The following is a 56,104-nucleotide window of genomic DNA, read 5'->3' on the forward strand; positions in this document are numbered from 1 at the left end:
CAAACGATGAAGACGTTAAGGGCGCTTAGCTCAGTTGGTAGAGCGTCTGCCTTACAAGCAGAATGTCGGCGGTTCGATCCCGTCAGCGCCCACCAAGCCTTTACGTTAAGATCTCAAGTGCAGCGGTAGTTCAGTTGGTTAGAATACCGGCCTGTCACGCCGGGGGTCGCGGGTTCGAGCCCCGTCCGCTGCGCCACTTAAGACTTAACATCGTTTACCCCACAATTGCGATATTGTGAAAGTGCAGCGGTAGTTCAGTTGGTTAGAATACCGGCCTGTCACGCCGGGGGTCGCGGGTTCGAGCCCCGTCCGCTGCGCCACTTTTATAAAACGCTTTTGCAGGGCGCTTAGCTCAGTTGGTAGAGCGTCTGCCTTACAAGCAGAATGTCGGCGGTTCGATCCCGTCAGCGCCCACCATAATTTGTGACCATACTTTATTTTTAAAGTATTGCAAGTGCAGCGGTAGTTCAGTTGGTTAGAATACCGGCCTGTCACGCCGGGGGTCGCGGGTTCGAGCCCCGTCCGCTGCGCCATTCTCTTGATTCCCTGATCTAGAGGATGTAATGTATAAAGACTGCGATTGTTGTCTTTTTCAATCAGGGCGCTTAGCTCAGTTGGTAGAGCGTCTGCCTTACAAGCAGAATGTCGGCGGTTCGATCCCGTCAGCGCCCACCATAATTTTTTAAAATTTAAAAAATTAAATACACTAATTTATTTGGTGTTTTTTGCGTTTCTGCTCTTCCTATTTTTTATCTATCTATTTTATCTTTTTTTAGTTAATCCTTTATTTTCCATACTTAATTTTTGAGTTCAGATTTTATTACTTTAAATTATTATTACTAGCGGGTTTAACTAAAGCTGCCATGCTGGAAAGCAATAGCAGCTTTGTAAACCAAGATTAATACTCGTTTAGAAGCCAACCACTAGCGTACGCAAAATATTCACGTAGCCAAGCGTTGTAGCGAGTAATTAAAGGTGTTTCTGCAGCGACCATATAAACCTGTGTATAGCCTTGTTTCTTTGCAATAGCTGCAGCTCGTGGTGTATGGAAGTCACTTGTAACAATTGCAATAGGTTGATTAACATTAATATGAGCTTGTTCAAGTAAAGGTTTACTATTTTTAAGATTAAGTTCTGTACTTGTGCTTTTGTCTTCAAGGATCATTCGATCTTTTGTTATATGAAAATGTTGTTTCAAGTAGCGTGACATGACTAATGCTTCAGGTTCTTTTTCTGAAAAGTCCAAACCTCCTGTTAAAATAACCTTTGCTTGCGGTTGTGAAAGGGCAACTGGAGCTGCTGTGTCAAGACGCTTTGCAAGAATAGCTGAAGGCTGTCCATTTTCGACGCCACTACCTAAAACAATAATTGCTTTAACTGCGGGAAGATTTTGACTTGCGTCTTTATTTTCTTTAATAAAATTAAAAAAATAGCCTAAGCCAATTAACCAAATCCAGAAACACAACCACCCAAAACGCCAAAGAGTATGAAGCCGATAGTGATAGAAGAAAAACCGTTCTAAATGATAATAAAATAATGCATAAAGACAGAAGAATGCTCCTAAAACTAAAGGAACAAGTGTGCCTACATGAATTTTATTTAGAAAAGCTAGAAATAAGCCGTCCAAAAATAAAATTGAACCAATGACTGCTAAGAAAATCCGAATCCACTTACTGACTTGCATTGTGTTTAAAGCTGCAATTTAAATTGCAGACAGTGTATGCAAAATCATTCCAAATTCAATGCTGATTGTAATAAAAAGCCGAGTAAAGCATTTTGGCTATTACTCGGCTTTGTTATTTATTGATATTTAATAAACATCACGGCGATAACGGCCTTGTTGTCTTAACTCATCGACTTGTTCTTCGCCTAAAATATGAATAAGTGCTTGATCTACTCCACTTGCCATTCCATCAATACTGCCGCATACATAGAGTACTGCACCACGTTCAATCCAGTTGACTAACTCTGCTGTATTTTGTCGGATGATATCTTGAACATAAACACGTTGTTCTTGATCACGTGAGAATGCAAGATCAAGTCGTTTTAACATTCCCATCGTTTGCCAAGCTTCAATGGTTGATGCATAGAAGAAATCATGAGCACGTTGGCGTTCACCGAAAATTAGCCAGTTTTCAGTATAGTTATGGCGAGTTCGTGTATGAAGTAAACTCATTAAACCCGCGATTCCCGTTCCATTACCAATACAAATAATCGGACGATTATCATCAATCAAATGAAAAGACTCATTGGTACGGATACGCAGTGCAACATTTTGATTAATTTCTGTATGTTGAGTCAGCCAACCTGATCCTAAACCTAAATCACCAGACTCATCATATTGTTGACGAACAACTAGACGTAATACTTGCTGAGAAGGGATGCTAGCAATGGAATATTCTCGCGTTGGTAGGGTAGGAAGTTGTTCTAGTAAATGGTCCAGATTGGCAAACGGTTCAATTTCACCAGTTAAATCTTTATTCCAAAGTGCCTTTTCAATAGAAACCTGTAGCGAGTCTACCACTGTATTTTTAAGAATGTGATGATGCTGTAAAAACTTATTAATACGTTCAGGGCTGTTACCTGGTTGTATTTCAGCAATGTCCCCAGCTTGCCATACAGCTTCATGACTGGCAGTGAGTTCAATATTGTAGGCAGGCTGACCTAGACTATTTGGATTGAGTAAATCACGTTGTTGTAATGTCCAATTATCAAACACTTTTTCGATATTAACAGCATGCAAATCTAGTTTGGTTGCTTTTACAAGCGCCTGATTCCAGTTTTGAATATCTGCCGGATTTGCATTATCTACTTCTATAATATCGAAGAGGGCTTTGGCACCATTGTTTTTAAGCCATTCATCTACTGTGTGGCCAAAACTACAATAAGTATCCGGATATTCCTTAGAACCTAAAGCTAATACTGCATATTTGATATGTTGAAGTTTTAAATTAGTTTTTAATAACTTTTTAGCAAAATTAGAAGCTAAGTCAGGTGCTTCTCCAGTACCATAGGTGCTAATCACAAATAATATTTGTTCATGTTGCTGTAAATCAACTTCGGTTAGTTGTTGTACAGATTTAACCTGAACTGGTTGATGCGCCTCTTGTAAGCTCGTTGCAGTACTCCACGCGAGTTGTTCCGCAACTCCAGTTTGGGTGGCATAAGTGATTAACCAAGGCTTAGCATTTTGATCGATATAATGGCCTGCTAAAGACTGGCGAGCCGCTTGAGTAAGTTTTTTCTGCTTACGGCGTTTAAGGTAAAGCATCCATCCGGTAACAAAGAATAATGGCATGGCTAAAGAAGCAAGCATCGCCACAAATTGATAAACTGGTCCGAAGAAACTACCTCGGTGCACAGGTAACATACTGCTCATAATTTTTTGATTAAGCTTTTTATCTTCATAAAGCTCCATTTTTTCAATATTGGCAGTTTTATAGTTATAGACAGCTTGATTACGTGCACGTTCGTGTTGTGGCGTTGCATCTACAAAACTTAATTCAATTTTTCCATCATCTTTTTTAGGTAAGTTAACTGTTAAAGTCGAATAATCACGTCCAATCTGATTATTAAAACCACTCCAAGTTTGGTTGAGTGCGGTAATCAGTTGAGCATTATCTAGTTGAATTTTAGGCAATTGATCTTTATTTCGCCCAGATCCACCATGGCCTTGCATTTTAGGTTGTTCTACACCTAATACTTTGAACATACCACTACGCCACCAGTCATATGACCAATATAGACCTGTACATGCAAAAAGAAGATAAAAAACAATAACCCATGTACCTACAACAGCATGTAAATCCCAAATAAAATTTCGACCTTTAAGTTTGGGTTTGACAGCAAGCCATTGACGTGCAGAGTGCTTTTTCGGCCAGCGTAAATATAATCCGCTCAAAACAAAATATATAAGCATTAGGGCACAAGCACCGGTAATTTGTTTACCGAACTCACCAGCAGTTAAGTTTCGGTGAATTTGTTGTATTAATAAAAGTAGCTTACGACCTTGTACCTCTGGTAATACCTGAGCTGTATAAGGGTTAACCATCATATTGTAGCCGCGTCGTTCGCCTTCTTTTTCAATGTTTACTACAGATGAGGCGGTAGGATCTTTGGCAATTGTAATGCTATTAATTTTAATTTCAGGCTGGATTGTTGTGAAATGCTGGTAAAGCTGAGCAGGGGTAAGCTTAGGTGAGCTTTGTGCTTGCACAACATAACTATCTGTATTTACCCATTTTAAAATTTGCTGATCATAAGAATAAATTGCGCCTGTAACACCCATAATGGATAAGATGAGGCCAGCACTAATACCCAGAAACCAATGAATTTGAAATAAAAACTTTTTAAACATGGTCGAATAATGTAAATATGATGGAGATCTTGTAACGAAGTATAGCCGAAGATTGAGTAGATAATATGGATTTTGGAGATAATATTAATTTTCATTATCATTTATTTTTAGCATAATAAAAAACCTCCTGTAAAGGAGGCTTTTTAAAGAGGTGAAATTATAAAGTTTTCGGTTCACCTACACTTTCTTTCAAATGCTTACGAATTGTATTGAAAGAAAAGTTTTTAGAGTCCATACGTTTAGGCAATATATATGCACCTTGTTGTTCCTGACCTTTAGGATCTTTTACTTTAAAGTTAACTAAAATAAAGTCAGGGGTGTTGTACCATTCATAGATATTTTTCCATCCGATAGTTCCAACGCCTTCTTGTAAGCCCATTTGCTGGCGCATTACGATACCGTGAGGTTGTACACCTAAGCGAATACCTTTGATTTCCTGCACAGGAAACTCATTCATCTTACGCTTAACGTACCATTCCAAACCATATTTGCGGCCTAGGTAATAAAGTACTACACAGACAATAGCAACCCAGCAAATCACTGTAGAGTAGTTTTTGATAAAGATAAGACCTAAAATCGCAAGGGCTAAAATTACGCCCATAATCGCCCAGATTTTTGTGCTGATTTTATTGGTGCTGCGCCAGATAAGAAGTTGTGCATTACGTTGCTCAGCTTCTGATACCTCGTAAGGAACAGGCTGAAGCGTATAAGCATATAAAGTTTTCGCGGTCATAGTGCAAATAACAAATTGTAAACTGTTTTAAGTTTAGCATTAATTGGCATAAGTCAGGAAAGGATATTATGCCAATTTCATACTAAATTCTGACTCAAATTTATAATGATGCAAGTTCGCTAGCATCATTATCCAGATCATGACTTAGCCGTTGTTTTAACATACTAAATCGATTTAATACACTGAGCATCAGCGATAATTGCTGTAAAATAATGAGCGATTTTTGGTCATCTTCATCATTTTGGCTTAAGCGCTGACGTATCGTCTGTAGCATATTTTGTGCCGTAAGATCAGGCATTTCATCTCTTAACAGAGCACCTTGTATATCATCTAATGCTTGATCTAATACGTTAAGAACCGCTTGATCCTGAATCTTTTCTCGATGTGCTCCAAGTGCTGCGATATAACTTAAAAATGTATGATTGAGGCATAAAAATTCAAATATATCGGACTTACGAGTAGGGTCGAAGTCCGGCTCTGTTGCTAAGGTAGAAATAAGCGAAGCGACTTCTGCATCGGTATTATGTGCTGCTCGGCGGACAATACGGTAATTGAGGGCATGATTATGTCCTTCATGATATTGTTTTACCACTTCAGCTAAATAATTACATTGTGCTTGTAAGGAGCGTCGAATACTGCGTGGTAGGCGACGGAATTTCCAGTCAGGCCAAATAAAGGTCACGCCAAACCATGCTAAAGCACAACCAATTAGGGTATCAACAAATCTAGGAATAGCCGCAGCGACTGCCGAACCGTCCAGATTAAAGTTAATTAATGCCAAAATGGTAATAAAAGCGGTTGCTTGAGCATATTGCTTACTACGTAACTCGAAAAACAGTACGCCACTCAAAATTAGCATGACTAATTGCCCTTCCACAGAAGGTACTAAAAATACTATGCTAAGGCCGACAATAATTCCGACTAATGTACCCACAATACGTAAACGTAAGCGACGTTTTGTTGCGTTAAAGTTAGGTTGGCTAACAAATAAAGCAGTTAACATAATCCAGTAGCCATATTCGATATGAGTCATTTGAATAAATACATATCCAATAAAAAGAACAATCGAAACACGAATGGCATGACGGAATAGTACAGATTCAGGTGTTAGATTTTGTTTTATTCGAACAACAATATCATTCCAACCTTTTAGATCATCATCTTTAAGTTGATTTTCAGCCTGCTTTACTTTGTCAGACTGAATATGCTGTTCCGTTTCTAAGTTGAGTAATTGTGAGTCAATAGACTTTAAGTTGCGGTATAAGGCAAAAAGAGCATTTACCCACAATAAGTCATACTGCTGATCATTTCTTAACTTTACTAAAGATAAGCGTAAGTTCTCAAAACTCTGCTTAAAGCGTTTGTTATGGATATAGGGTTTACGCTGTAAAATACATTCATTTAGCTCTTGGCAAGCTTTACCCTGAATTGCCAAAATGCGCTGAAACCTAAATAAAATATCACTGTGCTGGAAAATTTTAGCTAACTTTTGATAGTCGATATGGGCAGAGTCTGCACGTTCATGAATATCTTGTGCGACAAAATAATAATGTAGGCTACGGCGAGTACCTTTTTGTCCACGGTCACCCTTTAAACGGGTTAAAAGGGCGGTTTTAAGATCATTAAAAATCGTTATTAATTTGCCATTTTCTAATGAAAGATCAATCATGCTTTGCTGATAACTCGCAGGCGTCATATCGACATCAAACAAATTAGATTTGGCAAATAGAAAGTCGCCTAATGAGGCATAAGAGGCCGCAAGTTTATCTTGGAGCTGGCGAACCGGAAATAATAAAAAGCTAATGGTTGCAATAAGCCCGTACCATGCTGCTCCCGCAACCAAAAGAGCTGGCTGAATATACCACTGGTCAAATAAATGAACTCCCAACATGGTATAAACTGAAACAACCAGACATCCATAAGAAATTGTTGCGTAACGGCGACCTAATGACCCGAGTAAAATCCAGCCAATACAAGAGGCAATCAGCCCTAGCGCAAAAAGCATTGGATAAGGGAAAAGTAATTGTACGGAAGCTGCGGTAATGAAGAAACCAATATAGGTGTAAATCAAATTCATGATTCGCACTGAAAAGCGATCATCAATATCACTTAAACCAGCTGCGACCACACCTAAAGTGAGGGGAATTGTTGCTAATTGATGTCCTAGAAAATAAGGCACGAACGCAGTTCCTGAAAAGGCAATCAGCATCCGCACGTTATACATAAATGATGTGTTATAAGTCGCTCTTTTTAGGCGTTTAAACCAAGATTTCAAATGAAGTCCTTGCTGATCAACCTGAGTGATAAAGGATTTGCGTATTTCTACACCAATGTTGCACAAATCATACGATAGACAGTGTAAGCTTGTCTGTATGCAAATGATTGAAAAATGAAATATCGTTATGTCTGAACAAACAGCCCAGCGTCAATATTCTATTGGCTGGATTATGTTGCTCGCTTTACTCACGGCTTTAGGGCCATTATCCATTGATATGTACTTACCTGCGTTGCCTCAAATGGCCCATGATTTTGGGGTGAGTACGCAAATGGTAGCAAACACATTGCCAGCTTATTTTTTTGGTTTAGCCATTGGACAACTGGTATATGGACCTTTAAGCGACCGTATTGGTCGAAAAAAGCCTCTTTATTTTGGGCTTGCGCTTTATGCGGTTGCAAGCTTGTTCTGCGTGCTCGCTACAAATGAATGGAGCCTAATTGCTGCCCGTATTTTACAAGCCTTAGGTGGTTGTGTGGGGGTGGTTATGGCTCGTGCTGCTATACGCGATAGATTAGATGTACAAGGCTCGGCACAAGCTTTTTCAAGCATGATGATCGTAATGGGCTTAGCACCTATTTTGGCACCGATGATAGGGGCCTGGATATTAATCTGGTTTCCGTGGCAAGCGATTTTTATTGCGCTTTCAATTGTAGGGGCAATCTGTTGGCTATGTGTACATTTCTTTTTTAAAGAAACTTTGGCAATGGATAAGAGGCTCAAGTTATCTCTATATCAAGTGGCTACCTTATATGGTGCTATTTTCAAAGATGCAAGCTTCCGTTTACCTATGTTTGCAGGATGTTTAACAGGTGCAGCATTATTCTGTTATATCAGTTCAGCTCCAGCCGTTTTTATGGACCAATATGGCTTAAATCAGCAAGAGTTTGCTTATGTATTCGGGCTCAATGCTTTTGGCATTATGTTAATGTCATCTTTAAATAAGCACTTAACCACACGTGTTGAAATCACTAAGCGCTTAAAAGCAGGTTCAATGGTACAAGTGACAGGTGCAAGCATTGTGTTGATTGCTGGTTTAATTTCTGCAGCACCTTTATGGCTAGTAATGTTAGGACTGTTCTTAGCAATTTCAGGAATTGGTTTAACTGGACCAAATGCTATGGCTCTAGCCATGTCAAAGCAAGGTGCTCGTGCAGGAACAGCCAGTGCAATTATGGGCAGTATGCAATTTGCTTGCGGTTTATTGGGTGGAGTACTGCTTAACTTCCTTATTTGGTCTGCATCACTCAATATGGGAGTGATGATGGTGTTATTTACATTAAGTGGTTTTATTGTTGTTTTAAAAGCGATTCGTCAAGCAAAAAGCCAATCACTCTCTTGATTTTAAGAGAGTGATTGGCTTGCATCTTTAATCAAGAAAAACTGCAAAATTCTCAACAGGCTCTCTAGGTGTAATAAAGGTATTCACAATATGTTCAGGGTCGGCATGACCTAGTGCAATTGCACATACCAACTCTTCATCATCTGCTGCGCCTAAAATATCTAACACTAGGGGATGAAAATGGTTCCAAGCTGCTTGAGGGCAGGTGTCTAATCCCCGAGCCTTGGCAGCGACCATGACATTTTGAATCATCATAGCGATATCCATTTTGGAACCAATTCCCATTGCTTTATTGACTGTAAAGAAAATTCCGACTGGAGCATCAAACAGTTTGAAGTTACGTAACTGCTGAGCAGCCATTTTTTCTTTTTCACCTTTTTTGATATCTAACAAACCATAGAGTCCCCAACCATTTTCACGGCGGCGGTCAATAAAAGGAGAGACCCATTTTTCAGGGTAATATGCAAAAGTTTCTTTATATTGCTCTGCAAGTTCGGGATTTTTGGAAACCTCAATCTGTGCTGCACAAACACGCTCTACCATTTCATCACGTTTATGACCTGTGACTACATAAACTTTCCATGGTTGAGTGTTGGTACCGGAAGGTGCTCGACTTGCGACTCTTAATATATCTTTAATGACTTCTGGCTCAATGGGAGTGCTTAAAAAAGCACGGACAGAATGTCGAGAGGTAATTGCTTCATCAACAAGGCGGACTTGTTCCAAATTCATGAGTACTCCTGATCTTTTTCCTCAATATTTAATACTTTTTGAGATGCAATTTCATCTGCTGAAATTGCTGTATTTATAAGCAAAAAATATTAGAAAACAGATATCCTTATATATATGATTAATGACTTGGGTAAGACATGATGTCTGCTCAATGATAGTTCGAATATGCCACTTTAGGCTTAAAATGGTAAAGTGGTGTGACTTTGATAGTCATTCAATTAAAACCAAAATAAGGGTTGAGTAAAAATCGCTCAATTAGAAAAAAGGTATAATATGTTTAAAAACAGTACAAAACAGATGTTTTTGTATAAAAAATAATCTTAAGTTGCATAAACTTTTAATGAAAAACATACACAAAATTTTAAATTTCTGCATAATACCGACTTTTTTACGCAGGTATGATTTCTCCATACTCACGTTAGGAAAAAAGTAGTGGCTGCAAATAAAATACTTTTACAGAAAGGATTTTGTGCAGAAATGGAGAAATACACGAGGTATAAGGAGCTTTACATGAGTTTACCGCTCATCAACAAGCAGTTCATGAAACAAGGATTGGCGATTACCATTGCAACCATGAAAATGAACGTAACTCACGCAACTACTGAGCCACAAGAAATACAACAGCTTGGTACAGATCTCAATGCACTCTTCTTTAATGAAAAAGAAAAGGGCACAGATAGTCGTGTTATGACGATGGCTTGTTACAGTCTTTGAAATTTAAATCCAGTTTAGACATTCGCCCAAAAGTATATGTAAATATGCTTATTGGCTTAAATCCAGTTTTTATAACTCGATTAATTGATGGGAATCATTAAACGAGCTGATTTAGCGGTGGTCATTTGTTAGTTTCCAAGTTTGTAGCCGAGTCGATGCATTCTGTTCACCCAAATGGGAATATGTTCAGTGGTGCGATGAATTTATTTTATCTGAAGGGTGCTTTCTCTCATGTAACCTTCAAAGGCTTAGTGCTGGGCATGATGTTGCTTAAACTTGTGACGGTAATTGCTATTCAAGTGACATTAAAAGTTTTTCCTTAAATGTACTGAAGAAGTCCCTATTTTTAGGGGCTTTTTTGTTTATTGCAGTATTTTGGCTTGTGCTAATAGCACATTAGCAAGAACGTAAGCGGACCGAGTATGAATGAACAACTCAATGCCACACTGATGTCGTGGGTACAATTTTTTAATGAACCTTTATGGGATTTTCTGGTTATTTTCTTGCTGGCCGTCGGTATTTTTTATACGGTCTTAACAGGAGCAGTGCAAATTCGCATGTTCTTGCAAAGTATTCGTGTTATGAAAAGCAGCCGTACAGAAGGCGAAGATGAGCATGGCCTTACACCTTTCCAAGCGTTTGTAACAGGTCTTGCGAGCCGTGTTGGGGTGGGTAACATTGCTGGTGTGGCAATTGCGATCGCAATTGGTGGCCCAGGCGCCGTGTTCTGGATGTGGGTAACCGCTGTACTTGGTATGAGCTCTGCTTTTATTGAATCTACTCTTGCTCAACTTTTTAAGGTGAGAGACAGTAATAGCAAGCAATTCCGCGGTGGTCCAGCCTACTATATTACTCAAGGTTTACGTAGTAAAACTTTTGGTGTGATCTTCGCGTTAGCATTGATCTTTACTTATGGTTTTGTATTTAACTCAGTTCAAATCAATGCAATTGCTAATGCATCTTCACATGCTTGGGGTTGGGATAAAGCTAACCTAATTGCGCATTTAGGTGGTGTTGATTTAGAAATTTCTTGGGTTGGTCTTGCTCTTGTTGTGATGGTTGCATTAGCAATCTTTGGTGGTATTAAACGTATCGCTAAATTCGCAGAGATGTTTGTTCCTTTAAAAGCAGGTCTTTATCTCTCTGTAGCGTTATATATTGCATTAAGCAACTATGCGATTTTACCTGATGTTTTAAAACTGATTGTGACTGAAGCTTTCCACTTTAATGCTGCGGCAGGTGGTTTCTTCGGTGCTGCCGTGTCAATGGCAATGATGCAAGGGATTAAGCGCGGTTTGTTCTCAAACGAAGCGGGTATGGGTTCTGCACCAAATGCGGCGGCTGCGTCTGATGTAAAACATCCTGTAAACCAAGGTTTGGTACAAATGCTTGGCGTATTCGTAGATACATTCATTGTATGTACAAGTACTGCAATCATCATTTTAGTTTCTGGCGTTTACCAAGATGCTGGTTTCGTCGGTGTTGAATTAACCCAACGTGCGCTAGAGACTCAAGTGGGGCACTGGGGAGCTGACTTCTTAGCTGTTCTATTATTCTTGTTCTGTTACTCAGCTGTATTAGGTAACTATGCTTATGCAGAAAGTAACGTACAGTTCATTAATAACAACCCGAAAGTCATGTTCATCTTCCGTATTTTTGTATTGGTGATGGTGTATTTCGGTGCAATTGGTAGTGTGCCATTAGTATGGTCAATGGCAGACTTGTTTATGGGTATTATGGCTACCATTAACTTGGTCGCAATTTTACTTTTAACACCAATGGCTCGTACTTTGTTGAAAGATTACCGAGCGCAATTGAAGCAAGGTATTAAAGAACCTGTATTTAAAATTAATAAATATCCAGAGTTGAAGAAAAAAGTCGATTCAGATATTTGGTAATTTTGTAAGAAAAGCCTCTTAGAAATAAGGGGCTTTTTTTCGGCATAATAAAAATACTTGAGTATAAAAATTAAACATGACAAATTAAATAAATTCACTACAGCATTTCACAAAACGAGCAACTAAAATTGCAATTCGAAAATTAACGTCATAGTGCAAAGATGGGCCATGAAACAGCTTAAATTGTGGGTTCTCGGACTTTCTATGGTGTTGGCCGGGTGCCAAACCACCTCACACTTATCTGCCTTAAAACCGCAAACGGCAGAGGCATACTCACGTTTCGTCGATCAGCCTTTTGCACAGCTTAAGAAGCAACATAAGAAACCAGTAGTCGCATTAGTACTAGGTAGTGGTGGTGCACGAGGTTATGCACATATTGGTGTTATTGAAGTTTTAGAACAGCATGGTATCCGTCCTGATTTCATTGTTGGAACCAGTGCAGGAAGTATTGTCGGAGCAATTTATGCGAGTGGAAAAACGCCTGATGAACTGCGCGATACTGCATTGAAAATGAAAGCGGCTGATGTTCGTGACATCAGTATTGGTTTAAAAGGTTTCTTTGACGGCAAAAAAGTTGAAGACTATGTAAACCAGCAAGTAAATAACTTGCCGCTCGAAAAAATGAAAATTCCGATGTATGTAGTGGCAACAGAGCTCAAGCATGGCACCAAAACCGTATTTAATTATGGCAATACGGGACAGGCCGTGAGAGCATCAGCCTCAATACCAAGCATGTTTGTACCGACTAAAATTGGTAAATCTGAATATGTAGATGGCGGTTTAGTCAGTCCGGTACCTGTTGAAGTAGCCCGTGATTTAGGAGCCGATGTCATTATTGCTGTCGATATTCTGGCTCAACCCATTTATACGGAAACCTCAAATGTATGGGGACTCTTTAACCAGAATATTAATATTATGCAAGGACGTTTGGCTGCCGAAGAACTTCAATATGCAGATGTAGTAATTCAACCGGATTTAAGAGAAAAAGCACATATTTTTGATGTAAAAGGTCGTGAAGCAACCATGAAGGCAGGCATAGATGCAGCAAATGCAAAACTGTCTGATATTCAGTTTGCGATTGATGAAAAAATAGCGGAACAGAATCTATCTACTGACGGTTTAAGTGCGCAAACGCAATAAATTGAAAGCAAGTATATGAAAAATTAAGTAAAAGCCCGCTAAGGGCTTTTTTGTTGAAAAATAAAAGATTTGTATGTGCTGACAAAAATTTTTGTATAGTGGAGCTATGCTGAAAACTACTCATGACACATATGAGATATTCATGCTATTTTTCAAAAAAATAATTGATTTGTAACATATTGAGGCCAGCTACTTAGATGATTCAGCAACAGGTAAAAAATGAGTTTCCAACATTAGAAGATATACATGCCGCTGCAGAGCGTTTAGATGGTTTAGTTGTTAAAACACCTTTTGTTTTTTCAGAAACCATTTCTAAAACCTTAGGGGCTGAAATGTGGCTGAAATTTGAGAATCTACAGTTTACGGCTTCGTTTAAAGAAAGAGGCGCATTAAATAAACTTTTGAGCTTATCTGAACAAGAAAAACAACATGGTGTAATTGCAGCTTCAGCTGGTAATCATGCGCAAGGGGTCGCTTATCATGCACAGCGCACAGGAGTCACGGCAACTATTGTTATGCCAAAATCGACGCCCAATGTGAAGGTGCAACGAGTACGTGAATACGGTGCCGTGTTATTTTGCATGGCCAAGACTTTTCGGAAGCTGCTGCTGAAATGCACCGTGTGGCACAAGAAGAATCTCTAACCATTATTCATCCATTTGATGATGCTGAAATTATTGCGGGTCAAGGTACTATCGCGCTCGAAATGCTGGAAGCTGTTCCTGATTTAGATATCTTGGTCGTACCTATTGGAGGTGGTGGTCTCATTTCTGGTATTGCGATTGCTGCAAAATCAATAAATCCTAAAATCAAGATTATCGGAGTTCAGTCGGTTGTTTATCCAAGTATGGCGAAACTGCTTTGTAACTATCAACTCGCGGTTTCAATGGGTTCAACGGTGGCTGAAGGTATTGCGGTTAAAACTCCGGGCGAGCTGACCACACAAATTGCTAAGCATTTTGTAGATGATATTGTGGTAGTCACTGAAGATATGATTGAAGAAGCGATTGCGCTATTACTCAACATTGAAAAAACAGTGTGTGAAGGAGCTGGCGCGACTGGAATTTCTGCAATTATGTCTCGTCCCGATCTATTTTTAGGCCATAAAGTTGGTGTGGTGTTATCTGGTGGCAATATTGATACACGTGTAATGGTTTCAGTATTACAGCGTCACTTAACTCGTACTGGCCGTATGGTTCGTATTCGCGTTGAATTACCAGATAATCCGGGTGCCTTAGCGCGTTTAACAGCAATTATTGCGGAGCAGGGCGGTAATATTTACGAACTTCGACATGAACGCTTTGCAGCAACAAGCCGTGCTAAAGAAAGTGCGGTGAGTGTCGATATTGAACTAAAAAGCGCTCCAGATCTGGAACCATTAATTCAGGCTATGCAACTTGAAGGCTATATTGTTCGTAAAGAAGAGATTTAAACGTACATATGGCTGTGATATAAAAACTGTATATGGCTCTTAGGGGAGCCATATACAAAGCAATTTAAACGGATTAAATTGCATAAAGGGATGAATTTACAAAAAAACGATCAAATCCTTCAATGAAATGGGAAAAATTGACAATTCTCTAAACTTTAGCCTTCACAATTTTAAGGTTTAGGTTTTAGTATTCCTTTCATTGTAAATTTGAAGAAATATAGGGATATCAACACTCAATGTTCAAATCATTTTTTCCATCACCACGGTATTTCTTTATATCTGCGGTTATTTGGATCGCGCTTAATATGGTGCTTTGGTATTCTGGTGGTAGTACATGGGGGAGTTTCATTGGATTCCATCAGGGTTACCATAGTGAACAATTACCAATTGGTGTTAGCCGCTTCTGGTCTCCGACTTTTATATGGTTTTATATTTGGTTCCTAGTTTCTACAGCAATTTTTGCAGGGTTTTGGAGAATTATTTCTAATCATCCATGGCAACGTTGGTCAGTTTGGGGCTCTGCTTTTATTTTATTTAACATCTGGTTTGGCGTGCAAGTCAGTGTTGCCGTTAATGCATGGTATGCACCTTTTTATAATCTTATTCAAGCAATGCTAGATCATGGTGGCGGTGATATTAATAAGCTATATAGCGGAACAGTTACTTTTCTTTTAATTGCCATGGTTGGCGTAACTTTAGCCGTGATTAATGCATTTTTTGCTAGCCATTATGTATTTCGTTGGCGTACGGCTATGAATGAATATTATACAGAGCATTGGGCGAAACTTCGCCATATTGAAGGTGCTTCACAGCGTGTGCAAGAAGACACCATGCGTTTTGCATCTGTTTTAGAAGATTTAGGCGTAAACTTCATAAAGGCAATTATGGTATTGATTGCATTTTTACCTATTCTATTTGAACTTTCTAAGCAGGTTAAAGTATTACCTATTGTAGGAGAAATTGATCATTCATTAGTATGGGCAGCAATTGTATGGGCTATTTTTGGTACAGTTTTACTCATGGTGGTTGGTATTAAATTACCCGGTCTACAATTTAATAACCAGAAGGTAGAAGCTGCTTATCGTAAAGAGTTGGTTTATGGCGAAGACTATGAAGAACGGGCACAGCCAAAGACATTAAAAGAATTATTCTCAAAAGTCAGATTTAATTATTTTCGATTATACCTTCATTATTCTTATTTTAATCTGGTTAGTATCTGGTATCTACAATTAGATATTTTATATAGCTTGGTTGTTTTATTTCCGTCAATTGCAGCAGGTAAAATGACATTAGGCTTAATTACGCAAATTAGTAATGTCTTTGATAAGGTCCGTGAATCATTCCAGTATTTAATTACTTCATGGAAAACAATCATTGAACTACTTTCAATTTATAAGCGTTTGAGAACATTTGAAGATACTTTAAATTAAAAGTAATCATCATTCTTTAAGGTGCCTTGATTCAAGCCAGGGCATCTTTAAAATGTTGAGTATTTAGTAAAATAACCTGTTATGTATAGCTCTTTATTTATAATTTTGATTTATATAATAAAATATATTTTTTGAAATATTATATTTTCGCGGTATAGAATTTGCTTCTATATTGATTTTAATTTTGCTATTCGCTTAATTAATAAAAAAATAATCAATTTAAATCATTGTTTTAGATTATTAAATATTTAAATACGAGGTTAAGTCTTTGAAATCTATTTTACTTAAAAGTGCTCTTACGATTGCACTTATGTCTTCTGCTAATTTGGTACATGCGGAATTAGTGACAACTTCTCAAATCAAAAAAATATCAGGTATAGATCAACAATATATTGATTCTTCTATTAGTGAAAAGAACGATTTTTATGCTCATGTAAATGGTATTTGGTTAAAAAATACTGAAATCCCAGCTGATAAAGCAAATTGGGGAGCTTTTAATCAGCTCCGTGAGTTATCAATCAGTCAAGTACATGGGATTGTAGAAGAGCTATCTAGAAAAAAATGGGCGGATGGTAGTTTAGAGCAGAAAATAGCTACTTTATATGCGAGCTTTATGGATGAAAAAGGCATTGAAAAGCAAGGTATTATCCCCCTACAAACTGAGCTACATCAAATTGATAGCTTGAAAAATAAGAAGCAAATAGCAGTTTTAATGGCCCATTTTGCTCGTATTAATGTTAATAGCCCGATTGGCTTAGGCATTGAACAGGATATGAAAAAATCTACCGAAATGGTGGCTGGATTGGAGCAAAGTGGTTTGGGGCTACCTGACCGCGATTATTATTTAAAAGATGATAAAAAATTTATCGAAACTCGTGCACAGTATTTAAAGTATATTGAAAAAACTTTATCACTTGCAGAAGATTCACAAGCCGCGCAACATGCTCAGGAAATCTTAAAACTTGAAACTCAGTTAGCACGAATACAGTGGAGCAATGTACAAAACCGTGATCTTGCAAAACGCTACAATAAATACAAACTCGCAGATTTGTATAAATTGACCCCCGATTTTGATTGGCAAGGTTATCTAACTGCAACTGAATTAAAAGGAAAAATTGATACTATTCAGGTAAATCAGCCAGATTACTTTCAGGGCTTAAATACAATTATTCAAAATACACCCTTAGATATATGGAAAGCTTATTTTAAATTGCATTTGATCAATAATTTTTCTCCATTACTAAATAGCGCTTTTGTAGATAATAAATTTGATTTTTATAACAAGACACTTCGAGATATTACTGAACAAGAAGCGCGTTGGAAGCGTGGTGTACAGCTTGTTGATAAGGTGCTGGGAGATGGTATCGGCAAACTTTATGTTGAAAAATACTTTCCCGCTGAGAAAAAACAACAGATGGAATTATTGGTTCAAAATCTGATTCGTGCTTATGACCAAAGCATTACAGAATTGGACTGGATGAGTCCTGCAACGAAAATACAAGCTCGTAAAAAGCTTTCTCACATGTCAATAAAAATCGGGTATCCAAAAAAGTGGCGTGATTATTCTGACCTGCACATCGCTAAAAATGATTTAGTTGGGAATATAATTCGCGCAAGTGAGTTTAGATATCACTATGAACTTAATAAATTAGGTAAACCGGTTGATCGTGATGAATGGTATATGAAACCACAAACGGTGAATGCCTATTACAATCCATCATTGAATGAAATTGTATTTCCAGCAGCGATATTACAACCACCTTTTTTTAATATAAACGCAGACGATGCAGTGAATTATGGTGGTATAGGTGCTGTGATTGGCCATGAAATTAGTCATGGCTTTGATGATCAGGGTAGCCAGTTTGATGAATTGGGCAATATGAGAAACTGGTGGAATGCTGAAGATCACCAGCATTTTAAAGCTAAAACACAAGCGTTGATTGAACAATATAACCGTTATGAACCGATTGCTGGTTATCATGTTAATGGTGAATTGACATTAGGTGAAAATATTGCAGATAACTCTGGGTTAGCAATTGCCTATAAGGCCTATCAAATTGCATTAGGCGGTAAGCCAGCCCCTGTAATTGATGGACGGACTGGGGAGCAACGTTTTTATATGGGGTGGGCTCAAGTTTGGCGTGCGAAAACCCGCGAAGCTCAAGCGATTATCTATTTAAAAACTGATCCTCACTCTCCTGATAAAGTACGTGGTAATGGAGCTTTAATGAATCAAAAACCATTTTATGAGGCTTTTAAAATAAACGAAGATGATCAGATGTATTTACCACCAGAGAAACGGGTAACTATTTGGTAATTAAGAAAGCCCGCGAAAGCGGGTTTTTTTTATGGTTATTGATTTAATGGGTTGCGTTATAAAAATTAAGGATAGGGCCAACTAGAAACTGCTGCGACTTATCTAAGGTGACTTGAATCTCTTTATAGTTAAAAGTGTCTTCATCATCATACTTGGCAATACCATGGGTTTTATTGTTCACTTGAGGAATTTGGTAGCTAAAAAAAGCGACTTTTTTAGAGGGATGAACAATATTGATAAGGTTTTTAGGGTCTTTAAAACCACCATATTCATTTTCAAGACTTTCTTTTAATAGTTCAGGAAAATAAAGCGTTGCATTGGGTAATCCACATCCAACGCAAAATGAAGAGTCATAAAGCTTTATCGCTTGCTTCTGATCTGGACTCATGATTAGAGCAAAACCAGTTCCATTTGCCCCTGCATTTGCTTGAACATCTTGCCAGTTACGTGGAACAAGTACTAATCCTATTTCAGGTAATGCAAGAAGCTTTAATTGCTTGGCATGTTGAGCATCAAGTTTAAAATTAAAACTACAGCTTTTAAGCGTACATTTTTCAAAATTTTTAAGTAAACCATCTTCTATTGGGTTTTGTGCCGTAACGCCATAAAAAGGGACTACAACGCCGTTTAAAAATTTTGCCTCTCCAAGAGCATAGAATTGATTGTTTGCTTTGCGGGTTGCAGCAGAGTTATAAAATTTGGGGAAATGAGGAGTAAAGCTTTTTACTTCTGCATAAGCAGTTGAATTTAGGCTGACTAATGTTGCCCATAATAAAAAATTTAGTTTTTTCATTTTTAGAAAGTAATCAATTTAAATCTTATATAAATCTAACATATTCTTTTAAACTAGACGGTAACTCAAAATTTAACACCGTTGTTAACTTCACAATAAAACAGACGTGTAGAGACATGAAAAAATGAAAAATATACTTTCAATTTGTTGTTTGGCAGTAATAAGTTCTTATAGTTTTGCTCAAGATGTAAAAGGTATTTCATTTTCTCACCAAGAGTGGGAAATCTCTTGCAGTAATACGGGCACCTGTAAGGCCGCAGGATATCAAAATGAAGAAAATGGTGATAATCCCGCTTCAATTTTATTAACACGTAAAGCAGGCCCAAAACAACCTGTGCAGATTGAGTTTGCTTTGTCTGACTATGAACAAAGCATACCTGCAAACCAGCTTAAAAATATCCATTTTTATATAAATGGCAAAGATTTAGGTGCGGTGGGTGTGGACGGTACTGAGCTGCCAATTATGGGTAAGCTAAACAGCTCGCAAGTCAATGCTCTACTACAGCAGTCGAAACAGAAGACCGAAATTTTATTTAAAAATACACAGCATAAATGGAAAATTTCCGATGCTGGGATGACTGCCGTATTATTAAAGATGGATGATTTTCAGAAGCGTATAGGGACTATTGGTGCTTTGGTTAAAAAGGGCAGTGCCAATGAAAATCAAGTGCTTATGCCTGAACCAAAACTAGTTGTGAAGCGTATTAAGACTTCAACCAAACCTTATTTAACTTTACAGCCTAAAAATAAACAGTACCAAGCAATACACCGTAGTTTGATGGCTGCTAAACCGAATCCGAAAGAAGACGGCTTTTGTGAAGGTATTTATGGTGGTAACAGTGATGGAGCCGAACCACAGAAAATTGAGCTATATAAATTAACCAATAAGAAAGTTCTGGCGACTACATTGTGTTGGAGAGGGGCTTATAACGAAGGGTATGGGGCATGGGTACTCGATGAGTCTTTAAACGGTAAGGCCGCGTTTGTAACTGAGTCCGCCTCAGATTTTGATAGCGGTATTATGAGTAGTGCTCAAAAGGGACGAGGCATTGGAGATTGCTGGGCAAGTGAAGAATGGGTATGGGACGGCAAGAGTTTTGTGCATACTAAGGATATGTGGACGGGTATGTGTAAAGGCTTGGCAGCAGGTGGAGTGTGGGAGCTTGATCGAATAGAGTCTGTGGTGAAATGACTACTTTGTGGTTACAGAGTCATAACAGGTAACTTTAGTGACTCTGTGATAAAAAGAACAGATTGTTTATTGGAGCTAGACCTATGTCACGTCATCTTTATGCTATTGCTCGCCGTAAGTTTTCACATTTGAGCCGTTCAATATGTGTGGCGGCGACTGTACTGGGCGCAACACAAATTGCGATGGCTGGTCCAACAGTTGATCAGCTTAGTGATTGTTTAGTTAAAGCAACAACAGCTTCAGATAAAACTACGGTGCTCCAATGGACATTTACAGCTTTAGCGGCTCATCCAGATTTAAAAGCATTTAGTAATGTAACGCCTGAGCAAAAAGACCAGTTAGATCAAAAACTGGCTCAGGTTTTACAGCGGATAATTGTAGAGCAATGTTCTGCTCAGACCAAAGCTGTAATTCAGGCTGAAGGTGTGAAGGCAGTTGGGGAGGCTTTCCAACAGTTAGGTCAAAGTGCGGGTGAAGATATTGTTAAAGACCCAGCCGTTAAACAGCAGTTGCAGGGCACATTACGCTATATCGATTTAAATAAATTGGTGACAACGTTTTTAACACCAGAAATTTGGAATAAATTAGGAATTACAAGATAAAAATCTAGTTTCCTATTTTAGTAATAAAGCCTGCTATCTAAATGCAGGCTTTATTGTATTTGGGATGAAGAATCTTATTTAGATACTAATCTTAGCGCCTAAAACTTTCACAAATTGTGCTAACCAAGCTGGATGTGCAGGCCAAGCTGGAGCAGTCACCAAATGCCCATCGGTAACGGCATCAGTTACAGCAATGTCTGCATATTGCCCACCTGCTAATTTTACTTCGGCTGCACATGCTGGATAAGCCGAGCAGAGGCGGTCTTTTAAAATGTCTGCCGCAGCGAGTAACTGAGCACCGTGGCATACGGCTGCAATTGGTTTTTTCACTCTATCGAATTCACGTACAATTTCGATAACACGTTCATTCATGCGTAAATACTCTGGCGCACGGCCACCCGGGATGACTAAACCTATATAGTCTTCGGTATTAACGGCATCGAATTCATAATTAATCGCGAAGTTGTGACCACGTTTTTCGCTATAAGTTTGCTCACCTTCAAAATCATGAATAGCTGTTGCAATATGGTCACCGTTCTTTTTATTCGGGCAAACAGCATGTACGGTATAACCTAAACCAGTTAAAAACTGGAAAGGAACCATGGTTTCATAGTCTTCTGCATAGTCACCGACCAACATTAAAATCTTTTTAGACATGATTTATCCCTCTTTTTAAAATATAAGTGATTTCAATTTTTAATTTAAATTAGCACAGCCGTTATGTGATTTTTTAGAAAAAAGAATATTCTTTAGTCGAAGTGTATCTTGTAGGTCATATAAAAAAGCCCCGATAAATCGAGGCTTTTTTGTTGAGTTAGCTAATGGAATTAACCAATCAATTTTTTCATTAATTCATTTACTTGTGCAGGGTTAGCTTTACCCTTAGAGGCTTTCATGACTTGACCAACAAGACCGTTAAAGGCTTTCTCTTTACCAGACTTGTACTCTTCAACCATTTTTTCATTGGCTGCAAGTACTTCTTTAATGATTGCTTCAATTGCACCTGTGTCGGTTTCTTGCTTTAAGCCTTTTTCCGCAATAATGTCATCGGCAGATTTACCTTCCGATTCCCACATAAAGCCAAAGACTTGTTTAGCAATTTTACCGCTAATGGTGTTGTCGATAATACGCGCAATCATGCCGCCAAGCTGTTCAGCAGAAACAGGTGAGTCTGTTAACTCTAAGCCCGCTTTGTTTAAAGCACCAGAGAATTCACCCATTACCCAGTTTGCAGCAATTTTACCTTGCTTCGCACCACCAGCCGCAGCAACAACAGCTTCATAGAAGTCCGCCATTTCGCGTGAGAGCGTAAGTACGTGTGCGTCGTATTCAGTTACGCCAAAGTCTGCAATAAAGCGTGCACGGCGTGCTGCTGGCAACTCAGGCATAGTTGCCTTGATGGCCTCAATTTGCTCATCTGGAATAATTACTGGTAACAAGTCTGGATCAGGGAAGTAGCGGTAGTCATTCGCTTCTTCTTTGGAACGCATAGAACGCGTTTCCATTTTATTTGGATCGAACAAACGAGTTTCTTGATCAATTTCGCCGCCCCATTCCAAAATTTCCATTTGGCGTTCAATTTCAACATTGATCGCTTGCTCAATGAAACGGAATGAGTTGAGGTTTTTAAGCTCACAGCGTGTGCCAAATGGTTGTCCCGGACGACGTAAAGACACGTTACAGTCCGCACGGAATGAACCTTCAGCCATGTTACCGTCAGAAATACCTAACCAACGTACTAGTGTGTGAATTGCTTTGATGTAGGCAACTGCTTCTTCAACCGAACGCATGTCTGGTTCAGAAACGATTTCAAGCAAAGGCGTACCAGCACGGTTTAAGTCAATGCCAGACATACCTTCAAATTGGTCGTGCACAGACTTACCCGCATCTTCTTCAAGGTGAGCACGAGTTACGCCAATGCGTTTAGTCGTTCCATCTTCAAGCTGAATGTCGATATGGCCCAAGCCCACAATCGGATTGTCCATTTGGCTAATTTGATAGCCTTTTGGAGAGTCAGGATAGAAGTAGTTTTTACGTGCAAAGACTGAAGCTTGGTCGATGTAAGCATCAATCCCTAAACCAAAGCGAATTGCGAGTTCAACCACTTTTTCATTTAAAACCGGCAATACACCCGGCATCGCCAAGTCTACAAGGCTCGCTTGTGTATTTGGGTCTTGACCAAATTCAGTTGATGAACCTGAGAAAATTTTAGAATTGGTTGCAAGCTGAGTATGAATCTCAATACCAATAACGACTTCCCAACCGTCAATCAATTTCAACTTTTGAGCTTCAGCCATTATGCATTCTCCTCAGCAATTGCCGCACGTTTGGTGTGCCAGTCAGTGTTTTGTTGGTATTGGTGAACAATCGACAACAATTGTGATTCTGACCAGTAATTACCGATTAACTGTAAACCTACTGGTAAGTTGTCTTTATCAAAACCAACAGGAGCATTAATCGCTGGCAAGCCCGCTAAGTTCACTGCGATGGTATAGATATCGCCTAAGTACATTTCAACAGGGTCTAAAGATGCACCGATTTTATAGGCAGTTGTTGGTGCAGCAGGTGCTGCAATTACATCTACATTTTCAAAAGCTTTTAAGAAGTCTTGTTGAATTAAACGACGTACTTTTTGTGCTTTTACATAGTAAGCATCGTAATAACCCGCAGAAAGCGCGTATGTACCAATTAAAATACGGCGTTGAACTTCTGGACCGAAGCCTTCTGAACGCGAACGTTTGTAAAGATCCATCAAGTCAGCTGGGTTTTCACAGCGGTAACCGTAGCGAACACCGTCATAACGTGACAAGTTAGAAGATGCTTCCGCTGGCGCGATGAGGTAATACGTTGGTACATATGCTTCAGTCATGTTGAGGTCGATTTCAACAAGCGTTGCGCCCATTTCTTCAAGCTTTTTCAAAGACTCTTCAACACGTGCTTTTACGTCCGCATCTAAACCTGCAACGTTAAAGTATTGTTTAGGAATACCAATGCGTAAGCCTTTTACAGATGTGTTATTTAGGTTTGCAACGTAATCATCGACTTCTTTTTTAACCGAAGTTGAGTCTTTAGCATCGTGACCTGCAATTACATTCATCAGGTAAGCACAGTCTTCAGCAGAGCGTGCCATTGGACCTGCTTGGTCTAATGATGATGCATAAGCAATGATCCCGAAACGAGATACACGACCATAAGTTGGTTTTAAGCCTGTTAAACCACAGAAAGAAGCAGGTTGGCGAATTGAGCCACCTGTATCGGTACCTGTAGCAAATGGTGCTAAATCAGCCGCTACAGCCGCAGCAGAACCACCAGATGAACCGCCAGGAACATGGTCAAGTGCCCAAGGATTACTCGTTGCACCTACATATGAACTCTCAGAAGTTGAGCCCATCGCAAACTCATCCATGTTCACTTTACCTAAAGTAACCAGACCAGCTGCTTTAGTTTTTTCAACAACGGTTGCATCGTAAGGTGAAATGAAGTTATCGAGCATTTTTGAACCAGCAGTGGTTTTAATACCTTTGGTACAAAAGATGTCTTTGTGGGCAAGAGGAATACCCGTTAAAGCAGTTGCATTGCCAGCTTTTAATGCGGCATCGGCAGCATCGGCTTCGCGAAGTGCCTGTTCTGGAGTAACCGTCACATAGCTCTTAACTTGCGGATCGATTTTAGCAATACGTTTTAAATAATGTTCAGTCAATTCGCGAGATGAAAACTTCGCTTGGCTTAAGCCTTCAGCAAGTTCGCGAATTGATAAGCGATGTAAATCAGTCATGAGTAAAATTTCTTTACATTCAAAATAGGGAAGATGGGTTAATTGATTAAAAGTTATTCAATCACGCGAGGAACAAGATACAAACCATCTTGAGTTGCAGGTGCAACTGCTTGGTATTCGTCCCGATGATTGCTTTCAGTTACCACATCAGCACGTAAAGGTTGAGGATTGTCAAAAGGACTCTTTAAAGGTTCTACGCCTTCCGTATCAATGCCTTTTAAGGTTTCCATCATGCCTAAAATTTTATTTAGACTTTGAGCATATTCAGCAGATTGCGTATCATTGAGCGACAATCGAGCAAGATTGGCGATTGCTGAAACTGTTTGTGCATTTAAATCTGCTGAATGCTGTGCATCCGATGTAGACATAACATCACCTAATCAGTATTAAAAATTTTCAAAATATCGTGCGTTATAATAAGCGATTGACTTGTTCAAATCATCACATTTAGTTTAAAGTTGCCACCTTGCATCCACATGAAAGTTTAACTGAGAACGAACCGTGATTCTAAAACGACTAATTGGCTTGTTTTCGCCGGATCTAGCCATTGATTTAGGTACAGCAAATACACTTATTTATGCACCAGGCCGCGGCATTATATTAAATGAACCAACAGTTGTGGCAATTCGTCACAGTGGTTCACAAAAAATTGTTGCTGCTGTAGGGCTAGATGCTAAGCAAATGCTAGGCCGTACACCTGCGAATATTTCTGCAATTCGTCCAATGAAAGACGGTGTAATTGCAGATTTTGAAGTGACTGAAACCATGTTGAATCAGTTTATTGGTAAAGTTCACGAAAAACGTTTGTTCCCACCTGCACCTCGTGTAGTTGTATGTGTACCATGTAAATCAACTTTGGTCGAGCGCCGTGCAATTCGCGAAGCCGTATTTAATGCGGGTGCTCGTGATGTACGCCTAATTGAAGAGCCAATGGCTGCTGCAATTGGTGCTGGCATGCCAGTTGAACAAGCATGTGGTTCTATGGTTGTGGATGTTGGTGGTGGTACAACTGAAATTGCAATTATTTCATTGCAAGGTTGTGTCTATGCTGATTCTTTACGTATTGGTGGCGATGTATTTGATGAGCAAATTATCAATTATGTTCGTAAAGCTCACGGTTGCGTAATTGGTGAAACCACAGCTGAAATTATTAAAAAAGAAGTTGGTATGGCTGTTTCTGATGGTACGACATTAGAAATTGAAGTACGTGGCCGTAACCTTGCAGAAGGTGTACCTCGTGCAATTACCGTAACTTCTGACGAAATTACTCAAGCAATTTCTGACCCGTTACAAAGTATTGTAAGCGCGGTGAAATCTGCACTTGAACAAACTCCTCCTGAACTTTCTTCTGATATTGCTGAGCGCGGTATTGTGTTGACAGGTGGTGGAGCGTTACTTCGTAACCTTGATAAATTATTAGCTCAAGAAACCGGTTTGCCAGTTGTTGTTGCTGAAGACCCTCTTACTTGTGTAACCCGTGGTGGTGGTAAAGTATTGGAGTTCTTCGACAACCCGAACCATGACATGCTTTTCGTCGGTTAAGTTTAAGGATTAGGCGGTGCAACCGAATATTTTTTCAAGACAGCCGCCATCTTTCCGCTCGTTCATTATTGCGGTCATTACATGCTTGGTGGTGCTGTTCTTTGATTGGCGCATGCCTTATGTAATTCAGCCAGCAAGGGATGTCTTGTACGCTGCATATAATCCAATTTATGCACTTGCAAGTTATCCGGTACTGTCGAGAGAATGGCTGAATCAACAAACTAAATCTGAAACACAACTGCGCCGTGAAAACACTGCAATGCAGGCTGAGCTATTACAGGCTCAGGTCCGCTTGCAGAAGCTGTCTGAATTATCTGCTGAAAATACGCGCTTACGTGGTTTACTCGATACACCATTAATTATTGATGGTCGTATGGAAATTGCGGAAGTGATTGGGACAGATGCCGATCCACTTCGTCACATTATCATTATCAACCGTGGTGCAATGGATCATCTTAAAGTTGGTCAAACGGTTTTAGATGATAAAGGGATTATGGGGCAAATTATCAATGTATATCCTCATAGTTCACGTGTGATGCTGCTTTCTGACAAAGAGCATTCTCTATCTGTTCGTTTAGAGCGTACAGGTATGCGTGCAATTGTCTCGGGTACTGGTGATTTAGGCCGTTTAAAAATGGAATATGTGCCAACGAGTGCAAATATTCAGGTCGGCGATAAAGTATTAAGTTCAGGCTTAGGTGAGCATTTTCCGGCAGGTTATGCCGTGGGTACGGTGGCTAAAATCCGTCGCCATAATTCAGGTGAGTTTGCTGAAATTGATGTTACACCAGCAGCACAATTAGCAACTGGTCATCATGTTGTTGTACTTTTCTCTGACTCATTAGCGAAGGAGCAACCATATGCCGATCGCTAAGTTGAAACGTGAGAAGCGTAAAGATCCATTATGGGGAATTATTCTCTCTATAATCGTGGGGTCTGTCCTCATGATCTATCCACTATCTTACGACATCTCGGGCTGGCGACCATTGTTCATGCTTATGATTATGTTGTTTTGGGTTGTGTGCCAGCCAACATGGTGTGGGGTGTGGTTCGCATTTGGTATGGGGATTTTTACAGATCTATTGCTTGATGCACCTTTAGGATTAAATGCACTGAGTTTTGTTATTGTCACGTTTATTACCCGATTTTTAATACGCGAACGCCGTATTTTGACTTTTGGTAATTTATGGACAATTGCTACATTGGTGATTATTGCTCACTTAGCGTTTATGTGGGTGACTCAAACGATGGGGGGCATTCATTTTTCGATTGCTCGACATTGGCAACCATTGATGACAAGTATCTTAACTTGGCCTGTCGTCTATTATTGTTTAGCAAAATGGCGCATTTAGTTTTAGCTTCTAGTTCTCCGCGTCGGAGGGAGTTGTTGCAACAACTGGGCTTAAATTTTGAAATCTATAGCCCTGATATTGATGAATCTGTTCATGAAGGTGAGCTGGTTCACCAATATGTAGAGCGGTTAGCGAGAGAAAAAGCCCAAGCTGTATTAAACATTTTTCCAGATTCAGTGATTATTGCAGCAGATACGAGCCTTGGTCTGGATGGTCAGATTATTGGTAAACCTGACTCAAAGCAGCATGCCTTTGACATCTGGAAACAATTATCTGGTCGTTGGCATGATGTATTTTCCGGAATTTGTATTGCAACACAGCAACAAATCTTAAGTCAGGTGGTGCAGACCCAAGTTGAGTTTGCATCTCTAACTACGCAAGATATGGAAGATTACTGGGCCACAGGAGAACCTGTAGGGAAGGCCGGTGCATATGCAATTCAAGGAATTGCTTCACAATATATTCCCAAAATTCAAGGAAGTTATAGTAATGTGGTAGGGCTTCCTTTGTACGAATTTTCACAGTTATTCAAAAGAGTGAAGACATAAGGGGTTGTTGATAATTCTTGATTGAATTGCATTGTCGATGAACAATGGACAAAGCTACATTAACAGTCCCTCTGACTCTTTAATAAAAATTTTATAATGCTTTGAGTTTATGTATGTCAGAAGAACTACTTATTAATGTCACACCTATGGAGTGTCGGGTGGCATTAATCGAAAATGGAACTGTTAATGAGCTGTATGTTGAACGTACAGTTAAACGTGGACTTGTCGGCAATATCTACAAAGGTAAAGTTGTACGTGTGCTTCCGGGTATGCAAGCGGCCTTTGTTGATATCGGTTTATCCAGAACGGCCTTTTTGCATATTAATGATATGGTTTGGCCACGTTCACAGCCCACTCCAAATGTGTTTGAACTACTTCATCCAGGGCAGATTCTTACCGTTCAGGTGATGAAGGATATGCTCGGTACTAAAGGCGCTCGCCTGAGCACAGATCTTTCAATTCCTTCTCGCTATTTAGTTCTTATGCCATATGGTAACCATATTGGTGTTTCTCAGCGCATTGAGTCTGAAGAAGAGCGTGATCGGCTACGTAATATTATTGAGAGCATTCAGGCGGAGCATAATTTACCCGGTAGCGTAATTGTTCGTACTGCTGCTGAAGGGGTAGATGAAGCCGAAATAGCACAAGATATGTGCTACCTCAGTAAGTTATGGGAATATATTCAGCGTAAGCAAGTTGATGTGGCAGTACCTTCTTTAATTTTTGAAGAACTACCGCTGCCGCAACGAATTATCCGTGATCTGGCAAGTGAAGAAACCGCAAAGATTTACGTCGATTCGAGAGAGATTCACGGCAAACTGCGTGAGTTTGTAGATGAGTTTGTTCCGAATATGCAAAGTCGCCTGATTCATTACCCGGGTGAGCGTCCATTATTTGATCTTTACAACGTTGAAGAAGATATCCAAAAAGCACTGCAAACACGCGTTGCTTTAAAGTCTGGCGGTTATTTAATGATTGACCAGACTGAGGCGATGACCACAATAGATGTCAATACAGGCTCTTATGTTGGTGGCCGTAGCCTTGAAGACACTGTCTTTAAGACCAACATGGAAGCGACTCAGGTGATTGCGCGTCAGCTTAGACTACGAAATCTAGGCGGCATTATCATTATTGATTTTATTGACATGCAAGAAGCGATTCATCGTGAAGAAGTGATGCGTCAATTTGAAAAAATGCTTGAACGTGATCATGCCAAGACCAAAATCACACAGGTTTCTGAACTTGGTCTGGTAGAAATGACACGTAAACGTACACGTGAATCATTAGAACACTTGTTATGTGAATCGTGTCCAACGTGTCAGGGACGTGGTTTTGTCAAAACTGCAGAGACAGTGTGTTACGAAATATTTCGAGAGATATTACGCTACACCCGTGCATTTGAGTCTACGAGTGGCTTTACTGTCGTTGCTCATCCATCCGTGATTGACCGATTATTAACAGCAGAAGCACCTGCAGTGGCGGATTTAGAGCATTTTATCAACAGAGTTATTAAATTTCAGGTCGAAAATTTATATACGCAAGAGCAATACGATATCATTTTAAGTTAAAGTTGTAACAAGATATCGCTTAATCCTTGTTACAACTGAAATTTTACTTTCATTCATGAATTTTAAATACTACTTACATACAGTAGCCCTAGACGTTCTCCCTATTAAACGTCTTAGCAAACAATAAGAGGTATAACCCATGAATGTAAGTGAAAACTTAATTAGCAACGGTCTTAAACATGTTTTAGAAAGCACGCCAGTCAATAGCTGCTATATGTTGAATGACCAAGGTAAAGAAGTACCAATCACAACTGCAATGATTCGTTCAGTATGTCATCAGTTGCTTAACCAGTGCCGCGCAATTAAAAAATAAGGGGCCATTTTAAAGCCCCTTAATTTTTCCTAACTCGCTGAATGATGTTTCAGCTGTTTCTCTTCAATAATTTCTTCAAACCGTTGAATCTCATCTTCAAGATGCGTTAAAAGGTTTTGCATTTTAGGTAAAGCATTTCGACATGCTGTTAAACCTACTTCAAGCTTATCCAGATAGCTTGTCATTGTAATATTGAGCGCTTGCCCGTCCATGACAATAGAAGCAGGGTAGAGTGCATCTAATTTCGCACCATTCCAATAAAGCGGCTCACGTGGGCCAGGTACATTGGAAATCACTAAATTGAATGCCTGACGCTTAGGAAGCATCCCCGACATGATGTTAAGTCCAGCTGGACCATAAACAACAGCGCTATAGTTTAAAATCTCATTCGCGGTCATGCGGCTAAAGCGTTGCTTTGAATTTTGCATACTACGACGAATGATCTCGAGCCGCTCTAGTGGCTGATCTTTATGGGTTCCTAAATTTGCCAAAATCATGGTAATACGATTGCTCACGTCAGAGTCATCTGTGCGTAGGGAAGCAGGAACCATGGCAATCAGAGGCTTTCTAGGCAGGCTGTTGTGACTAATCAGATATTCACGTAATGCCCCAGAACACACAGCAAGTACGACGTCATTGATCGTTACACCAAGTGCTTTAGAAATTTTTCTAAGACGGCTTAATTCAAAAGATTGAGCTGCAAAGCGACGTGAAGCACTTACACGTTGATTTAAAATTGAAACCGGAGCTTGAAAGGTGGAGACGTAATCAGGATTTTTACCCATTTCTTTAAAAATGGTTTGCGATAATTCCTGCATAACTTTAGGGGTCACTTCAAGCTGTGATTTGATACCACCTAAAATACTTTTGATCTTACTTGTGCTTGGTTTTGGTACTTTTAAGCGTTTTGTTCTTTTACTTTCTACACACCAAAGTGGAACCACATGTTTTTCTTCCGGCGTTTTTGACAGCGACTTCTCAATTAAGCGCATGCCTGCAACACCATCAACCATGGCATGATGAATCTTAAAGTACATCGCGAAACGATTGCCTTCGATCCCTTCAATAATGTCACACGTCCAAAGTGGTTTTGCACGATCAATTAAAGAGCTGTGCTGCTGGGAAATATAAACCAGTAATTCACGAATCCGGCCAGGATGAGGTAAGGCAATATGGCGAAAATGGTGGTCGATATCGAACTCTTCATCTTCATCCCAAAATAGACCATTTAAACGGTTATTGAAGGGTGGAACAGGAATACTTTTAGATTGGCGAATTTCTTCTACTAAATCATGAACGAAAGTTTCAGGGGCATTTTCAGGTATTTCAAATAAAAACAATCCGCCAACATGCATCGGTTGTTGTCTTTTTTCTAGTGATAGAAAAATAAAATCAATAGGGTGTAATGGACGCATAACTCGTTGTGCCTCATGCTTTTTTCTAAGAAGCCCTTAACTGAGCTCTTATTAGAATTATAGAACCGTAAATTTAGTATATAGCGTTTATTACAGATTAAATATGACTTTGTGTACGAGATATAACTGTAAAAAAACCACTGATTCATCAGTGGTTTTTTTATACCGAACTATTTTTTCAAGTTACCTGCATGTAAGCCACATTCTTTTTGTGTTGCTTCTTCCCACCACCAACGGCCTTCACGTTCATGTTGATTTGGAAGTACTGGACGTGTACATGGCTCACAACCAATCGAAACAAAACCACGCTCGTGTAGAGGGTTATATGGAATTTCCATCATGCGGATATAACTCCACACATCGGCGCTAGACCAGTTCGCAAGCGGATTATATTTAATAAGTTGCTTACCCGGACCAGAGAAGCCTGCATCAGCTTGCACCACTGGAATTTCAGTACGTGTACCAGGGCTCTGATCTTTACGCTGACCTGTAATCCAGCCATCTAAGGTCGCTAGTTTCTTACGTAAAGGTTGAACTTTTCGAATGCCACAGCATTCTTGATGTCCATCTTTAAAGAAGCTAAATAAACCTTTTTCGTTTACCATGTTTTGAACAGCTTCAGATTCAGGGAAACAAATTTCGATATTGATATTGTAGTGTTTACGGACAGTTTCAATAAATTGATAAGTTTCGGCATGCAGGCGGCCTGTGTCGAGACTAAATACACGGAAAGGTTTGCCTAAGCGTGAAGCAATATCAATTAACACAACATCTTCTGCTCCCGAAAACGAAATTGCAATTTCACCTTGTTGGCTTAAGGCAAGTTCTAAAATTTCTCGAGGGCTTTTGGTTGCATATTCAGCAGCAAGAGCATCTACGATATCAATAGTCGGAATAACGGTCATGTGTGTTCCTGGCAAAAGGCTTGGGCGCATTGAGTTATGAAAAATATTCTAAAGGATAGTGAATAATTTGCTTAGCACTTTAATTTCAATCCTTATGAATAAAATTGATTTGATCAATAACAACGCAAAACTGAAAATCTTAATGGTATGATACAGCAATTTTTAACCAACGTTGGAAGCATTCATGGAAATCGTATGCCTAGATCTTGAAGGAGTTTTAGTTCCTGAAATTTGGATCAATTTCGCAAAAAAAACAGGGATTAAAGAACTAGAAGCAACAACTCGTGATATTCCGGATTATGATGTTTTAATGACTCAGCGTCTGAATATCCTAAAACAACACGGTTTAGGCTTAAAAGACATCCAAGAAGTTATTGCCGAGATGGGGCCACTACCAGGTGCAAAAGAGTTTGTTGAATGGGTGAGCAATCATTTCCAGCTGGTCATTTTGTCGGATACTTTCTATGAGTTTGCTCATCCTTTAATGAAGCAATTAGGCTGGCCAACAATTTTCTGTCATAAATTAGAGACAGATGAAAATGGTATGATTACCGCTTATAAACTTCGCCAACCTGACCAAAAACGTGAGTCGGTTAAAGCACTACATGGTTTGAATTTCCGTGTGATTGCAGCAGGTGATTCATATAACGATACAACGATGCTTGGTGAAGCCGACCATGGTTTCTTGTTTGATGCGCCTGCAAATGTTATTGCAGAGTTCCCGCAGTTTCCTGCAATCAATGGTTATGATGCATTAAAAGAAGCAATCCGTTCTGTTTCACAGCGCAATATTCCTGCTTAAGCAAGAAAAAATAGATAATAAAAAAGGCGCTGTAAGCGCCTTTTTTATTTAGATTGGTTTTTGAAACTTAGAATTTATAACCAAGTTTTAAACCGTAAGCGATAGCATCGTTATCAGAGAAGTCTGCAACATATTGATCACTACCTGCTTGCGCGCCTGTTTGAGCTTTGGCATCACCCAACCAGAAGTATTTTACGCCACCAGCGATGAAAGTTTGTGGAGTAGGGCTATATTGAACACCTAAACCTACGTTCCAGTAACCTTCTGTTGGTCCTAATGTTGTTACAGGATTACCTGCACCAGAGTCCCAACCTACAGAAACATTACCAGCCCATTTATCATTAAGTTTACGGCCTACACCAGCGTTCACAGACCATTGGTCATCAGAATATTCAACTAGGTTGAAGCCATTTGGACGTCCAACAAGACCACCTACAGCTTCTGAGACTTTGCCAAATTTATATGGCTGAATTGAGAAATCTTTCCAGTTCACCCAGCGTACATTGGCAAACGCAACTGTATCAGCCATGATACCTGTTTGAAAATCAAGGTTAACAGACTGTGGTGTTGTGATTGTAGTTTTACCAGATGAATTAATTGCCTGAAGTTTAGATGCTGGAACGTCTAAACCAGTAAGTACTGAAGTAAGACCAGGGAAATTCAATAAAGATAGATTTTCATTAATATCCACTTTATGATCAATTTCAGAACGATAAGTTACAGATGCTCTAAGTGCGATTTCAGGAATCTGATAAGCTGCCCCTGCTAACCAACCAGCACCAGTAGTTTCTTTAATACTTGCATCATAACCATTATAAAGGCTATAAGCTTGACCTCGTAAACTTACATTACCTTTAACGGTTTGTAATACAGGGCCTGCATAGAAGTTAAAGTTTTTAGTTGGTTGATAACCAAATACAAAAGATAAGTTTTGTGTATCAACTTTAACTTTAGTTCCGCCATTACCTAAATAATTATTTGCCGCAGCAAGAGCGCCAGCAAGTTGTTTAAATTGAGGACTTGCTAAAACTTGACCTTTTGCTAAAGCTAAAGTTTGGTCATTAACAGGCAAACCTTGTGCTTGCAAAGCTTCAGTTGCTTTTTTAGTGACAATCCCATCAATCGCAGTGGCTGATAAAACAGAATCAGAACCTGGCTGAGAAACGAATACGTTATTACCTGAATATTCTGCATCTGCTCCAAATGGTTGATCGTAGAGTAGACCGAAAGAAAATTGGTCATTAATTTGTAATTTTAATGCAGCACTTGGGAAGTAGTAGTCATTCGCCATATCGCCAATATCACGACGTGTGGCACTAGATCCAGCTTCTTTACCAGCTACATCAGGATCTAGAACAGAAATACCTGCTTCAAAGTAATTGCCAGGTTGGAAGAACGCAGACATTGACTGTCCAGAGCGATCTAAAGCTGCTGCAAAAACCCCAGTTGCAGGCAGCGTTGCTAAAATCATTGCAGTGCTCAGATGTTTTAATTTCATTTTTAATCTTTCCTTGAACTTCAAGACATTTTTTTAAAAGTAACAGAGTTAAACCGTTTAAACTGTGTTGCCTTCAGTGCTTTGAATTACAAGTTTCAAAGCATTGATAACTCCATGTAACAAAAATAGCATAATTACACTAAGAGTAAATCTGTTCTATGAACTGCAGAGTACTCACTTTTTATACAAAAAATGGCAATAATGAATGAAATATGAAGGAATATTTTTGTTGTTTAATTAATTTAAATAATTGATATTTATATTTTTTATCTATTATTAAAGTTGCTTTTTTTTATGACATTTTTGTCATAAATCCAAGAAAAATGGTCAAAGATTTTTTTGTAAAAATATGAATTGATTGATTATGAAATGAGTATTGGTCATCATTTTTAATGGATATGTCTAGTTTCTCTACACATGTATATTATTGATTCGGTTTTATATTGTTATTTGCTTGATAAAAATTGAGAGTATTTCCTTTACTATTTGGTCAAATTTTTTGAGGAATTAATTGCTGGATTTAAGCTTGCTTTATTTAAGGGATAACCGAAATAGAAAAGAAATCGGTTATCGCGCCTTTTAGATTTAAAACATAGCATTAGAGGGGATATAACTTTTCATCAAATTCTTCAAGTTTAGGAAATTTTAAAGGTTCAAGTTGGTCAAGGTGAGTGAGATACGTGACATAGTCCTCAAGAATAGTTTCACGTGCTTCTTGGCTAATGTAAGGTACATGGTAGGCAATGAATGGGGGAAGAACTTCAAAGCCAGTATAAGCCAAAGTACCGCGTTGAATCGGTGATAGATAATGTTCAATTGGTCCGTGAATAGAATTTTCCCCAAACATATGTGTTCTACCACCGAGTGTTAAACAGAGCATTGCTTTTTTACCTGCCATGCCACCATGGTTGTAAAACCGCTTACCCCCATAAAAAAGTCCAGAGACAAATACACGATCAATCCAGCCTTTTAAAATTGCTGGAACAGAAGTCCAATAAAGCGGAAAGTTCAAGATTACTAGATCGGCACGGTTTACTTTGTCAATTTCTGCTTGAATATCAGGAGACAAAAGTTGTTGTTTTGTGGCATTCCGCTGTTCTAATGCATAGTTAAAATAATCAGGTTGATTGAGTTCTAAAAAATCTTCCTTAGAGGCAACAGGATTAAACTGCATTGCATATAAATCGGAAATTTCTACTTGATGGCCCAATTTTTTTAAGGTTTGCTGTGCTGTCGTTTTTAGGGAAGTTGTAAAAGACAGAGGTTCTGGATGAGCATGAACAATCAGGATATTCATAGTGTCTTTACTCTTAAAGATAAGATTGGTTTTTAGTGGAATGTCGGAGAGTTAAGTCAGTTTGTCTTAAGTGACTATGCCTGAATTTAAAAGCATGGCATAGTTCATGAACTGACAGTTTTTACCATTTAACGCCACAATTACGCTTTCTAATGGGCCGCTCATGACTCCAGAATTACCCGGAACTTATATTAATTTATTAGCTGAGATCGTTAAGCGCAGAGGTATCTCTTGTGAGCAGTTTTTAGAGGGTAGTGGAGTAACACCGGAACAATTAAAAAAACCGTATTGGTATGTTGAGTTTAATACCTTAAATAACTTACTTGAGCATGCGATTCAACTCACTCATGAGCCAGCATTAGCGGGTTATTTGGCGTTGGAAATGAAAGCTTCTTGTTATGGTTCTGTCGGTATGGCAGCCATGGTATCTGCAAATCTTGAGGAGGCTTTAAAAATACTTGAACAATTTATTGGTTCACGTTGTGATGCCTTTAAACCTGAGTTAAAGCAAGAGCAAGACGATGTTTACTGGTCTATTCATCAACCTTTAAAAAGTTTTCAATTAAGTTCAGATGCGACTATTTTTTTGTTGTTAGGTTTTGTTTACATCGCAAAACATCTAACAGGGTTATCTTCTTTAGGTACAGTGCAATTGAATATGTCCGAACCACTAGGTTTTTCAAAAATAAAAGATAAATTAGGCGTAAGTTGTTTATTTGAGCAAAAACATAATATTTGGATTTTTCCAAAAGAATATTTAATGCAGCCTGTACTCACGGCTGATCCTATGCTGGCACCTTTACTGAAAGCACAGTGTAAAAAAGATATTGATAAATTGAAGTTACGAAGTGGGTGGAAAGCAGAAATTAGCCAAGTAATAAAAAAATTATTGATCAATAGTCAGGGGGAAATATTAAAAGTTAAGCAAGTTGCCCAAATGATGAATATGTCAGAACGTAGCCTACAGCGGTATTTAGCAATAGAGAATACAAGCTTCTCAGCATTAGTTGATTTAACTCGAAAGCAATATGCACAAGAACTTTTGCAAAATAGTTTAATGTCAATTGAATCTGTGGCATTAAGTTTAGGCTATGCCGATACATCCCATTTCACCCGCGCTTTTAAACGCTGGATGGGAGTGACACCGAAGTATTATCAAACTCAGTTAAAACTAAAAAATTTAGAGATACGTGAATAATCTAGAAGACCACAAATTTGAAAGTGGTCTTCTAACCCTATCTTAATTTGTTAACTCTTGTTTTGATGAAAGTGTATGAATTACTTCAAAATAGCTCGGTGGAGTGGGCACATGCCCACGTTCTCTTAATATTTTGTGCATACGCGGTAATTTAAAATATGGAACAGACGCCATTAAATGATGTTCCATATGGTAATTGACATGAATAGGGGCCACAAAGCTTCTCGCAATCCAACCTGCACGTGTAGTACGAGTGTTAGTTAAAGCAGTATTGCTGGTTTGCATACCTGCATGTTCTGCCATTGAACGGATTCTTAAAAATAATGGAAATGGAGTCAAATAAGCCAAAGGCCATAACCAATAAAAACGTTGTTGACCACATGCTTTTAAAACACCATAAAGTAATAGGTTGGTTGCAATAGCGCCTGTACTGTTTTTTGCAATACTCTTTGCATAGTCAACAAATTTTTTATCACTGCGGTCTAACCAGATTTGATCATTGGCTACAGTCCATTTCATGACATCAAGGTCCATCAACACACGGCCTAAGCTAAACTTTAATCCTGTTATACCGGTTAAGTCGCGTAAGAATTTACGAGTAAGAGATTTTTTACTGACAGGAAAGCCTGCAACTAAAGAAAGATCTGGGTCATCTGGTGTAGATGTTTTGGCGTGATGACGAACATGGTGTACACGATATTTTTGTAGGTCGTTCCAGATTGGGCGGGCACATAGCCACTCCCCAACGAAATCATTTATTTTCTTATTTTTGAATAAACTTTTATGGGATGCATCGTGCATTAAAATTGCGAGGCATAACTGACGGCCAGCTAAAACAGCTAGAGCAAGCATACATGCTAATAATTTCCCCCAACTCGGTAAGTAATCCCACATCATAATTAAGCTGGCAAATGTTCCTCCAATAACAGCCCATGTGCTAGCAACGGCCCAAGCGCCATATGCATCTGAAGGTTCTGTAAGCTCTTGTATTTCTTTTCTGCTAAATAGATCGGTAACACTCACCTGTGCATTCATTTTTATTCTCCCAAATTAGAGTTTGGTATCCATATTTTATATTACAAATATAGTCATAAAAATTTAAAAAGTGAAATATTTGTTTGTAAAAAAATAAATCAGATGGCTATAAATTTAATTCCTGTTCATATATTTTTTTCCAAAGTTTTTGGCCAATTGCATCTAGTTGCTGTACATCTTGAGCAAATTGATTACGAGCAGATTCATTTACAAATGGCTCTGGTAATAATGGGTCATTCATGAGTAAGGCAATAGTTTCCCTTCCTAAAAGAAGTGCCTTGACTGCTGCATCGTTTAAAGGGGAGTGAGCATAATTTTCAAGCCAGTGCGTAATATCTCGACTATACATTTCATAATTTTTTTCGAGTTGTTTGGTATCCCATAAAGAAAAAATTTGCTTAAGCGTTGTTGAGTCGAAATGCTGAATAATACAAATTTTTGCTTCTTTCTCTAGCCCTGCTAAAACAAGCTCATCACAGGTTTTTTCAAAGCTATAAGCTAAATTGTCTGGGCGGATGTAAATACCAGTTTCCAGCTCTTTAAAACCAAATTGACGAAGTGCACGTTCCCGTTTTTTTAGTGCTGTTCGGTCTATGCGGCCTAAGGTTCCTGTAAACACGGCAAGATAATGCTGCTGCCATTCTTTAGTTTGTTTAATTCCATTTTTACGATTGAGAATAACTTTCGCCCAATCTTTTGCAGATGGAGAAAGTTGATAGATTCCGCGTTCTACGCTCTGGATCATACCTTCATTTAACAAGCGTGTTGTCGCAACTCGAATACCATTTTCACTTAAGTTAAAAAGTTTAGCTGCAACCAAAATTTGTTTGATACTGAGCTGAGGATAAGCGGAAGAAAGAAAGAGGTCGATAATAAGATGACGTGCGTTAATTTTGGTATTTTTCATTCAGTCTGAATTTTTGATATGAGTTGTATTTAATTGGAATAATAACATGTTTTTTTAAGGACTTTTTAAGATGATTTTCTAAACTCATCTATTGTAAAAGACTTATCTATAACAAAAGAAAATTTGGCCATTTTTAACCAAGTTTTATCTTTTTACGATAGTTAACCTAAGTTTGTCATTATGATGTGATACATTATCGCACTTTAAATAAACTGCCTTTCACTAGAGGCAATAACCACAAATGCTAGAAATGATCTGATATTGAACACGTGTTCGGCCAAATAAAAGGCTAACTGTGGCGATAAAATAAATTTTAGATCGTTCTAGTGATTAACTAACTTTCTTTGAGCAAGTTATGGAAAATTTTGAAGTTATAAAAGCACTGTTTCTAGGCTTTGTTGAAGGCTTAACTGAATTTTTACCTATTTCGAGTACTGGTCATTTAATTTTATTTGGTCATATTATCGATTTCCATTCAGATGGCGGTCGTGTCTTTGAAGTAGTGATCCAGTTAGGTGCTATTCTGGCAGTGTGTTGGTTATATCGTCAGAAAATCATTAACTTAATCAAAGGTTTTTTTAGTGGTGATGTCGAGTCACGCCATTTTGCCATTAGTGTCTTAATTGCTTTTTTCCCGGCAGTGATTATTGGCGTTTTAGCTGTAGACTTTATTAAAAGTGTTTTATTTAGCCCAATTGTGGTTGCGATTGCTCTGATTGTTGGCGCGCTTATTATTTTCTGGGTTGAATCTAAACAATTTGAACATAAAACGGATGATGCGACCAAGATCACGTTTAAACAGGCGCTTTTAGTTGGTCTGGCTCAATGTGTTGCGATGATTCCTGGGACTTCTCGTTCTGGTGCGACAATTGTAGGTGGGATGTTTGCAGGCTTGTCTCGTAAAGCTGCAACAGAGTTTTCTTTTTTCCTTGCAATGCCGACCATGCTAGGTGCAGCGACATTTGACCTAATTAAAAATGCTGATGTGTTGACTTCAGACAATATGGTTAATATTGGAGTAGGTTTTGTTGCGGCATTTATTGCTGCTTTATTGGTTGTAAAAGCACTCGTACTCTTCGTTGAGCGTCATACATTACGTGTATTTGCATGGTATCGAATTGTATTAGGTGTGATTATCCTAATTGCTGCTATGTTCTTTAACTTATCTGCTTAATAGTCAGATTAAGGATAAAAACCTAGAGAAATCTAGGTTTTTTTATGCCTAAAAATAGCTTTAACTTGCTTATTTATACAAAGTACTACCAAGAAATACTTTTTCCTTTTAGTTTGATTGATATAGTAAATCTTAAATAGCCCGTAAAAAATAAAGCAATGCAACAGAATGACTTGACGAAAAGTTTGGTAGAGGCTTTTTTGTATTTGGCTCCTCAAGAAGGGCTATATCCCACTCATATTTCAAATATTACCCTGATGAGGGTAGATCATTCCACACAGCCGGTTGCTGTATTGCAAGAGCCTTCCATTGTTTTAGTCATTCAGGGTGTAAAACGGGCTTATATCGGAAAAGATATTTTTAAGTTTCAACAAGGCCAGTGTTTATTTATCTCAATTGCTATTCCTTTTGATTGCGATACGTTGGTTGAGCGTGAACCAATGCTTGCAATTGCGATTAAATTTGAACCTCAAATGATGGCCGAGCTGGCGACTAAAATGGATAAAGAGCAGCGACCGCTTATAGAAAACTTTGATAACAAAGAGATAAAACTGAGCTGTGGTTTAAATATTATTGAAATGAACTCGGTTATATCTGATGTTGCTTTACGTTTGTTGAACTTACTTCGTTCTAAGCAAGATACTGCAATCTTAGGAGAGCAGGTGAAACGAGAACTTATTTATCGGGTTTTACAAGCTGGCGGTGGTGATTTTATCCAGAACCTTTCGGCTATTATGAGCCGAAGTGGAGTGATTTATACGATTTGTGAAATTATTCAAAGAGATTATTATCGTAACTTAACGGTTCAGGAGTTGGCTAAACAAGCAGGAATGAGCGTTTCGCTTTTTCATCAAGCTTTTAAGAAAGTTACCAACTATTCTCCATTACAGTACATCAAAATTACTCGGTTACATAAGGCACGTGATCTAATCCTAAATAACCAAATGGGCGTTGCAGAAGCTGCCTATGAGGTAGGATATGTGAGTGCCTCACAGTTTAGTCGAGAGTTTAAGCGGCTGTTTGGAGTTCCACCTAAATTATCAACAAACTAAAGTAAATCAACACGTCTTAAATATAAACCAAACATGGAGCATATCAATGAATCTTCCGACAACCATGAAAATTGTTGAAATTACGGTTCCTGGCGGACCTGAGGTTTTAAAACTTCAAGATTCAAATGTTCCGGTACCTCAAGCTGATGAAGTTTTAATTGAGGTTAAAGCTGCTGGAATTAACCGCCCTGATGTCTTACAGCGTATGGGGTTATATCCAATGCCTAAAGGGGTTACTCAAATCCCTGGACTTGAAGTCGCTGGAGTAGTGGTTGCTGTGGGTGAGCAAGTGCAACAGTTTAAAGTCGGGGACAAGGTTTGTGCTTTAACCAATGGTGGCGGGTATGCAGAATACTGTGCGGTAACTGCAACTCAAGTATTGCCAATACCTGAGAATTTATCATTTACTCAAGCTGCTGCGATTCCAGAAACATTCTTTACGGTTTGGGCAAATCTTTTTGATATTGGCCGTTTAAAGAAAGATGAAACTGCCCTGATTCATGGCGGTGCAAGTGGGATCGGAACCACTGCTTTAGCGATTTGCCATGCTTTAGGTATTAAAACTTTTGCTACGGTTGGTAGTGAAGATAAAGTTGAAGCACTCTCTGATTTAACCACAGCAATTAATTATAAAACCCAAGATTTTGAGCAGGAAATTTTGAACCATACTCAAGAACAAGGTGTTGATGTTATTTTGGATATTGTGGGTGGTTCTTATTTTCAGAAAAACTTAAATCTATTAAAACGTGATGGCCGACTTGTCATTATTGGCTTTATGGGAGGTCGAATTGCAAAAGAATTTGATTTACAAAAACTGATTTTAAAACGCGCAACGATTACAGGCTCAACGATGCGAGCGCGTAATAGCCAAGAAAAAGCACAGATTGCTCAATCTTTACATGAACATGTGTGGCCGTTATTGGAGCAAGGCAAGTGTTTACCACAAATTTATAAAACGTATGCTTTTTCAGATGTACAAAGTGCTCATGCATGTATGGAGCAGGGCGACCATATTGGAAAGATCGTTTTAGAGATGAATGCTTAATCTTATCTGTGACAGTTTAGGTGAATGACATGTTTGCCTAAACTGAAATTTTATAATTATTAATTGTGCCTATTTCTATATAAAAATTGCCAAATTCTATTGGCTTGTTGCACCTGTTTCTTGATCTGAATATACATTTACTAAGAAATAATAACTGTCTTAAAGCTGTTATTTCGCTCTTCAATTCTAAAGGATGGTAACCATGAATACCCCAGCATCAAATGATAAAAATCCAACTCCAGATTTGGCAGAAGATAATGCGTTCTTCCCATCACCATATTCACTGAGTCAATATACTTCTCCTAAAACAGATTACGATGGCACAACCTATCCAATGCCATATGCAGGCAATAAAAAGGTCTTAATGATTGCAACTGATGAACGTTATATCCAGATGCAAAACGGTAAGTTCTTTTCTACCGGAAACCATCCAGTAGAAATGCTTTTGCCAATGTTCCATTTAGATAATGCCGGATTTGAAATTGATGTTGCGACACTTTCAGGTAATCCAGCCAAACTTGAAATGTGGGCAATGCCAAAGCAAGAACAAGTGGTATTAGATACTTTCCAGAAATATGCAGATAAATTAAAAAATCCGTTAAAACTTGCTGATATTTTAGAAAACGTTGTTGGTGAAAACTCTCCATATGCGGCTGTATTTATTCCGGGTGGGCATGGTGTGTTAGCGAAGATTCCGCATAGCCTTGAAGTGAAGAAAGTTCTTAAATGGGCAGTTGAACAAGACAAATTTATTATTACGTTATGTCATGGTCCAGCTTCGTTACTGGCTGCTGCAGTAGATGAACAGCCTGAGAATTATATTTTTAAAGATTATCAAATTTGTGTATTCCCTGACTCGTTAGATAAGGGAGCGAATATTGATATTGGTTACATGCCTGGAGCTTTACCGTGGTTAGTCGGTGAAAATCTTGAAAAACTCGGTGTGAAGATTTTGAACACTGGCATTACTGGTCAATGTCATCGAGACCGTAAATTGTTAACGGGCGATAGTCCGCTTGCTTCTAATAATTTAGGCAAACTTGCAGCTGAAACATTGCTGGCTGAAGTGAAGGATTAATTCACTAAAAGTGTGCGCCCTGCGGGACTCGAACCCACGTCGGTCGCTTAGGAGGCAACTGCTCTATCCAGTTAAGCTAAGGGCGCATAATTTTCTGATTATAAACAAAAAAGCCATTGCCGAGGCAATGACTTTTTATAGTTTTAAGTACAAGCTGTTAGATTACTGTTCTTTGGCATTGAGTACTTTAAACAAAATAAACATGAGAACGATCCAAATAGGAATCATCATCACTGATTCTTTAAAGCCTTGACTCCACATAATGTAGAGTACTACAGCAATAAAACCTAAAACCAAATAGTTACTAAACGGTGCCCAAAGTGCAGGAAAGTGAGTTTTTTGACCGAGTTTTTTCATTGCTGATTTAAACTTAAGGTGAGTCATACTGATCATCGCCCAGTTCAATACCAGTGCTCCAACAACAATGTACATTAAGTGGCTTAAAGCATCTTCTGGTACAAAGTAATTTAAAAGAACACAGCCAAAAATGAGTAATGCCGATAGCAAAACTGCTGGTACAGGTACACCTTGTTTATTTACTTTCTTGAAAATTTTTGGTGCATTGCCTTGTTGAGCTAAACCGTAAAGCATACGGCTATTTGCAAACATCCCACTGTTATAAACAGAGAGAGCGGCGGTTAAAATAATAAAGTTCAGTAAGTGTGCAGCCCAACCAATACCCATTTGACTAAAAATCATAACAAATGGACTTTTATCGAGTCCGCCTAGATCTAATTGGTTCCACGGCACTAATGAAAGTAAGATCGCTAGTGAACCGATATAGAAAATCAAGATACGGAAAACAACTTGGTTAATTGCTTTTGGAATGGTTTTTTTCGGATCTTTTGCTTCTGCCGCGGCCATACCAATTAGTTCAATACCACCAAAGGCGAACATCAAGAAAGCCAACATATAGAAGAGGCCACTAAAGCCATTTGGAAAAAATCCACCATGAGACCAAAGGTTACTAAACGAAATGCTTGAACCTACATCTGCTGTAAATAGCAAATAAAGGCCAAAAACAATCATAGAGATAACCGCAGCAACTTTAATAATAGCGAGCCAGAATTCGGACTCACCATAAAATTTGACGTTTGTTAGGTTAATTGCCGTAATCACGACAAAGAAAAATAAGACAGAAGTCCATGCTGGAATATGAGGCCACCAGTAATTAATATATTTGGCTACCGCGGTGAGTTCACTCATCGCAACCAAAACATAGAGCATCCAATAATTCCATCCAGCTAAAAATCCGGGAAATTTCCCCCAGTATTTATACGCAAAATGGCTGAACGATCCTGCAACAGGTTCTTCAACAATCATTTCTCCCAGGTGGCGCATAATTAAAAAAGCAATTAAGCCACCAATGGCATATCCTAAAATAATGGATGGTCCCGCAGATTGAATCACTTGCGCCGAGCCTAAAAATAATCCGGTACCAATTGCTCCACCCATAGCAATTAATTGGATATGTCGATTTTTTAGTCCTCGTTGAAGTGTAGAAGATTCGTTGGTCAAAGGTCTTCACTCACAATGAATAAGTAAATTATTCTAATAGATGGATTTATTTTAGCCTAGACTACAATTGAACAAGGGATGACTGTAAAGTAACTATAAAAAATATTTAAAATCATAAACTTGCTTTTAATCGTGTTAAATTGGTTGAAAAATATTCCAAAAATATATTTTTTGATAGACTTTTTTTCTTATGATTTTGCTTTATTCGGTCATTGCAGGTATGAATTGAAATTTCCAAAATAAACCCGCGTCAATACGATTGATGTATAAGTACAGTGCTATCTCTTGATCATAAAACGATTTAAGATGAAGCGAATGACTAAACAAGTCTGCTTGTTTTGAGATATAAAAACACAATAGTAAGGATAACAGTTGATATGAGCTTCGTACCGCAAATTAAAATTCCAGCAACTTACATGCGTGGTGGAACCAGTAAAGGTGTATTCTTTAAACTTGATGATTTGCCGGAAAAAGCTCAAGTTGCAGGTCAAGCAAGAGATCAACTCTTGCTACGTGTCATTGGTAGCCCAGACCCTTATGGAAAACAAATTGATGGAATGGGTGGAGCGACCTCGAGTACCAGTAAAACCGTTATTCTCGCTAAAAGTACACAGCCAGATCATGATGTCGACTATTTGTTTGGGCAGGTTTCAATTGATCAAGCTTTTGTAGATTGGAGTGGTAACTGCGGTAATTTGACAGCTGCGGTTGGTTCATTTGCGATTTCAAATGGTTTGGTTGATGCCGACCGTATTCCTGAAAATGGCCTCTGTACTGTTCGAATTTGGCAAAAAAATATTCAAAAAACTATTATTGCGCATGTACCTATCACCAAGGGCCAAGTTCAAGAAACCGGAGACTTTGAACTAGATGGGGTAACTTTTCCTGCCGCTGAAGTTCAAATTGAGTTTTTAGACCCTGCCGATGATGGTGAAGAGGGCGGTGATATGTTCCCGACAGGGAATGTTGTTGACCAATTAGATGTTCCAGAAATTGGTAGTTTTCAAGCGACATTTATTAATGCTGGTATTCCAACCATTTTCTTAAATGCAGAAGATTTAGGCTACGAAGGTACTGAATTACAAGATCATATTAATGGTGATGCAGCAGCATTAGCACGTTTTGAAAAAATTCGTGCCTATGGTGCAGTTCAGATGGGCTTAATTAAAGATATTTCAGAAGCAGCCGCACGTCAGCACACACCAAAAATTGCTTTTGTCTCTAAACCAAAAAATTACACAGCTTCAAGCGGTAAAAACGTTTCAGAGAACGATGTCGACTTACTCGTTCGAGCTTTGTCGATGGGCAAACTTCACCATGCCATGATGGGAACAGCAGCGGTGGCAATTGGTACAGCGGCTGCGATTCCAGGCACTTTAGTAAATTTAGCGGCTGGCGGCGGAGAGCGTGAAGCAGTACGTTTTGGACATCCATCTGGAACATTACGTGTTGGTGCCCAAGCTGAACTTACAAATGGCCAATGGGTAGTGAAAAAAGCCATTATGAGTCGTAGTGCGCGTGTGTTAATGGAAGGTTGGGTACGCATTCCGGGTGACAGTTTCTAAAAGTCATTTAAATGAAAAGCCTCTCTACCCTAGAGAGGCTTTTTACTTCTGACATCCATAACTCATCACGCACTTTTTACAGTGAATCGTGTATGATGTAGCACATGAATGTTTCATCACATTCAATAAAATTTCTCTACTGATTTTACGAGGCGACTGTGTCATCACTCTCTCAAGTTAATGCGGATGTTTTAAAACAAGCTCAACAACGTATTCAACAAGATTTATTGACGACACTGGCTGCATTCTCAATTCCCGAACCTTTAAAAAGCGCTGTACACCATGCAGTTATGCTCGGTGGAAAACGTGTGCGTCCGGCTTTGTGTTACGCTACAGCTTCTTTACAAGATAATCCAAATTTTGCGGCTGCTCGCCGTGCTGCGGTTGCTGTTGAACTCATCCATTGTTATTCCTTAGCACATGATGACCTGCCTTGTATGGACAATGATTTGCTTCGCCGTGGTCAGCCAACGTGTCATGTTGCATTTGGTGAAGATACCGCGTTACTTGCGGGTGACATTTTACAATCAATGGCTTTTGAAGTTTTAGGCAGCCGTTTGTTTGATGAGCAAGGGCAGGGAACGGATGCTGCAATTGTCTTAAAGCAAATTCAAATTTTAGCTACCGCTAGTTCTAAAATGGTTTGTGGACAGGTTTTAGACTTACAAGCCGAAGCTAAGCAAATTTCTCAAGACGAACTAGAGAATATTCACCGTAATAAAACGGGTGCGCTTATTCAGGCTGCTATTATGATGGGGGCAGTGACAATTTTCCCGGGAACTGATCAGGCAATTCCAAAACTACGTCAATACGGACAAGCGATTGGACTGGCTTTTCAGGTCCAAGATGATATTTTGGATATTACGTCGAGCACTGAAACTTTAGGCAAAACCGCTGGTAAAGACGAACAAGTACAAAAATCGACTTATCCTGCTCTAATGGGACTAGAGCAAGCACAGATTTATGCCAAAGAATTGCATGATCAAGCTTTCGAAGCTTTAGCGCATTTCGGTGAAAATGCAAAAGAATTAGTTGAGATTTCACAATTCCTGTTAGCTCGTACTAATTAATAAAAACATAAATCAATCTTCCTACTTCTATTCAGACTTAATGAATACAGGAGAAAAGAATGAATGGTGAACAGCTTCATCAACTCGCAATAGAGGCGGCGCGTAATCTCCCTTTTAGTGAGCAAACTCATCCATTTGGTCCAGAGTATGAAGTTTTTAAAATTTTAGAAAAAATGTTTATGCTGACAGTGGAAGTGTCTGGCGTAAAAATGATTAATGTCAAATGTGACCCTTATAAAAGTCAGGAATATCAGGAACTCTATCCATTTATTATTCCCGGCTATCACATGAATAAAAAACACTGGATTTCGATTAAACCGCATAAAAATTTAACAAGCGATTTTCTCCGAGATTTAATTCGCGACTCTTATGACTTGGTCGTAAAAAAGCTTCCTTTGAAAGATCAGAAAAGATTAAAAAACCAATAATATAAAAGAAAAAACGGCGACATGATTGTCGCCGTTTTGATTTCAATGGCTTATTTGAAGCAATTAAATTAATTATGCTTCCCCATAATGCCACGTATGGTATTTAAAACATCGGCAGGTAACACAACAGTTTTAGCATTGCTTGATTTCGCCATATCTTGCATTGCTTTGACGTACTGTTCACCTAACAGGTAAGCAACAGGAATTTCTTTATCACCTACGGCACTTGTTACCATTTCAATCGCTTTTTGAGAAGCTTCTGCTAAAACAACCTGCGCTTCGGCATCACGGCGAGATGCTTCTAAACGACCATCTGCTTCTAAAATTGCAGCTTGTTTCTCACCATCAGCTTTGGTAACTGTAGCACGACGTTGACGTTCAGCAGCGGCTTGAGCTTCCATGGCAGCTTGCATGGTGGAAGATGGCTGAATATCTTGAATTTCTACTGTTTTTAAGGTGATCCCCCAATCTGAAATATCATCAGAAATCGCAGCTTTTAGTTTTGCTTTAATGTGATCTCGTGAAGATAGAGCATCATCTAGATCCATTTCACCGACAATTGAACGTAGTGAAGTCTGTACAAGGTTTTGAATGGCCCATGTATAGTTTTCAATACCGTACACTGCTTTTTCAGGTGTAGTCAGATTGATATACGCCACGGCATTCATGAGTAATACAGCATTGTCACGGGTAATGACTTCTTGTGATGGAATATCAAGCACAATATCTTTAGTGGTGACTTTATAGGCCACGTCATCGATATAAGGAATAACGAAGTTAAGCCCTGGGTTAAGCGTAGAATGATATTTTCCTAAACGCTGAACAATCCATTTATAACCTTGAGGAACAATACGTACCCCTTTAAAAATGGTAACAGCAACAAAAGCCAAAAAGGCTAAAACAATAATAGTACCAACTGGCATGAAAATAACCTCTCTTTATCTTTAATGTTTATGAAGTGCTGTGGGGCTGAACAATTAAGTCATTACCCGAAATATCAATGACTCGAACCCGATCACCGACCTTAACAGGGGTGGTGCTTCGGCAGTTCCATTCATCGGCCCCTAAAATAGGCATAGGGAAACGAACAATAATTTGGTCATGAGCAAGTTCGGTCTGAATCACCATACCAATTTGCCCAATAGTCGCTTCTCGAGGTAAACCTGCTTTAGTTTTATCAATAGATAAAGGCTTAATAAATTTAAACCAGAGAAGGGTACATAGCACCGATAACACAATCCACAGCACTATTTGAGTAGTAAGGCTGATATCTGGAAATAACCAATAGAGAAAGCAAACCATTATGGCTGCAATACCAAACCAGAGAGCGGCAAAGGCAGGGAGAATCAGCTCAGAAAGAATAAGTAAGATACCCAATACAAACCAATGCCAAGGTTCTACAACAAACTCCATAGATCTGCTCTTTTATATGTCTTTATGATGGGTAAAAGTGATTTCATATCACTTTTACCACTGTAGCAGATGATGGAGAGTGTGGATAGAAAAAAACCACCTCAATTAAAATTTAGGACGTGGTGCAGGCTTAAATGCGGCTGGAGATTTTTTGAAATTTGCAATTGCAGTTTCAATTTGGCGAATTTGACCTTGAGCAGCTTTTTCGCCTTCTAAAATAGCTTCATTACTTGATTTTAAATCGAGTGTACCTAAGTGCCCAACTTTAGGCTGAATCACTACGTTAGCTTGCTTTAACTCTTCATTAATACTTTGTTGACCCATAATATTAATAGTTTGATCAAGCAATCCCCACATATTCGCAGGTCGGTTTCCTGCCGGACGTGCAGAAATATCAACTGCAATCACAATATCAGCACCCATATCACGTGCTGTTTTGACCGGAATTGGGCTAACCAATCCGCCATCTACATATTTCTGCTTACCAATGGTTGCTGGTACAAACACATTTGGAATACTGCATGATGCACGAACAGCTTGTCCTGCATTACCTTTAATAAAGTCTGCTTTTTGGCCATTATCAAGACGAGTTGCTACCGCTGCAAAACGAATTGGGAATTTCTCAATAGGCTTGTTACCCACGTTACGGTTAACATAGTCCTGTAGCTTTTGCCCAAGAATAATACCTTGGCGATTCAGGGTTAAATCGCGGATATCAGACTCTTGCAATTTGAGCGCAAGATTTTGGAGTTGATAAGGTGTTTGTCCACTGGCATAGATACTGCCTACGAAGCTACCGGCACTTGTACCCGTAACAATTTTCGGTTTAATACCATGTGATTCTAAAACTTTGATAACACCAATATGTGAAAATCCTTTTGCTCCACCGCCACCCAATGCAAGTGCGATCACTGGTTCGCGCGCTTTAACTGAAGTGGTCGGTGTTGGTGTTTTGCTGAACTTATCACAGCCAAATAGGGCTAAAGAGATAAATCCGATACTGGCAAATTGAGCAATTTTCATCTTCGAAAAACAATCTATGGCAAGATAAATTAAGATGGCCCATCAGACCAGATTCGTTCAAATTTTGCTAGGTTTTTTTCACAAGATTTTGTAAAGGCTCTGCAAGCCAATTACGATTTTTCGGTGATATTTTTCCTTCATAACGTTCAAAAATCTTGGCGAGATCTTCATCATAATTTCCGCTTGGAGTTAAATAACCTAAGCAGTGAATAGTCTTACGGTCATAATCAAAAGAAAACATCACAATAGGAATATTGGCTTTTGCAGCAATATGGTAAAAACCACTCTTCATTTTTTTTGCTTTTTTACGTGTGCCTTCTGGCGCCATTCCAATCCAGATCTTGTCATACTGTTGGATAGTCGCAACGACTTGTTCAGTCAGACCATTGGCCGAGTCACGTTTTACAGGAATAACGCCCGCCCAATCTAAAACCCGTTTAAAAGGTGGCTTAAATAAACTGTCTTTACCTAGTACCGTAATTTGAATACCGAGTCCAAAAATGGCAAGAAAACCATACCAGCCATCAATATTGGAGGTGTGGGGAGAAATAATGGCTACAGCTTTAGGAAAGTTGGGAACTTCACCTTCTATAGTCCAGCCTTGTGCCAAAAAGAGTTTTTTAAATAATGCTCGACTTAAAGCATTACCACGTTGGGGAACCTGAGACGGTAGATTAGGGAAATGTTGTTCCATATTTTTAAGTTTTAAATCATCCTTTGTTTTATCTTAATCTTTTGAAATCTGCGCTTCATTGGCAAAATGTAAGACCACGCATGGTATTTCATGTTATTACCGCACAAATAAATAAAAGTAGGTATATATGTTCCGACAGCAAAATCTTTATCTTTTGCTCTTTTCCTTATATTGGGCACAAGGTTTGCCTGTAGGTTTTATAACGCATGCCTTACCTGTCATATTAAGAGCTCAAGGTGTATCTCTTGCCCATATTGGTGGTTTTGGGCTGCTCATGTTGCCTTGGTCAATCAAAATATTTTGGGCGCCGTGGGTAGATCGACATGCCATCTCGCATTTAGGTCACTATCGTAGCTGGATTTTACCTGCTCAGTTTTTGACGGTGGGTGTACTTTGTATTTTATCTTTTTTCCCTATACAAGTTTTAGATCAGCCTCTTTATCTCTTTATATTTTTTATTACGCTGTTATTTATGAACTTAACAGGCGCAACTCAAGATATCGCGACCGATGCTTTAGCGGTCAATTTATTGCAACACGATCAGCAACATTGGGGAAATACTTTTCAAGTTGTAGGTTCACGACTTGGTTTTATTGTGGGCGGGGGAGCCGTGTTATGGTGCCTAGACTGGTTATCATGGCAGCCGACTTTTCTATTATTAGCCGCTTTAGTCTTTATTAATACCTTACCTATTTTACTATTTAAAGAGCCATCTCATACTTCTCATTCACCTCATCAATATAGCCAACCAAGTCTAGTTACAAAGATTAAAGCTTACTTGGGGTACTTCTCTCAAAATAAGGAACTTCGTTCTTGGTTAATGGTACTCATCACTTTTAAAGTGGCAGATGGCTTAGCTGGGCCGTTACTCAAACCCTTAATGGTTGATATGGGATTAAGTTTTACCCAAATTGGTGTTTACATCACTATGCTAGGCGCTGTAGCTGCTTTAGTGGGAGCATTTATTGCAGGATGGGTATTAAAGTATTTTTCTAGGCCAACTACATTAATTAGTTTTTCAATATTAAAAATCATGAGTTTAGGTGCGTATGTTTATTTGGCCTATGCTTATGAACAAAAGATAAAAATAGATGCATGGCTTATCTATGCCGTAAATGCCCTGGAAGATGCTTTTGCTGCCATGCTACTAGTTGTGATGTTAACTTTGGTTATGCATTACAGTCGAAAAAACTATGCGGGTACCGATTTTACTTTTCAGGTTTCAGTCATGGCGACAGTCAGTGGTGGTCTTTACAGCTTTAGTGGAGTCATTGCAGATGCGCTTGGTTATTTCCATTATTTGATAGCTATTGTCAGTATTGCGGTACTCTTTTTAATTCCTATTTACTTATGGAAAGTTGCCAAAACTGTATAAAAAATAACTTTAAGTAGATGAAATAAAGAGACTTAAATATAACTAAGCTGCACTAAAAAATCATACTTATATTTTTAGCCAATCTTTTAAAAATGTATATTTTTGGCTATTTAAATGGCTTATTAATTGTGCCATCTTGTTTGGAAAGCAAAAGGAAGTTGCAAGGAGAAAAGTGGATGCAAATAACAAGAAAAATCATGTGAATCAAATAAGACTGGTAAAAAAATATTCATTTAGATTGGATATTAGCCTAAAGTCTAAAAAAGAATAATGAAATAATGATTTAATCATTATATAAGATAAGAGAGTTGTGTAGGATTCGTTACAACATGAAGTTAAGGTAAAGGTTCTGTAAACCAAAAAGTAAATGCTGATTCTTTTGGACCGGAATTTTTAATCTTACCCAGCGTTAAAATTGGTTTTGATTGCGGTAATAAAATTAATGCAATCAAATTTGGAGGATGGTTGATTCTTTAGTGCTTAATGGTCACACGAATCAACTTGGCATGGACAGGCAGCATAAAATATATTTTTAGGAGTCTTTGATGGATCTATTCCTTAATCGTAAATCGTTTGTTGTTAAAAGTTTAGCTATTACAGTAACAGCTTTAATGATGAGTGGGGCAAATGCGGCAACTTCTGATAAAGAGGAAATTCGAAAGCTTCGTCAAGAAGTTGAAGCATTAAAAGCATTAGTTCAAGAACAACGTCAAGTACAGCAACAACAGCAACAAGTACAGCAGCAACAGCAAGTACAGTTAGCTGAAGTAAAAGCGCAACCTCAACCTGTGGCAGCACCTGCTTCTCCATTAGCAGGATTTAAGTCTAAAGCTGGCGCTGATGTGAACCTTTATGGTTTTGTTCGTGGCGATGCTAACTATATTATTGAAGGTGCAGATAACGACTTTGGTGATGTAAGTAAGTCAGACGGTAAAACACATGATAAATTACGTGCGACTGCTAAAACAACACGCCTAGGTTTAGATTTTAATACACCTGTTGGAGACGACAAAGTTGGTGGTAAAATCGAAGTCGATTTTGCTGGTTCAACCACAGATTCAAATGGTTCATTGCGTATTCGCCATGCTTATTTAACTTATAACAACTGGTTGTTTGGTCAAACGACTTCAAACTTCTTATCTAACCATGCACCAGAAATGATCGACTTCTCGACAAACATTGGTGGTGGTACTAAACGTGTACCTCAAGTACGCTATAACTACAAACTAGGCCCAACTACACAATTATTTGTTTCTGCTGAAAAAGGTGATAGTACTACTTCGGTAACAGGTGATAGTATTAAGTATAGCCTACCAGCATTAACTGCTAAAATCACTCAAGGCTATGCAGAAGGCAGAGGTTCTGCTTCAGCTCGTGTTCTTGTAGAAAATTATAAATCACAACTTGCTGATGATGATAAAACTGGTTGGGGCGTTGCAGTTGGTACTGACTTTAAAGTGTCTGATCCTTTAAAACTCTTTGCTGACGCATCATATGTTGTGGGTGATAATAGTTACTTGTATGGTAGTAACTCTCCATACGCAGTAGATGGGAATTCTATTGAGCAAAATGAATTTGTAGCAGTACAAGTGGGTGGAACTTATAAGATTTTACCTAACTTACGTTCTACTTTAGCGTATGGTGCTCAGTTCTCTGATGATGGCACTGATTATGCGAGATTAAATGCCTCTGCAAATGAAAAAGTTCAACAAGCATGGATCAACTTTATCTATACGCCAGTTAAACCAATTGATTTAGGCGTTGAGTATGTCAACGGTAAGCGTGATACCTTTGCTGGTAAGTCTTACAAAGATAACCGTGTTGGTTTAATGGCTAAATATAGTTTCTAATAACGATTTTTAGCTAAAAATAGAAAAGACGAGGTTAAACTTAACCTCGTTTTTTTTATTTGTTAAATTTAAAAAATAATAATGAAATAAGGCCTCTAAATTAGATCATTTTTTATTTAAGTCATTTTTAAGTTTCAATTTCTACATTAAAGCATCATAAAAAGATTGTAGTCACTCACGATGCTGAATTTTTTTTCAACATTAAGAAATAAACAGATTTCTCTGTTTATGTTTAATCTCATTATAGCCATTTGGCTAGGTGCAATTTTAAATATTGGTTTTTATCATCAAGTCCATACTTTAACTCCATATTTTGGAGTAAAGGCTATTTTGTTTTTAGTTGCTACTCTCGTAATTCTTGTTGGTACCTATTATGCGGTTTTACAAATCTTAAATTGGAAATGGACTGCCAAAATCTTTGCAATTTTATTGATATTTATTGGTGGCTTTAGCTCTTATTTTGTAAACACATTGGGTGTCATTATTTCACCCGACCAAATTCAAAATATGGTGCAGACCGATGTTTCGGAAGTTACCGATCTAATCTCTTTACGCTTTGTTTTATGGACAATTTTTTTTGTTATTTTACCCATTTTTTTAATTACTCAAGTTAAATTTAAACAAGAAAAAGTATCACGGTTGTTATTGAAGAAAGTATTCTCACTGGTAGCTTCATTTGCAGTGGTCGGTGTTTTACTTTTTACCTACTATGTCGATTTCGCTGCAATATTTCGTGAACATCGTGATTTAAAAGGGATGATTTCACCGCAAAATAGTATTTCATCGCTTATGTCTTACTATCATAAGAAGGCTCCGAAGAAAAATCTGCCTCTTGTGATATATGGACAAGATGCTCATCAAGTTCGGCGAGTACAAAAGAACCTCCCTAAGTTAATGATACTTGTTGTCGGTGAAACGGCACGTGCCGAAAGTTTCTCTCTAAATGGGTATGCAAAAAATACGAATCCGGAGCTTTCTAAACAAGATATTTTCAACTTTTCGCAAGTGAGCTCATGCGGTACGGCGACAGCTGTTTCTGTGCCATGTATGTTCTCGGGTATGCCACGTGTAGATTATGATGAGCAATTAGCTAGTCACCGCGAAGGTTTACTAGATATTGCAAAACGTGCGGGTTACCAAGTGACTTGGATTGATAATAACTCGGGTTGTAAAGGTGCATGTGATCGTGTTGAACAATACCAAATTCCAGAAAACTTAAAGAAAAAATGGTGTAAAGATGGCGAATGTTATGATGACATTCTCATTGACAGCTTAAAGCAGTATTTGTCTACTATTGCCAAAGATGATGATCGCCCACGTTTGATTGTTTTGCATCAGGTGGGTAGTCACGGGCCTGCATATTACAAGCGTGCACCTGAGGCATATCAACCCTTTAAACCCACTTGTGATACGAATGCGATACAGGGCTGTTCGCAAACCGAATTGCTAAATAGTTATGATAATACAATCGTATATACAGACCATGTATTAAGCCAAATGATTAATACTCTAAAAGAAATATCAAAATATCAGACAGGTTTATGGTATTTATCTGATCATGGCGAATCAACCGGAGAACATGGTTTATATTTACATGGTTCACCTTATGCAATCGCACCGAGCCAACAAACACATGTACCAATGATTATGTGGTTCTCTGAAAGTTGGAAACAACATAATCTTGCTCAAGTGAATTGTTTAAGCCAA

General features: G+C 38.6%; 48 protein-coding genes, 7 tRNA genes and 1 pseudogene. 34 read left to right on the forward strand and 22 right to left on the reverse strand.

Going from position 1 to position 56,104, the window contains the following annotated elements; all coding sequences use genetic code 11:
- Window positions 1–19 precede the first annotated feature (19 nt).
- The 6 genes from MKL62_RS07495 to MKL62_RS07520 all read left to right on the forward strand — a co-directional run bounded on the left by MKL62_RS07495 (window position 20) and on the right by MKL62_RS07520 (window position 675).
- A tRNA-Val gene (locus MKL62_RS07495) sits at window positions 20–95 on the forward strand.
- Between the two features lie 24 nt (window positions 96–119).
- Window positions 120–196: transfer RNA gene (locus MKL62_RS07500), tRNA-Asp, on the forward strand.
- A gap of 47 nt (window positions 197–243) precedes the next feature.
- Window positions 244–320, forward strand: a tRNA-Asp gene (locus tag MKL62_RS07505).
- Window positions 321–341: 21 nt separating this feature from the next.
- Window positions 342–417 (forward strand) — tRNA-Val (locus tag MKL62_RS07510).
- Between the two features lie 39 nt (window positions 418–456).
- Window positions 457–533 (forward strand) — tRNA-Asp (locus tag MKL62_RS07515).
- A gap of 66 nt (window positions 534–599) precedes the next feature.
- Window positions 600–675, forward strand: a tRNA-Val gene (locus tag MKL62_RS07520).
- Window positions 676–898: 223 nt separating this feature from the next.
- Here the strand turns inward: MKL62_RS07520 and MKL62_RS07525 are convergent.
- From MKL62_RS07525 to yccS, 4 genes are all read right to left on the reverse strand, one after another.
- Window positions 899–1,684, reverse strand: a complete 786-nt coding sequence (locus tag MKL62_RS07525; RefSeq protein ID WP_001198165.1) for a YdcF family protein — start codon at window positions 1,682–1,684, stop codon at window positions 899–901.
- A gap of 126 nt (window positions 1,685–1,810) precedes the next feature.
- Entirely contained in the window at window positions 1,811–4,357 is a 2,547-nt protein-coding gene (locus MKL62_RS07530; RefSeq protein WP_030423619.1) for a PepSY domain-containing protein, read from the reverse strand.
- A 157-nt stretch (window positions 4,358–4,514) separates the two neighbouring features.
- Complete coding sequence (locus MKL62_RS07535; RefSeq protein ID WP_000125649.1) at window positions 4,515–5,090, reverse strand: SdpI family protein; 576 nt, start codon at window positions 5,088–5,090, stop codon at window positions 4,515–4,517.
- Window positions 5,091–5,190: 100 nt separating this feature from the next.
- On the reverse strand, window positions 5,191–7,365 hold the full coding sequence (gene yccS, locus MKL62_RS07540; protein WP_002016809.1) for a YccS family putative transporter: 2,175 nt from the start codon (window positions 7,363–7,365) through the stop codon (window positions 5,191–5,193).
- 127 nt (window positions 7,366–7,492) lie between these two features.
- Between yccS and MKL62_RS07545 the strand changes: the two genes are divergently transcribed.
- The gene (locus MKL62_RS07545; protein WP_000003698.1) at window positions 7,493–8,707 is read left to right on the forward strand and encodes a multidrug effflux MFS transporter; all 1,215 of its coding nucleotides are present in this window, start codon (window positions 7,493–7,495) and stop codon (window positions 8,705–8,707) included.
- Between the two features lie 27 nt (window positions 8,708–8,734).
- Here MKL62_RS07545 and MKL62_RS07550 read toward each other — a convergent pair whose 3' ends face one another.
- Window positions 8,735–9,439 carry a nitroreductase gene (locus MKL62_RS07550; RefSeq protein WP_001047593.1) on the reverse strand — a complete coding sequence of 235 codons (705 nt, stop codon included), beginning with the start codon at window positions 9,437–9,439 and terminating at the stop codon, window positions 8,735–8,737.
- Window positions 9,440–9,949: 510 nt separating this feature from the next.
- Between MKL62_RS07550 and MKL62_RS07555 the strand changes: the two genes are divergently transcribed.
- From MKL62_RS07555 to MKL62_RS07585, 7 genes and pseudogenes are all read left to right on the forward strand, one after another.
- Window positions 9,950–10,153 (forward strand): hypothetical protein, encoded by a 204-nt coding sequence (locus MKL62_RS07555; RefSeq protein ID WP_002010643.1) that lies wholly within the window; start codon window positions 9,950–9,952, stop codon window positions 10,151–10,153.
- 182 nt (window positions 10,154–10,335) lie between these two features.
- A complete protein-coding gene (locus tag MKL62_RS07560) occupies window positions 10,336–10,476 on the forward strand; it encodes a hypothetical protein (protein WP_000490937.1) in 141 nt (46 codons plus the stop codon).
- Between the two features lie 99 nt (window positions 10,477–10,575).
- Window positions 10,576–12,051, forward strand: coding sequence for an alanine/glycine:cation symporter family protein (locus MKL62_RS07565; RefSeq protein WP_001005337.1), 1,476 nt, complete (start codon window positions 10,576–10,578; stop codon window positions 12,049–12,051).
- A gap of 168 nt (window positions 12,052–12,219) precedes the next feature.
- Window positions 12,220–13,191 (forward strand): patatin-like phospholipase family protein, encoded by a 972-nt coding sequence (locus MKL62_RS07570; RefSeq protein ID WP_000811534.1) that lies wholly within the window; start codon window positions 12,220–12,222, stop codon window positions 13,189–13,191.
- 197 nt (window positions 13,192–13,388) lie between these two features.
- Window positions 13,389–14,623 (forward strand): annotated as a pseudogene (locus MKL62_RS07575) (threonine ammonia-lyase).
- A gap of 236 nt (window positions 14,624–14,859) precedes the next feature.
- The gene (gene sbmA / locus MKL62_RS07580; RefSeq protein ID WP_002041898.1) at window positions 14,860–16,053 is read left to right on the forward strand and encodes a peptide antibiotic transporter SbmA; all 1,194 of its coding nucleotides are present in this window, start codon (window positions 14,860–14,862) and stop codon (window positions 16,051–16,053) included.
- Between the two features lie 268 nt (window positions 16,054–16,321).
- Window positions 16,322–18,370: a M13 family metallopeptidase gene (locus tag MKL62_RS07585; RefSeq protein WP_005127989.1), complete on the forward strand. Its 2,049-nt coding sequence runs from the start codon at window positions 16,322–16,324 to the stop codon at window positions 18,368–18,370.
- A 43-nt stretch (window positions 18,371–18,413) separates the two neighbouring features.
- Here the strand turns inward: MKL62_RS07585 and MKL62_RS07590 are convergent, their stop codons facing one another.
- Window positions 18,414–19,163 (reverse strand): DUF4850 domain-containing protein, encoded by a 750-nt coding sequence (locus MKL62_RS07590; RefSeq protein WP_005127990.1) that lies wholly within the window; start codon window positions 19,161–19,163, stop codon window positions 18,414–18,416.
- 124 nt (window positions 19,164–19,287) lie between these two features.
- Between MKL62_RS07590 and MKL62_RS07595 the strand changes: the two genes are divergently transcribed.
- Window positions 19,288–20,355, forward strand: coding sequence for a DUF1176 domain-containing protein (locus MKL62_RS07595; protein ID WP_005127991.1), 1,068 nt, complete (start codon window positions 19,288–19,290; stop codon window positions 20,353–20,355).
- Window positions 20,356–20,438: 83 nt separating this feature from the next.
- Window positions 20,439–20,957, forward strand: a complete 519-nt coding sequence (locus MKL62_RS07600; protein WP_000086443.1) for a hypothetical protein — start codon at window positions 20,439–20,441, stop codon at window positions 20,955–20,957.
- A 78-nt stretch (window positions 20,958–21,035) separates the two neighbouring features.
- Here the strand turns inward: MKL62_RS07600 and MKL62_RS07605 are convergent, their stop codons facing one another.
- The 4 genes from MKL62_RS07605 to gatC form a co-directional block, all read right to left on the reverse strand.
- Entirely contained in the window at window positions 21,036–21,614 is a 579-nt protein-coding gene (locus MKL62_RS07605; protein WP_005127992.1) for a DJ-1/PfpI family protein, read from the reverse strand.
- 170 nt (window positions 21,615–21,784) lie between these two features.
- Window positions 21,785–23,254 (reverse strand): Asp-tRNA(Asn)/Glu-tRNA(Gln) amidotransferase subunit GatB, encoded by a 1,470-nt coding sequence (gatB, locus tag MKL62_RS07610; protein ID WP_000796648.1) that lies wholly within the window; start codon window positions 23,252–23,254, stop codon window positions 21,785–21,787.
- On the reverse strand, window positions 23,254–24,732 hold the full coding sequence (gatA, locus tag MKL62_RS07615) for an Asp-tRNA(Asn)/Glu-tRNA(Gln) amidotransferase subunit GatA (RefSeq protein WP_000130660.1): 1,479 nt from the start codon (window positions 24,730–24,732) through the stop codon (window positions 23,254–23,256). The genes gatB and gatA overlap by 1 nt, the downstream gene beginning before the upstream one ends.
- Window positions 24,733–24,785: 53 nt before the next feature.
- Window positions 24,786–25,100, reverse strand: a complete 315-nt coding sequence (gatC, locus tag MKL62_RS07620) for an Asp-tRNA(Asn)/Glu-tRNA(Gln) amidotransferase subunit GatC (RefSeq protein WP_000107699.1) — start codon at window positions 25,098–25,100, stop codon at window positions 24,786–24,788.
- Between the two features lie 133 nt (window positions 25,101–25,233).
- Between gatC and MKL62_RS07625 the strand changes: the two genes are divergently transcribed.
- The 6 genes from MKL62_RS07625 to MKL62_RS07650 all read left to right on the forward strand — a co-directional run bounded on the left by MKL62_RS07625 (window position 25,234) and on the right by MKL62_RS07650 (window position 30,055).
- The gene (locus tag MKL62_RS07625; protein WP_000601379.1) at window positions 25,234–26,274 is read left to right on the forward strand and encodes a rod shape-determining protein; all 1,041 of its coding nucleotides are present in this window, start codon (window positions 25,234–25,236) and stop codon (window positions 26,272–26,274) included.
- A 16-nt stretch (window positions 26,275–26,290) separates the two neighbouring features.
- Window positions 26,291–27,148 (forward strand): rod shape-determining protein MreC, encoded by an 858-nt coding sequence (mreC, locus tag MKL62_RS07630; protein WP_001182997.1) that lies wholly within the window; start codon window positions 26,291–26,293, stop codon window positions 27,146–27,148.
- The gene (mreD, locus tag MKL62_RS07635; RefSeq protein ID WP_001121008.1) at window positions 27,135–27,626 is read left to right on the forward strand and encodes a rod shape-determining protein MreD; all 492 of its coding nucleotides are present in this window, start codon (window positions 27,135–27,137) and stop codon (window positions 27,624–27,626) included. Before mreC ends, mreD begins: the two co-directional genes overlap by 14 nt.
- Window positions 27,614–28,174 carry a Maf-like protein gene (locus MKL62_RS07640; RefSeq protein ID WP_000940845.1) on the forward strand — a complete coding sequence of 187 codons (561 nt, stop codon included), beginning with the start codon at window positions 27,614–27,616 and terminating at the stop codon, window positions 28,172–28,174. Before mreD ends, MKL62_RS07640 begins: the two co-directional genes overlap by 13 nt.
- Before the next feature lie 113 nt (window positions 28,175–28,287).
- Window positions 28,288–29,742: a ribonuclease G gene (rng, locus tag MKL62_RS07645; RefSeq protein WP_001288187.1), complete on the forward strand. Its 1,455-nt coding sequence runs from the start codon at window positions 28,288–28,290 to the stop codon at window positions 29,740–29,742.
- Between the two features lie 139 nt (window positions 29,743–29,881).
- Window positions 29,882–30,055 (forward strand): PA1571 family protein, encoded by a 174-nt coding sequence (locus tag MKL62_RS07650; RefSeq protein ID WP_001103036.1) that lies wholly within the window; start codon window positions 29,882–29,884, stop codon window positions 30,053–30,055.
- A 29-nt stretch (window positions 30,056–30,084) separates the two neighbouring features.
- On the opposite strand, the gene MKL62_RS07655 is transcribed toward MKL62_RS07650, so the two are convergent.
- Together MKL62_RS07655 and MKL62_RS07660 are read right to left on the reverse strand one after the other, a co-directional pair.
- Window positions 30,085–31,470, reverse strand: a complete 1,386-nt coding sequence (locus tag MKL62_RS07655) for a WS/DGAT/MGAT family O-acyltransferase (RefSeq protein WP_001247581.1) — start codon at window positions 31,468–31,470, stop codon at window positions 30,085–30,087.
- A 170-nt stretch (window positions 31,471–31,640) separates the two neighbouring features.
- Window positions 31,641–32,375 carry a phosphoadenylyl-sulfate reductase gene (locus MKL62_RS07660; RefSeq protein ID WP_005127993.1) on the reverse strand — a complete coding sequence of 245 codons (735 nt, stop codon included), beginning with the start codon at window positions 32,373–32,375 and terminating at the stop codon, window positions 31,641–31,643.
- Window positions 32,376–32,559: 184 nt separating this feature from the next.
- Between MKL62_RS07660 and thrH the strand changes: the two genes are divergently transcribed.
- Window positions 32,560–33,177 (forward strand): bifunctional phosphoserine phosphatase/homoserine phosphotransferase ThrH, encoded by a 618-nt coding sequence (thrH, locus tag MKL62_RS07665; protein ID WP_000406996.1) that lies wholly within the window; start codon window positions 32,560–32,562, stop codon window positions 33,175–33,177.
- Window positions 33,178–33,244: 67 nt separating this feature from the next.
- Here thrH and MKL62_RS07670 read toward each other — a convergent pair whose 3' ends face one another.
- Together MKL62_RS07670 and MKL62_RS07675 are read right to left on the reverse strand one after the other, a co-directional pair.
- Window positions 33,245–34,675 (reverse strand): OmpP1/FadL family transporter, encoded by a 1,431-nt coding sequence (locus MKL62_RS07670; protein ID WP_005127994.1) that lies wholly within the window; start codon window positions 34,673–34,675, stop codon window positions 33,245–33,247.
- A gap of 598 nt (window positions 34,676–35,273) precedes the next feature.
- A complete protein-coding gene (locus MKL62_RS07675; RefSeq protein ID WP_005127995.1) occupies window positions 35,274–35,972 on the reverse strand; it encodes an NAD(P)H-dependent oxidoreductase in 699 nt (232 codons plus the stop codon).
- Window positions 35,973–36,135: 163 nt separating this feature from the next.
- Between MKL62_RS07675 and MKL62_RS07680 the strand changes: the two genes are divergently transcribed.
- The gene (locus tag MKL62_RS07680; protein ID WP_005127996.1) at window positions 36,136–37,170 is read left to right on the forward strand and encodes an AraC family transcriptional regulator; all 1,035 of its coding nucleotides are present in this window, start codon (window positions 36,136–36,138) and stop codon (window positions 37,168–37,170) included.
- Between the two features lie 42 nt (window positions 37,171–37,212).
- Here the strand turns inward: MKL62_RS07680 and MKL62_RS07685 are convergent, their stop codons facing one another.
- Together MKL62_RS07685 and MKL62_RS07690 are read right to left on the reverse strand one after the other, a co-directional pair.
- Window positions 37,213–38,205 carry a fatty acid desaturase family protein gene (locus tag MKL62_RS07685; protein ID WP_000993896.1) on the reverse strand — a complete coding sequence of 331 codons (993 nt, stop codon included), beginning with the start codon at window positions 38,203–38,205 and terminating at the stop codon, window positions 37,213–37,215.
- Between the two features lie 106 nt (window positions 38,206–38,311).
- Window positions 38,312–39,112 (reverse strand): PaaX family transcriptional regulator C-terminal domain-containing protein, encoded by an 801-nt coding sequence (locus tag MKL62_RS07690; protein ID WP_000799162.1) that lies wholly within the window; start codon window positions 39,110–39,112, stop codon window positions 38,312–38,314.
- 355 nt (window positions 39,113–39,467) lie between these two features.
- Here MKL62_RS07690 and MKL62_RS07695 point away from each other — a divergent pair, with 355 nt between their 5' ends.
- The 4 genes from MKL62_RS07695 (at window position 39,468) to hchA (ending at window position 43,461) form a co-directional block, all read left to right on the forward strand.
- Window positions 39,468–40,286 (forward strand): undecaprenyl-diphosphate phosphatase, encoded by an 819-nt coding sequence (locus MKL62_RS07695; RefSeq protein ID WP_000426931.1) that lies wholly within the window; start codon window positions 39,468–39,470, stop codon window positions 40,284–40,286.
- A 158-nt stretch (window positions 40,287–40,444) separates the two neighbouring features.
- A complete protein-coding gene (locus MKL62_RS07700; protein ID WP_005127998.1) occupies window positions 40,445–41,338 on the forward strand; it encodes an AraC family transcriptional regulator in 894 nt (297 codons plus the stop codon).
- A 46-nt stretch (window positions 41,339–41,384) separates the two neighbouring features.
- Window positions 41,385–42,383 (forward strand): NAD(P)H-quinone oxidoreductase, encoded by a 999-nt coding sequence (locus tag MKL62_RS07705; RefSeq protein WP_001053074.1) that lies wholly within the window; start codon window positions 41,385–41,387, stop codon window positions 42,381–42,383.
- 202 nt (window positions 42,384–42,585) lie between these two features.
- Complete coding sequence (hchA, locus tag MKL62_RS07710; RefSeq protein ID WP_001095760.1) at window positions 42,586–43,461, forward strand: glyoxalase III HchA; 876 nt, start codon at window positions 42,586–42,588, stop codon at window positions 43,459–43,461.
- Window positions 43,462–43,474: 13 nt separating this feature from the next.
- Here the strand turns inward: hchA and MKL62_RS07715 are convergent.
- Window positions 43,475–43,547: transfer RNA gene (locus MKL62_RS07715), tRNA-Arg, on the reverse strand.
- A gap of 76 nt (window positions 43,548–43,623) precedes the next feature.
- Window positions 43,624–44,979 (reverse strand): amino acid permease, encoded by a 1,356-nt coding sequence (locus MKL62_RS07720; protein ID WP_002016863.1) that lies wholly within the window; start codon window positions 44,977–44,979, stop codon window positions 43,624–43,626.
- 377 nt (window positions 44,980–45,356) lie between these two features.
- Between MKL62_RS07720 and prpF the strand changes: the two genes are divergently transcribed.
- The 3 genes from prpF to MKL62_RS07735 all read left to right on the forward strand — a co-directional run bounded on the left by prpF (window position 45,357) and on the right by MKL62_RS07735 (window position 48,042).
- Entirely contained in the window at window positions 45,357–46,544 is a 1,188-nt protein-coding gene (gene prpF / locus MKL62_RS07725) for a 2-methylaconitate cis-trans isomerase PrpF (protein WP_005127999.1), read from the forward strand.
- Between the two features lie 158 nt (window positions 46,545–46,702).
- Window positions 46,703–47,614, forward strand: coding sequence for a polyprenyl synthetase family protein (locus tag MKL62_RS07730; RefSeq protein ID WP_000097109.1), 912 nt, complete (start codon window positions 46,703–46,705; stop codon window positions 47,612–47,614).
- Window positions 47,615–47,673: 59 nt separating this feature from the next.
- A complete protein-coding gene (locus MKL62_RS07735) occupies window positions 47,674–48,042 on the forward strand; it encodes an MmcQ/YjbR family DNA-binding protein (protein WP_001012947.1) in 369 nt (122 codons plus the stop codon).
- Window positions 48,043–48,110: 68 nt separating this feature from the next.
- Here the strand turns inward: MKL62_RS07735 and MKL62_RS07740 are convergent, their stop codons facing one another.
- The 4 genes from MKL62_RS07740 to MKL62_RS07755 all read right to left on the reverse strand — a co-directional run bounded on the left by MKL62_RS07740 (window position 48,111) and on the right by MKL62_RS07755 (window position 51,172).
- Window positions 48,111–48,965, reverse strand: coding sequence for an SPFH domain-containing protein (locus tag MKL62_RS07740; RefSeq protein WP_001143941.1), 855 nt, complete (start codon window positions 48,963–48,965; stop codon window positions 48,111–48,113).
- Window positions 48,966–48,993: 28 nt separating this feature from the next.
- Window positions 48,994–49,455 (reverse strand): NfeD family protein, encoded by a 462-nt coding sequence (locus MKL62_RS07745; protein WP_000397559.1) that lies wholly within the window; start codon window positions 49,453–49,455, stop codon window positions 48,994–48,996.
- A gap of 105 nt (window positions 49,456–49,560) precedes the next feature.
- Window positions 49,561–50,478 carry a patatin-like phospholipase family protein gene (locus MKL62_RS07750; RefSeq protein WP_000684973.1) on the reverse strand — a complete coding sequence of 306 codons (918 nt, stop codon included), beginning with the start codon at window positions 50,476–50,478 and terminating at the stop codon, window positions 49,561–49,563.
- A 67-nt stretch (window positions 50,479–50,545) separates the two neighbouring features.
- A complete protein-coding gene (locus tag MKL62_RS07755; protein WP_000434847.1) occupies window positions 50,546–51,172 on the reverse strand; it encodes a lysophospholipid acyltransferase family protein in 627 nt (208 codons plus the stop codon).
- Window positions 51,173–51,299: 127 nt separating this feature from the next.
- Here MKL62_RS07755 and MKL62_RS07760 point away from each other — a divergent pair, with 127 nt between their 5' ends.
- The 3 genes from MKL62_RS07760 to MKL62_RS07770 form a co-directional block, all read left to right on the forward strand.
- The gene (locus MKL62_RS07760) at window positions 51,300–52,547 is read left to right on the forward strand and encodes an MFS transporter (protein WP_033522913.1); all 1,248 of its coding nucleotides are present in this window, start codon (window positions 51,300–51,302) and stop codon (window positions 52,545–52,547) included.
- Between the two features lie 545 nt (window positions 52,548–53,092).
- On the forward strand, window positions 53,093–54,397 hold the full coding sequence (locus tag MKL62_RS07765; protein WP_000362908.1) for a DcaP family trimeric outer membrane transporter: 1,305 nt from the start codon (window positions 53,093–53,095) through the stop codon (window positions 54,395–54,397).
- 180 nt (window positions 54,398–54,577) lie between these two features.
- Window positions 54,578–56,104, forward strand: a 1,527-nt coding sequence (locus tag MKL62_RS07770; RefSeq protein ID WP_270899755.1) for a phosphoethanolamine transferase, incomplete at its 3' end; no start/stop codon positions are given.

The sequence above is a fragment of the Acinetobacter sp. AOR01_HL genome (assembly GCF_027855455.1).
Lineage (GTDB): Bacteria > Pseudomonadota > Gammaproteobacteria > Pseudomonadales > Moraxellaceae > Acinetobacter > Acinetobacter baumannii.

What these genes read in the sequence shown, in the direction of transcription:
- MKL62_RS07740 (WP_001143941.1), bottom strand. Translation starts at nt 48,965, where the DNA reads ATGCCAGTTGGTACTATTATTGTTTTAGCCTTTTTGGCTTTTGTTGCT.
- MKL62_RS07640 (WP_000940845.1), top strand. Translation starts at nt 27,614, where the DNA reads ATGGCGCATTTAGTTTTAGCTTCTAGTTCTCCGCGTCGGAGGGAGTTG.
- MKL62_RS07570 (WP_000811534.1), top strand. Translation starts at nt 12,220, where the DNA reads ATGAAACAGCTTAAATTGTGGGTTCTCGGACTTTCTATGGTGTTGGCC.
- MKL62_RS07700 (WP_005127998.1), top strand. Translation starts at nt 40,445, where the DNA reads ATGCAACAGAATGACTTGACGAAAAGTTTGGTAGAGGCTTTTTTGTAT.
- MKL62_RS07670 (WP_005127994.1), bottom strand. Translation starts at nt 34,675, where the DNA reads ATGAAATTAAAACATCTGAGCACTGCAATGATTTTAGCAACGCTGCCT.
- MKL62_RS07690 (WP_000799162.1), bottom strand. Translation starts at nt 39,112, where the DNA reads ATGAAAAATACCAAAATTAACGCACGTCATCTTATTATCGACCTCTTT.
- MKL62_RS07755 (WP_000434847.1), bottom strand. Translation starts at nt 51,172, where the DNA reads ATGGAACAACATTTCCCTAATCTACCGTCTCAGGTTCCCCAACGTGGT.
- MKL62_RS07565 (WP_001005337.1), top strand. Translation starts at nt 10,576, where the DNA reads ATGAATGAACAACTCAATGCCACACTGATGTCGTGGGTACAATTTTTT.
- MKL62_RS07555 (WP_002010643.1), top strand. Translation starts at nt 9,950, where the DNA reads ATGAGTTTACCGCTCATCAACAAGCAGTTCATGAAACAAGGATTGGCG.
- MKL62_RS07660 (WP_005127993.1), bottom strand. Translation starts at nt 32,375, where the DNA reads ATGACCGTTATTCCGACTATTGATATCGTAGATGCTCTTGCTGCTGAA.
- MKL62_RS07650 (WP_001103036.1), top strand. Translation starts at nt 29,882, where the DNA reads ATGAATGTAAGTGAAAACTTAATTAGCAACGGTCTTAAACATGTTTTA.
- MKL62_RS07605 (WP_005127992.1), bottom strand. Translation starts at nt 21,614, where the DNA reads ATGTCTAAAAAGATTTTAATGTTGGTCGGTGACTATGCAGAAGACTAT.
- MKL62_RS07745 (WP_000397559.1), bottom strand. Translation starts at nt 49,455, where the DNA reads ATGGAGTTTGTTGTAGAACCTTGGCATTGGTTTGTATTGGGTATCTTA.
- MKL62_RS07685 (WP_000993896.1), bottom strand. Translation starts at nt 38,205, where the DNA reads ATGAATGCACAGGTGAGTGTTACCGATCTATTTAGCAGAAAAGAAATA.
- mreD (WP_001121008.1), top strand. Translation starts at nt 27,135, where the DNA reads ATGCCGATCGCTAAGTTGAAACGTGAGAAGCGTAAAGATCCATTATGG.
- prpF (WP_005127999.1), top strand. Translation starts at nt 45,357, where the DNA reads ATGAGCTTCGTACCGCAAATTAAAATTCCAGCAACTTACATGCGTGGT.
- MKL62_RS07535 (WP_000125649.1), bottom strand. Translation starts at nt 5,090, where the DNA reads ATGACCGCGAAAACTTTATATGCTTATACGCTTCAGCCTGTTCCTTAC.
- MKL62_RS07530 (WP_030423619.1), bottom strand. Translation starts at nt 4,357, where the DNA reads ATGTTTAAAAAGTTTTTATTTCAAATTCATTGGTTTCTGGGTATTAGT.
- MKL62_RS07550 (WP_001047593.1), bottom strand. Translation starts at nt 9,439, where the DNA reads ATGAATTTGGAACAAGTCCGCCTTGTTGATGAAGCAATTACCTCTCGA.
- MKL62_RS07705 (WP_001053074.1), top strand. Translation starts at nt 41,385, where the DNA reads ATGAATCTTCCGACAACCATGAAAATTGTTGAAATTACGGTTCCTGGC.
- sbmA (WP_002041898.1), top strand. Translation starts at nt 14,860, where the DNA reads ATGTTCAAATCATTTTTTCCATCACCACGGTATTTCTTTATATCTGCG.
- rng (WP_001288187.1), top strand. Translation starts at nt 28,288, where the DNA reads ATGTCAGAAGAACTACTTATTAATGTCACACCTATGGAGTGTCGGGTG.
- MKL62_RS07655 (WP_001247581.1), bottom strand. Translation starts at nt 31,470, where the DNA reads ATGCGTCCATTACACCCTATTGATTTTATTTTTCTATCACTAGAAAAA.
- MKL62_RS07525 (WP_001198165.1), bottom strand. Translation starts at nt 1,684, where the DNA reads ATGCAAGTCAGTAAGTGGATTCGGATTTTCTTAGCAGTCATTGGTTCA.
- gatC (WP_000107699.1), bottom strand. Translation starts at nt 25,100, where the DNA reads ATGTCTACATCGGATGCACAGCATTCAGCAGATTTAAATGCACAAACA.
- MKL62_RS07695 (WP_000426931.1), top strand. Translation starts at nt 39,468, where the DNA reads ATGGAAAATTTTGAAGTTATAAAAGCACTGTTTCTAGGCTTTGTTGAA.
- MKL62_RS07735 (WP_001012947.1), top strand. Translation starts at nt 47,674, where the DNA reads ATGAATGGTGAACAGCTTCATCAACTCGCAATAGAGGCGGCGCGTAAT.
- thrH (WP_000406996.1), top strand. Translation starts at nt 32,560, where the DNA reads ATGGAAATCGTATGCCTAGATCTTGAAGGAGTTTTAGTTCCTGAAATT.
- MKL62_RS07590 (WP_005127990.1), bottom strand. Translation starts at nt 19,163, where the DNA reads ATGAAAAAACTAAATTTTTTATTATGGGCAACATTAGTCAGCCTAAAT.
- gatB (WP_000796648.1), bottom strand. Translation starts at nt 23,254, where the DNA reads ATGGCTGAAGCTCAAAAGTTGAAATTGATTGACGGTTGGGAAGTCGTT.
- MKL62_RS07750 (WP_000684973.1), bottom strand. Translation starts at nt 50,478, where the DNA reads ATGAAAATTGCTCAATTTGCCAGTATCGGATTTATCTCTTTAGCCCTA.
- gatA (WP_000130660.1), bottom strand. Translation starts at nt 24,732, where the DNA reads ATGACTGATTTACATCGCTTATCAATTCGCGAACTTGCTGAAGGCTTA.
- MKL62_RS07560 (WP_000490937.1), top strand. Translation starts at nt 10,336, where the DNA reads ATGTTCAGTGGTGCGATGAATTTATTTTATCTGAAGGGTGCTTTCTCT.
- MKL62_RS07760 (WP_033522913.1), top strand. Translation starts at nt 51,300, where the DNA reads ATGTTCCGACAGCAAAATCTTTATCTTTTGCTCTTTTCCTTATATTGG.
- MKL62_RS07545 (WP_000003698.1), top strand. Translation starts at nt 7,493, where the DNA reads ATGTCTGAACAAACAGCCCAGCGTCAATATTCTATTGGCTGGATTATG.
- MKL62_RS07765 (WP_000362908.1), top strand. Translation starts at nt 53,093, where the DNA reads ATGGATCTATTCCTTAATCGTAAATCGTTTGTTGTTAAAAGTTTAGCT.
- MKL62_RS07595 (WP_005127991.1), top strand. Translation starts at nt 19,288, where the DNA reads ATGAAAAATATACTTTCAATTTGTTGTTTGGCAGTAATAAGTTCTTAT.
- MKL62_RS07680 (WP_005127996.1), top strand. Translation starts at nt 36,136, where the DNA reads ATGACTCCAGAATTACCCGGAACTTATATTAATTTATTAGCTGAGATC.
- hchA (WP_001095760.1), top strand. Translation starts at nt 42,586, where the DNA reads ATGAATACCCCAGCATCAAATGATAAAAATCCAACTCCAGATTTGGCA.
- MKL62_RS07675 (WP_005127995.1), bottom strand. Translation starts at nt 35,972, where the DNA reads ATGAATATCCTGATTGTTCATGCTCATCCAGAACCTCTGTCTTTTACA.
- MKL62_RS07600 (WP_000086443.1), top strand. Translation starts at nt 20,439, where the DNA reads ATGTCACGTCATCTTTATGCTATTGCTCGCCGTAAGTTTTCACATTTG.